The sequence below is a fragment of the Nitrosospira sp. CT genome (genome assembly GCF_059489795.1).
In genome coordinates, this window is record NZ_JCAHZJ010000066.1 from 287,188 (window position 1) to 344,858 (window position 57,671).

The 57,671-nt window shown below is 53.2% G+C and carries 51 protein-coding genes and 1 pseudogene (2 of these 52 only partly in view); 22 read left to right on the forward strand and 30 right to left on the reverse strand.

Annotated features, from left to right (window positions below; genetic code table 11):
* From AC52W5_RS12750 to fba, 7 genes are all read left to right on the forward strand, one after another.
* Nucleotides 1–628, forward strand: the 3' end of a protein-coding gene (locus AC52W5_RS12750) for a sensor histidine kinase (RefSeq protein ID WP_495671311.1). The gene continues 1,604 nt to the left of window position 1, outside the view; the window shows 628 of its 2,232 coding nt (coding positions 1,605–2,232); the start codon falls outside the window, past its left edge; the stop codon is at nt 626–628.
* Nucleotides 629–686: 58 nt separating this feature from the next.
* On the forward strand, nt 687–1,937 hold the full coding sequence (locus AC52W5_RS12755) for a sigma-54-dependent transcriptional regulator (protein WP_495671255.1): 1,251 nt from the start codon (nt 687–689) through the stop codon (nt 1,935–1,937).
* 138 nt (nt 1,938–2,075) lie between these two features.
* On the forward strand, nt 2,076–4,091 hold the full coding sequence (tkt, locus tag AC52W5_RS12760) for a transketolase (protein ID WP_113066724.1): 2,016 nt from the start codon (nt 2,076–2,078) through the stop codon (nt 4,089–4,091).
* Between the two features lie 80 nt (nt 4,092–4,171).
* A complete protein-coding gene (gap, locus tag AC52W5_RS12765) occupies nt 4,172–5,173 on the forward strand; it encodes a type I glyceraldehyde-3-phosphate dehydrogenase (RefSeq protein WP_074972593.1) in 1,002 nt (333 codons plus the stop codon).
* A gap of 127 nt (nt 5,174–5,300) precedes the next feature.
* Nucleotides 5,301–6,488, forward strand: coding sequence for a phosphoglycerate kinase (locus tag AC52W5_RS12770; protein ID WP_495671256.1), 1,188 nt, complete (start codon nt 5,301–5,303; stop codon nt 6,486–6,488).
* A gap of 57 nt (nt 6,489–6,545) precedes the next feature.
* Nucleotides 6,546–8,000 (forward strand): pyruvate kinase, encoded by a 1,455-nt coding sequence (gene pyk / locus AC52W5_RS12775; RefSeq protein ID WP_074972597.1) that lies wholly within the window; start codon nt 6,546–6,548, stop codon nt 7,998–8,000.
* Between the two features lie 96 nt (nt 8,001–8,096).
* Nucleotides 8,097–9,161 (forward strand): class II fructose-bisphosphate aldolase, encoded by a 1,065-nt coding sequence (gene fba, locus AC52W5_RS12780; protein ID WP_112891387.1) that lies wholly within the window; start codon nt 8,097–8,099, stop codon nt 9,159–9,161.
* Here the strand turns inward: fba and AC52W5_RS12785 are convergent.
* The 6 genes from AC52W5_RS12785 to AC52W5_RS12810 all read right to left on the reverse strand — a co-directional run bounded on the left by AC52W5_RS12785 (nt 9,154) and on the right by AC52W5_RS12810 (nt 15,802).
* The gene (locus AC52W5_RS12785) at nt 9,154–9,342 is read right to left on the reverse strand and encodes a hypothetical protein (RefSeq protein WP_495671257.1); all 189 of its coding nucleotides are present in this window, start codon (nt 9,340–9,342) and stop codon (nt 9,154–9,156) included. The genes fba and AC52W5_RS12785 overlap by 8 nt on opposite strands.
* A gap of 3 nt (nt 9,343–9,345) precedes the next feature.
* Complete coding sequence (locus tag AC52W5_RS12790; RefSeq protein WP_495671258.1) at nt 9,346–10,929, reverse strand: CYTH and CHAD domain-containing protein; 1,584 nt, start codon at nt 10,927–10,929, stop codon at nt 9,346–9,348.
* A gap of 74 nt (nt 10,930–11,003) precedes the next feature.
* The gene (ppk1, locus tag AC52W5_RS12795) at nt 11,004–13,079 is read right to left on the reverse strand and encodes a polyphosphate kinase 1 (protein WP_495671259.1); all 2,076 of its coding nucleotides are present in this window, start codon (nt 13,077–13,079) and stop codon (nt 11,004–11,006) included.
* Nucleotides 13,080–13,133: 54 nt separating this feature from the next.
* On the reverse strand, nt 13,134–13,406 hold the full coding sequence (locus AC52W5_RS12800; protein ID WP_495671260.1) for an oxidative damage protection protein: 273 nt from the start codon (nt 13,404–13,406) through the stop codon (nt 13,134–13,136).
* A gap of 105 nt (nt 13,407–13,511) precedes the next feature.
* The gene (gene argA / locus AC52W5_RS12805; RefSeq protein ID WP_107760986.1) at nt 13,512–14,840 is read right to left on the reverse strand and encodes an amino-acid N-acetyltransferase; all 1,329 of its coding nucleotides are present in this window, start codon (nt 14,838–14,840) and stop codon (nt 13,512–13,514) included.
* A gap of 2 nt (nt 14,841–14,842) precedes the next feature.
* Entirely contained in the window at nt 14,843–15,802 is a 960-nt protein-coding gene (locus tag AC52W5_RS12810) for a 16S rRNA (uracil(1498)-N(3))-methyltransferase (RefSeq protein ID WP_495671261.1), read from the reverse strand.
* A 32-nt stretch (nt 15,803–15,834) separates the two neighbouring features.
* Between AC52W5_RS12810 and AC52W5_RS12815 the strand changes: the two genes are divergently transcribed.
* From AC52W5_RS12815 to AC52W5_RS12840, 6 genes and pseudogenes are all read left to right on the forward strand, one after another.
* Complete coding sequence (locus AC52W5_RS12815; protein WP_495671262.1) at nt 15,835–16,392, forward strand: thioredoxin family protein; 558 nt, start codon at nt 15,835–15,837, stop codon at nt 16,390–16,392.
* 3 nt (nt 16,393–16,395) lie between these two features.
* A complete protein-coding gene (locus AC52W5_RS12820; RefSeq protein WP_113066689.1) occupies nt 16,396–17,178 on the forward strand; it encodes an inositol monophosphatase family protein in 783 nt (260 codons plus the stop codon).
* Nucleotides 17,179–17,681: 503 nt separating this feature from the next.
* Complete coding sequence (gene prsT / locus AC52W5_RS12825) at nt 17,682–20,471, forward strand: XrtA/PEP-CTERM system TPR-repeat protein PrsT (protein ID WP_495671263.1); 2,790 nt, start codon at nt 17,682–17,684, stop codon at nt 20,469–20,471.
* Nucleotides 20,472–20,882: 411 nt separating this feature from the next.
* Nucleotides 20,883–21,125, forward strand: a complete 243-nt coding sequence (locus AC52W5_RS12830) for a helix-turn-helix domain-containing protein (RefSeq protein ID WP_495671264.1) — start codon at nt 20,883–20,885, stop codon at nt 21,123–21,125.
* 73 nt (nt 21,126–21,198) lie between these two features.
* Nucleotides 21,199–21,897 (forward strand): annotated as a pseudogene (locus tag AC52W5_RS12835) (DDE-type integrase/transposase/recombinase); the annotation flags it as partial.
* 533 nt (nt 21,898–22,430) lie between these two features.
* Nucleotides 22,431–23,219, forward strand: coding sequence for an N-acyl amino acid synthase FeeM domain-containing protein (locus AC52W5_RS12840; RefSeq protein WP_495671265.1), 789 nt, complete (start codon nt 22,431–22,433; stop codon nt 23,217–23,219).
* 99 nt (nt 23,220–23,318) lie between these two features.
* Here the strand turns inward: AC52W5_RS12840 and AC52W5_RS12845 are convergent, their stop codons facing one another.
* Entirely contained in the window at nt 23,319–23,489 is a 171-nt protein-coding gene (locus AC52W5_RS12845; RefSeq protein ID WP_495671266.1) for a hypothetical protein, read from the reverse strand.
* A 742-nt stretch (nt 23,490–24,231) separates the two neighbouring features.
* On the opposite strand from AC52W5_RS12845, the gene AC52W5_RS12850 reads away from it, so the two are divergent.
* Nucleotides 24,232–24,771 carry an acyltransferase gene (locus tag AC52W5_RS12850; protein WP_495671267.1) on the forward strand — a complete coding sequence of 180 codons (540 nt, stop codon included), beginning with the start codon at nt 24,232–24,234 and terminating at the stop codon, nt 24,769–24,771.
* Here the strand turns inward: AC52W5_RS12850 and AC52W5_RS12855 are convergent.
* The 4 genes from AC52W5_RS12855 to AC52W5_RS12870 all read right to left on the reverse strand — a co-directional run bounded on the left by AC52W5_RS12855 (nt 24,768) and on the right by AC52W5_RS12870 (nt 30,050).
* Entirely contained in the window at nt 24,768–25,556 is a 789-nt protein-coding gene (locus AC52W5_RS12855) for an SDR family NAD(P)-dependent oxidoreductase (RefSeq protein ID WP_495671268.1), read from the reverse strand. The two genes, AC52W5_RS12850 and AC52W5_RS12855, sit on opposite strands and share 4 nt — an antisense overlap.
* A 446-nt stretch (nt 25,557–26,002) precedes the next feature.
* On the reverse strand, nt 26,003–27,013 hold the full coding sequence (locus AC52W5_RS12860) for a PEP-CTERM sorting domain-containing protein (RefSeq protein WP_495671269.1): 1,011 nt from the start codon (nt 27,011–27,013) through the stop codon (nt 26,003–26,005).
* A 165-nt stretch (nt 27,014–27,178) separates the two neighbouring features.
* Nucleotides 27,179–28,801: a GMC oxidoreductase gene (locus AC52W5_RS12865; protein ID WP_495671270.1), complete on the reverse strand. Its 1,623-nt coding sequence runs from the start codon at nt 28,799–28,801 to the stop codon at nt 27,179–27,181.
* A 31-nt stretch (nt 28,802–28,832) separates the two neighbouring features.
* A complete protein-coding gene (locus AC52W5_RS12870) occupies nt 28,833–30,050 on the reverse strand; it encodes a glycosyltransferase (RefSeq protein WP_495671271.1) in 1,218 nt (405 codons plus the stop codon).
* A gap of 260 nt (nt 30,051–30,310) precedes the next feature.
* On the opposite strand from AC52W5_RS12870, the gene AC52W5_RS12875 reads away from it, so the two are divergent.
* The gene (locus AC52W5_RS12875) at nt 30,311–31,534 is read left to right on the forward strand and encodes an ABC transporter permease (protein ID WP_495671272.1); all 1,224 of its coding nucleotides are present in this window, start codon (nt 30,311–30,313) and stop codon (nt 31,532–31,534) included.
* A gap of 25 nt (nt 31,535–31,559) precedes the next feature.
* Entirely contained in the window at nt 31,560–32,771 is a 1,212-nt protein-coding gene (locus AC52W5_RS12880; RefSeq protein ID WP_495671273.1) for an ABC transporter permease, read from the forward strand.
* A gap of 112 nt (nt 32,772–32,883) precedes the next feature.
* On the opposite strand, the gene AC52W5_RS12885 is transcribed toward AC52W5_RS12880, so the two are convergent.
* The 4 genes from AC52W5_RS12885 to AC52W5_RS12900 form a co-directional block, all read right to left on the reverse strand.
* A complete protein-coding gene (locus AC52W5_RS12885; protein WP_495671274.1) occupies nt 32,884–33,960 on the reverse strand; it encodes a nitroreductase family protein in 1,077 nt (358 codons plus the stop codon).
* Nucleotides 33,961–34,818, reverse strand: a complete 858-nt coding sequence (locus AC52W5_RS12890; RefSeq protein ID WP_495671312.1) for a ThiF family adenylyltransferase — start codon at nt 34,816–34,818, stop codon at nt 33,961–33,963.
* Between the two features lie 43 nt (nt 34,819–34,861).
* A complete protein-coding gene (locus AC52W5_RS12895; RefSeq protein ID WP_495671275.1) occupies nt 34,862–36,379 on the reverse strand; it encodes a DUF1302 family protein in 1,518 nt (505 codons plus the stop codon).
* Between the two features lie 199 nt (nt 36,380–36,578).
* On the reverse strand, nt 36,579–37,292 hold the full coding sequence (locus AC52W5_RS12900; RefSeq protein WP_495671276.1) for an ABC transporter ATP-binding protein: 714 nt from the start codon (nt 37,290–37,292) through the stop codon (nt 36,579–36,581).
* Between the two features lie 58 nt (nt 37,293–37,350).
* On the opposite strand from AC52W5_RS12900, the gene AC52W5_RS12905 reads away from it, so the two are divergent.
* Nucleotides 37,351–38,115, forward strand: a complete 765-nt coding sequence (locus tag AC52W5_RS12905) for an outer membrane lipoprotein-sorting protein (RefSeq protein WP_495671277.1) — start codon at nt 37,351–37,353, stop codon at nt 38,113–38,115.
* Between the two features lie 681 nt (nt 38,116–38,796).
* On the forward strand, nt 38,797–39,570 hold the full coding sequence (locus tag AC52W5_RS12910; protein ID WP_495671278.1) for a PEP-CTERM/exosortase system-associated acyltransferase: 774 nt from the start codon (nt 38,797–38,799) through the stop codon (nt 39,568–39,570).
* 29 nt (nt 39,571–39,599) lie between these two features.
* On the opposite strand, the gene rng is transcribed toward AC52W5_RS12910, so the two are convergent.
* The 9 genes from rng to AC52W5_RS12955 all read right to left on the reverse strand — a co-directional run bounded on the left by rng (nt 39,600) and on the right by AC52W5_RS12955 (nt 49,447).
* The gene (gene rng, locus AC52W5_RS12915) at nt 39,600–41,051 is read right to left on the reverse strand and encodes a ribonuclease G (protein ID WP_495671279.1); all 1,452 of its coding nucleotides are present in this window, start codon (nt 41,049–41,051) and stop codon (nt 39,600–39,602) included.
* Between the two features lie 24 nt (nt 41,052–41,075).
* The gene (locus AC52W5_RS12920; protein ID WP_495671313.1) at nt 41,076–41,699 is read right to left on the reverse strand and encodes a Maf family protein; all 624 of its coding nucleotides are present in this window, start codon (nt 41,697–41,699) and stop codon (nt 41,076–41,078) included.
* 50 nt (nt 41,700–41,749) lie between these two features.
* Nucleotides 41,750–42,220 (reverse strand): 23S rRNA (pseudouridine(1915)-N(3))-methyltransferase RlmH, encoded by a 471-nt coding sequence (rlmH, locus tag AC52W5_RS12925; protein WP_495671280.1) that lies wholly within the window; start codon nt 42,218–42,220, stop codon nt 41,750–41,752.
* Between the two features lie 103 nt (nt 42,221–42,323).
* The gene (rsfS, locus tag AC52W5_RS12930) at nt 42,324–42,800 is read right to left on the reverse strand and encodes a ribosome silencing factor (protein ID WP_495671281.1); all 477 of its coding nucleotides are present in this window, start codon (nt 42,798–42,800) and stop codon (nt 42,324–42,326) included.
* Nucleotides 42,797–43,483, reverse strand: a complete 687-nt coding sequence (nadD, locus tag AC52W5_RS12935) for a nicotinate-nucleotide adenylyltransferase (RefSeq protein ID WP_495671282.1) — start codon at nt 43,481–43,483, stop codon at nt 42,797–42,799. The genes rsfS and nadD overlap by 4 nt, the downstream gene beginning before the upstream one ends.
* Before the next feature lie 103 nt (nt 43,484–43,586).
* Nucleotides 43,587–44,942 (reverse strand): dihydrolipoyllysine-residue acetyltransferase, encoded by a 1,356-nt coding sequence (aceF, locus tag AC52W5_RS12940; protein WP_495671283.1) that lies wholly within the window; start codon nt 44,940–44,942, stop codon nt 43,587–43,589.
* Between the two features lie 73 nt (nt 44,943–45,015).
* Nucleotides 45,016–47,685 carry a pyruvate dehydrogenase (acetyl-transferring), homodimeric type gene (aceE, locus tag AC52W5_RS12945; RefSeq protein ID WP_495671284.1) on the reverse strand — a complete coding sequence of 890 codons (2,670 nt, stop codon included), beginning with the start codon at nt 47,683–47,685 and terminating at the stop codon, nt 45,016–45,018.
* 49 nt (nt 47,686–47,734) lie between these two features.
* Nucleotides 47,735–48,601, reverse strand: coding sequence for a bifunctional methylenetetrahydrofolate dehydrogenase/methenyltetrahydrofolate cyclohydrolase FolD (gene folD / locus AC52W5_RS12950; protein WP_495671285.1), 867 nt, complete (start codon nt 48,599–48,601; stop codon nt 47,735–47,737).
* A gap of 189 nt (nt 48,602–48,790) precedes the next feature.
* The gene (locus tag AC52W5_RS12955) at nt 48,791–49,447 is read right to left on the reverse strand and encodes a hypothetical protein (protein ID WP_495671286.1); all 657 of its coding nucleotides are present in this window, start codon (nt 49,445–49,447) and stop codon (nt 48,791–48,793) included.
* Between the two features lie 340 nt (nt 49,448–49,787).
* Between AC52W5_RS12955 and AC52W5_RS12960 the strand changes: the two genes are divergently transcribed.
* Complete coding sequence (locus AC52W5_RS12960) at nt 49,788–50,966, forward strand: NAD(P)/FAD-dependent oxidoreductase (RefSeq protein WP_495671287.1); 1,179 nt, start codon at nt 49,788–49,790, stop codon at nt 50,964–50,966.
* Between the two features lie 200 nt (nt 50,967–51,166).
* A complete protein-coding gene (pyrC, locus tag AC52W5_RS12965) occupies nt 51,167–52,210 on the forward strand; it encodes a dihydroorotase (RefSeq protein WP_495671288.1) in 1,044 nt (347 codons plus the stop codon).
* Nucleotides 52,211–52,295: 85 nt separating this feature from the next.
* Here the strand turns inward: pyrC and AC52W5_RS12970 are convergent, their stop codons facing one another.
* The 6 genes from AC52W5_RS12970 to lgt all read right to left on the reverse strand — a co-directional run bounded on the left by AC52W5_RS12970 (nt 52,296) and on the right by lgt (nt 55,784).
* On the reverse strand, nt 52,296–52,664 hold the full coding sequence (locus tag AC52W5_RS12970; protein ID WP_495671289.1) for a thiol-disulfide oxidoreductase DCC family protein: 369 nt from the start codon (nt 52,662–52,664) through the stop codon (nt 52,296–52,298).
* Nucleotides 52,665–52,731: 67 nt separating this feature from the next.
* The gene (locus tag AC52W5_RS12975; RefSeq protein WP_495671290.1) at nt 52,732–53,085 is read right to left on the reverse strand and encodes a DUF4156 domain-containing protein; all 354 of its coding nucleotides are present in this window, start codon (nt 53,083–53,085) and stop codon (nt 52,732–52,734) included.
* Nucleotides 53,086–53,134: 49 nt separating this feature from the next.
* A complete protein-coding gene (locus AC52W5_RS12980; RefSeq protein WP_495671291.1) occupies nt 53,135–53,467 on the reverse strand; it encodes a YnfA family protein in 333 nt (110 codons plus the stop codon).
* A gap of 60 nt (nt 53,468–53,527) precedes the next feature.
* Nucleotides 53,528–54,220: an START domain-containing protein gene (locus tag AC52W5_RS12985; protein ID WP_495671292.1), complete on the reverse strand. Its 693-nt coding sequence runs from the start codon at nt 54,218–54,220 to the stop codon at nt 53,528–53,530.
* 77 nt (nt 54,221–54,297) lie between these two features.
* Nucleotides 54,298–54,897, reverse strand: coding sequence for a class I SAM-dependent methyltransferase (locus tag AC52W5_RS12990; RefSeq protein ID WP_074974028.1), 600 nt, complete (start codon nt 54,895–54,897; stop codon nt 54,298–54,300).
* A 23-nt stretch (nt 54,898–54,920) separates the two neighbouring features.
* The gene (gene lgt, locus AC52W5_RS12995; protein WP_495671293.1) at nt 54,921–55,784 is read right to left on the reverse strand and encodes a prolipoprotein diacylglyceryl transferase; all 864 of its coding nucleotides are present in this window, start codon (nt 55,782–55,784) and stop codon (nt 54,921–54,923) included.
* On the opposite strand from lgt, the gene AC52W5_RS13000 reads away from it, so the two are divergent.
* Both AC52W5_RS13000 and ilvD read left to right on the forward strand, forming a co-directional pair.
* Nucleotides 55,773–55,910 (forward strand): hypothetical protein, encoded by a 138-nt coding sequence (locus AC52W5_RS13000; protein WP_495671294.1) that lies wholly within the window; start codon nt 55,773–55,775, stop codon nt 55,908–55,910. The two genes, lgt and AC52W5_RS13000, sit on opposite strands and share 12 nt — an antisense overlap.
* A 190-nt stretch (nt 55,911–56,100) precedes the next feature.
* On the forward strand, nt 56,101–57,671 hold the 5' portion of the coding sequence (ilvD, locus tag AC52W5_RS13005) for a dihydroxy-acid dehydratase (RefSeq protein ID WP_495671295.1). It continues 103 nt past the right edge of the window; the window shows 1,571 of its 1,674 coding nt (coding positions 1–1,571); the start codon lies at nt 56,101–56,103; its stop codon lies beyond the right edge, outside the window.

Sequence of the window (57,671 nt, forward strand, 5' to 3'; positions counted from 1 at the left end):
CGTCAATCAGGTGGAAGCGCTCAAAAGGATGGTCAATGAATTCAGCGAATACGCGCGCGCCCCTGAACCCGAGTTTCACCTTCTGGATTTCAATGCGCTGGTACGGGAAGTACTGGCCTTGTATGAAAGCCCAGCCACAGCAGCGCCGGATAATCGGCAACCGCCCATCGATCTGGTTCTGGCGTCCGACCTGCCGATGATGAAAGGGGACTCCGCGCGACTGCGCCAGGTGATACACAATCTCCTGCAGAATGCCCAGGATGCGCTGGCCGGTTTGGCTCAACCCGCAATCATGATACAAACGGAAACCCTGACCTCAGGAATACGTTTCACCGTCAGTGATAACGGCGGGGGATTTCCTGAACAGGTGAGAGCACGGGTATTTGAACCCTATGTGACAACAAAACCGAAAGGAACCGGACTCGGTCTTCCCATTGTAAAAAAGATAATCGAAGAACACAGGGGAACGATCCAGATTGAAAATATGCGGCCGCACGGTGCGCGTATTTCAATCATACTCCCCGTCTCGCCGGACAAGCTCGTGGTTTCTCTCAAGGATAGATGGCTCCGACCGATCGCGGGCAAGCCTGCGCTTTCACTTTCCTGTGAAATGCAGTCAAAAGAATGAGAGGCAAGGCTTGACGTTCAATTTCATTTCCGTGGCAAGCAAATCCATTCCTGGAATTATGAGCAACAATACGATACTGATCGTCGACGATGAAATCGGCATCCGCGAGCTTTTGTCCGAAATCCTGCGCGATGAAGGTTATCGCGTCGCCCTGGCGGAAAACGCCGCACAGGCACGCGCTTGGCGGAAACAAGCTCGTCCTGATCTGGTATTGCTGGATATCTGGATGCCGGATACTGACGGCATCACCCTGCTGAAAGAATGGGTCAGCAGCGGACTTCTCACCATGCCCGTTGTAATGATGTCAGGGCATGGCACAATCGACACTGCGGTAGAAGCCACGCGTATGGGGGCAGCGGCCTATCTCGAAAAACCGGTACCGCTGCAAAAACTGCTGAGCACAGTCGGCCGCGCATTGCGCAGTGGACAAGCCAAACCACGCATGACGCTTCCCCTGGCGAGCCTGGGACGTGGTGCGCTGATTACAGACCTGAAAAGACGACTGGAACAGGTTGCCAGCCTCACGACACCGGTGCTGCTCATAAGTGAACCGGGGACTGGCGTGGATCTGTGTGCCCGCTTTCTGCACCAGCCGAATACACCGTGGGTAGAACCCGATACCCTCGCCGCCCTGTCGAATGCTCCGTTTGAGTTACTTGAACAGGCAAAAGGAGGATTGCTTTTTCTCAAGGAGATCGGCGAGCTCAACAAACTGGCGCAAAAAGGACTGCTGCTGCTGCTGGGCAAGCTGGAAAGATACAGTGTCCGGCTCGTATGCGTGACCTCCATGCCGCTTGCCAGGCTGGCGGCCCAAGGGGCCTACGACCCAAGACTGTATGAGATGCTGAGCGGACTTTGCATTAACGTGCCCGCATTGAGGGAGCATCGGGAAGATATTCCCGATCTCGCGACCCAGATACTCTCGCGTTACATCGAATCGGGAGACGTCCCGTTGCGACAGTTCAGCACCGCTGCTCTCAACTGCCTGCGAAATCACGACTGGCCGGGAAATCTCGCACAACTGACAGGCGCAGTGCATACCCTCGCCCTGACCTGCACCAGCGATGAAATATCGGCAGAAGACGTAAAGCAGATGCTGACCCCTTCCTCGCCTTCACAGGCAGTGGGAGGCATACCACTCGACATACCGTTGCGTGAAGCGCGGGACATGTTCGAAAAAACGTATTTTGAACAGCTTATCGAGCAGGAAAACGGCAATATGACCCGAGTGGCGGAACGCGCCGGCCTGGAGCGCACCCATTTGTACCGCAAGCTCAAGCTGCTCGGTATCAGACTGCGCGGCAATTGAGATTCATTCTCTACAATCGGACTTGTCATATTGTCTGACATCCTATCTTAAGCGATAATGATGGTTTTGCCGACCCGCACCGCTACTTGAGCGGTGTTTTTGTGTGCGTATAAATTGTTGAGCTAGGAGTTCATGTTCATGGGAACATTTCGAGATTTTGAAGCGCCGGTATTCAAGAACCTGACCAGCGCCATTCGTGCACTGGCGATGGATGCCGTGCAAAAAGCCAACTCGGGGCATCCGGGAATGCCTATGGGCATGGCTGAGATCGCTGAGGTATTGTGGATACACCACCTACGCCATAATCCGGCAAATCCGAAGTGGGCCGACCGTGACCGCTTCGTTTTGTCCAATGGGCATGGATCCATGCTCATTTACGCCCTGCTGCACCTCACGGGCTACGATTTGCCGATGGAGGAAATCAAGCGCTTCCGTCAGCTTCATTCCAGGACTCCCGGCCATCCGGAATATGGTTATACACCGGGCGTCGAGACGACCACAGGTCCGCTGGGCCAGGGGATCACCAATGCTGTGGGAATGGCTCTGGCAGAGAAAATACTTGCCTCGGAATTCAACCGTCCCGGCTTCGATATCGTCAATCACCATACCTACGTATTCCTGGGCGATGGCTGTCTGATGGAAGGTATTTCCCATGAAGCCTGCTCGCTTGCAGGCACATTGGGACTGGGCAAGCTGATCTGTTTTTACGACGACAACGGTATTTCCATCGATGGACATGTGGAGGGCTGGTTCACAGACGACACACCCAAACGCTTCGAAGCCTATGGCTGGCATGTTGTGCCGAATGTCAACGGACATGACCCGGTAGCGGTAGAAGCCGCCATCGAGGCGGCCAAGCAGGCGGTGGACAAACCTTCCATGATCTGCTGCAAGACCGTGATCGGGATGGGCTCACCCAACAAGGCAAATACTCACGAGGTGCATGGCGCAGCACTGGGCGACCTGGAAATAGCTGCCGCGCGTCCGCACATCGGCTGGAATCACCTGCCATTCGAAATCCCCGAGGATGTCTACCAGACCTGGGATGCGCGCGCAAAAGGGCAAAGACTGGAAGACGGCTGGAATCACAAGTTTGCGGAGTACGCTGCGAAATACCCGGCTGAGGCGGCCGAGTTCAGCCGGCGGATGGCAGGCGAACTGCCGGAGGGATGGCAGGAGCACGTGGATGCGCTGGTCGCGCGTGTTCATGCGAAGGAAGAAACCATTGCAAGCCGCAAGGCATCGCAGAATGCGATTGAAGGACTGGCGCCCAAATTGCCGGAACTGGTCGGCGGCTCGGCAGACCTGGCCGGATCGAATCTTACCCTCTGGTCGGGTTCAAAAGGCATCGCCCGGCAGGATGGCGGCAACTACGTATATTACGGCGTGCGCGAATTCGGCATGAGCGCCATCATGAACGGACTGGCGCTGCATGGAGGAATCATTCCTTACGGCGCCACCTTCCTCATGTTCTCCGAATATGCGCGGAATGCGCTGCGCATGGCTGCTCTGATGAAAATACGGTGCCTGTTCGTATTCACCCATGATTCGATCGGCCTGGGCGAAGATGGACCTACGCACCAACCGGTGGAGCAGACGGCGACATTACGCTACATCCCCAACATGGATGTATGGCGCCCGTGCGATACGGTCGAATCAACCGTTGCCTGGGCACGGGCAATCGATCGCAAGGATGGGCCCTCCACACTGATTTTCAGCCGCCAGAACCTTCCCTTTCAGAAACGCGATGCGAACACGATCAAGCTGATCGACAAGGGCGGCTATATCCTGTCGGAAGCATCTGACAACCAGCCGCGGGCAGTCATCATTGCCACAGGTTCGGAAATCGGCCTGGCGATGATGGCGCAAAAAGCGCTGGCCGAAACGGGAATTCATGTGCGCGTCGTTTCGATGCCCTGCACAAACGTATTCGACCGTCAGGATGTCGATTATAAAAACAGCGTGCTGCCCAAGGGTATAGGGCGCGTGGCGGTGGAAGCAGGCGTGACGGATTACTGGCGCAAGTATGTAGGCCTGGAGGGAGCAGTAGTCGGTATCGATACCTTCGGCGAGTCCGCGCCGGCTGGAGAGCTGTTCAAGCACTTCGGCTTCACCGTTGAGAATGTGGTAAAGGCGGTAAACAGCGTCATTTAATTCTGACCAGTTGCCAGCCGAAACGCGGAGGAAATTTTCTCCGCGTCCGGAGTTCTTTTTTTATCCAAGGAGTGTAAAACATGACAATCAAGGTCGGTATCAATGGATTTGGCCGTATCGGGCGAATGGTTTTCCGCGCGGCAGTCCAGAATTTTCCGGATATTGAAGTCGTTGCCATCAATGATCTGCTTGAGCCCGACTACCTCGCCTATATGCTGCAGCATGATTCCGTGCATGGCCGTTTCAAGGGGGATGTTTCGATCGAAGACAGTACGCTCATTGTCAATGGCAAAAAGATACGGCTGACGGCGATTAAAGATCCGGCTGAGCTGAAATGGGGAGAAGTCGGTGCTGAAGTCGTGGTTGAGTCAACCGGCCTCTTCCTCACCAAGGAAAGCTGTCAGAAACATATTGCCGCGGGTGCCAAGAAAGTCATCATGTCTGCGCCGTCGAAAGACGATACACCCATGTTCGTATATGGAGTGAATAACGATACGTATGACGGTCAGGCGATTATTTCCAATGCCTCCTGCACCACGAACTGCCTCGCTCCCGTTGCAAAGGTATTGAACGACACCTTTGGCGTCAAACGGGGCCTGATGACGACGGTTCACGCCGCCACCGCAACCCAGAAGACCGTGGATGGTCCTTCCAACAAGGATTGGCGCGGTGGCCGGGGTATTCTGGAAAACATCATTCCCTCCTCTACCGGTGCGGCAAAAGCCGTTGGCAAGGTTATCCCCGAACTCAATACGAAGCTCACCGGCATGGCTTTTCGCGTTCCGACCTCTGATGTTTCCGTGGTGGATCTTACCGTTGAACTGGAGAAGGAAGCCAGCTACGAAGAGATCTGCGATGCCATGAAGAAGGCGTCCGAGGGATCAATGAAAGGTGTGCTGGCCTATACGGACCAGAAGGTTGTTTCCACCGATTTTCGGGGCGAAAGCGCAACCTCGATCTTCGATGCGGAAGCGGGAATGGCTCTGGATGGCAATTTTGTAAAAGTGGTTTCCTGGTACGACAACGAGTGGGGCTACTCCAGCAAGATTCTGGAGATGGTCCGCGTTGTGGCTAGCAAGTAGCAGAGGACGAATTCGTCACAAGGGGAAGAAACCCGGGATCGTTTTTCTTCCCCCTGATCCCGTCCTTCTCTTCAATTCATCATAAGGAATCCCAAACTTCCTTATGTCTTAAAACTTGGAGTTCCCAGTGTCTGTCATTAGAGTCACCGACCTTGATCTGAAAGGCAAGCGCGTGTTCATCCGCGCCGACCTCAATGTGCCCGTGAAAGATAGCAAAGTTACCTCCGACGCACGCATAAGCGCCTCCATGGGCACCATCGACTACTGTCTGAAGCAAGGCGGAAAAGTGATGGTTACCTCCCATCTGGGACGACCGGAAGAAGGCGTATGGTCAGAAGAAAACTCGCTCAAGCCGGTAGCCGACAATATTTCCGAACGTCTCGGCAAGTCCGTGCGCCTGGTCAAGGACTGGGTGGACGGCAACTTCGACGTTGCCGAAGGCGAACTGGTCATCCTCGAAAATTGCCGCTTCAATAAGGGGGAAAAGAAAAACGTGGATGAAACGGCGCAGAAATATGCAAGGCTGTGCGACGTATTTGTGATGGATGCTTTTGGCACAGCGCACCGTGCCGAAGCGTCGACCTATGGCATTGCCAGATACGCTCCTGTTGCCTGCGCTGGCATTCTGCTTACAGAAGAGCTGGATGCGCTGACCAAGGCATTGTTGGATCCAGCCCGTCCCATGGTGGCAATCGTCGGAGGCTCGAAGGTCTCGACAAAACTGACCGTCCTGGAATCCCTGTCAGAAAAAGTGGATCAACTGGTGGTAGGTGGCGGCATCGCCAATACCTTCCTCAAGGCGGCGGGAAAAAACATTGGAAAATCCCTGTGTGAAGACGACCTGGTTCCCACCGCCAAAATGCTCATGGAAAAAATGGCAAAGCGGAATGCGACCATTCCAATTGCCGTTGACGTTGTTGTCGGGAAAAAATTCGACGCCAGTGAACCGGCGGTATTGAAGGATGCAGGTGCGGTAACGGATGACGATATGATATTCGATATCGGTCCGGAGAGCGCCCGCGAGTTGTCGGACATCATCATGAAAGCCGGTACCGTAGTATGGAATGGCCCTGTCGGAGTGTTCGAGTTCGATCAGTTCGGTGAAGGCACCAAAACCATCGCCATGGCTATCGCCGATACCGACGCCTTTACCCTGGCAGGGGGAGGAGACACCATTGCCGCTATCCAGAAATACGATATTTATGACAAGGTTTCTTACATTTCCACTGCGGGTGGGGCCTTTCTGGAATTTCTGGAAGGCAAGAAACTGCCTGCCGTGGAAATACTCGAACAGCGCGCAGCCGGCAGCAGATAGGCCCAGGTAGCGAAATATGCGGATTGATACGCCGATTCAACGCGTGCCCTCATCAGAATGATTCGAAGAACAAAGATCGTAGCAACACTTGGTCCTGCATCCCGAGATGCAAAGGTGCTGGAGCGGATGATAAACGCCGGCGTTGATGTAGTCCGTATCAATTTTTCCCATGGGACCAGGGAAGAGCATATCGAAGGTGCCGAGTTGGCGCGCTCCCTGGCACGCGCTGCCGGTCACGCGGTGGGTGTGCTGGCGGACCTGCAGGGGCCCAAGATTCGAATCGGCAAATTTGAAAATAATAAAATTCTGCTGAAAACGGGCGATCAATTCATACTCGACGCTGAATGCGAGCTTGGAAACCAGGAACGGGTGGGCCTGGATTACAAGGAATTGCCCAGCGATGTCGAGACCGGTGCAACGCTGATCCTGGATGATGGCCGCATCGTGCTCGGCGTTTCCGAAGTCAAGGGAAGCCAGGTTTATTGCGTGGTTGAACAGGGTGGAATACTGTCCAACAACAAGGGAATCAACCGGAAAGGCGGGGGTCTGAGTGCGCCTGCCCTCACCGGCAAGGATGTGGAAGATATCCGGACGGCCGCAGCGCTTAAAGCCGATTATCTGGCGGTATCGTTTCCCCGTTCTGGGGAAGATATGCGCTGGGCGCGCGATGTAATGCGCGAGGCGGGCGGGAAAAGTTTATTGATGGCGAAGATCGAACGATCGGAAGCCATCCTGGCGCTGGACGACATTCTGGAGGCCTCCGATGCGATCATGGTTGCGCGTGGAGACCTTGCGGTAGAGGTAGGCGATGCAGTGGTGCCGGCGTTGCAAAAACGGATGATCCGCACTGCCCGAACCAGGAACAAGCTGGTGGTAACCGCCACCCAGATGATGGAGTCCATGGTCAGCAGTCCCATCCCCACCCGCGCGGAGGTATCGGATGTAGCAAATGCGGTACTGGATGGCACTGATGCGGTGATGCTGTCAGCGGAATCCGCCACCGGGCAATATCCCGTTGAAGCAGTTGCGGCAATGGCAAGGGTATGCCTGGAGGCGGAAAAGGAATACCTGGTAAGCAGTGAAAATCGACGGCTGCAGGGCGGCCTGCCCGATAATATCGAAGAAGCGATTGCCCGTGCGACCATGTTCACCGCAGGGGGATTGAAGATCAGAGCTATTGCGGCGCTTACGCAAAGCGGCAGGACCGTGTTGCTGATGTCGCGCAGGAGTTCCACCGTGCCCATATTCGCGTTGAGTCCGCAGGAGGATACACGGCGCAAGATGACGTTATTTCGCGGCGTGTATCCGGTCAAGTTCGGCGGAGGTTCGAACGACCCCGAAATCATCCTGAATCACGCCGAAAACGAGTTGCTCAGGCGTGGCGCGGTGCGCAACGGCGACCTGATCATCATGACCATCGGTGAACCGGTGGGCAAGGCAGGCGGCACCAATACCATGAAAATAGTGAAGGTCGGCGAGCACAGGAAGCAGGAACGGAAGGTGGAATCCTGAGCACGTTGCAAGTATTGCCACTTAGGGTTTTTCGCTGCCTGTGATTCGCATGTTCCGGTTTTACCATATACTGATTCTAACTTTGAGGAGGTTCTAATGGCACTCGTATCATTGCGTCAACTTTTGGATCACGCGGCAGAAAATGGCTATGGCCTGCCCGCTTTCAACGTCAACAACCTGGAGCAGATTCATGCCATCATGCAGGCTGCGGATGAATGCGACAGCCCGGTGATCATGCAGGGTTCGGCAGGCGCGCGCAAATATGCTGGCGAGCCTTTTCTGCGCCATCTCATTGCTGCGGCCGTAGAGGCATATCCGCACATTCCCATCGTCATGCACCAGGACCACGGAGCTTCGCCAGCGGTTTGCGTCAATGCCATTCGCAGCGGTTTTTCCAGCGTCATGATGGATGGATCCCTGGAAGCGGATGCGAAGACGCCCTCTTCCTATGAATACAACGTTGAAGTTACAGGCAAGGTAGTGGAAATGGCACATGCAGTGGGTGTTTCCGTCGAGGGTGAACTCGGATGTCTCGGTTCCCTGGAATCGGGCATGGGTGAAGCGGAAGATGGCCATGGCGCCGAAGGCAAGCTGTCTCATGATCAACTGCTGACCGATCCGGAGCAGGCAGCCGACTTCGTCAAGCAAACGGGCGTGGATGCGCTGGCAATCGCCATCGGCACCTCTCATGGCGCGTACAAGTTTACGCGCAAGCCAACTGGAGATATTCTCGCCATCGAGCGTATAAAGGAGATTCATGCGCGCATTCCCAATACCCATCTGGTGATGCATGGCTCCAGTTCCGTGCCGCAGGATTGGCTCGACATCATCCGTGAATATGGTGGAGAGATGAAAGAAACCTATGGCGTTCCGGTCGAGGAAATCCAGGAAGGCATCAAATACGGCGTACGCAAGGTCAATATCGATACCGATATCCGGTTGGCGATGAGCGGGGCGATACGTCGCCATCTTGCCAAGAACAAGAGCGAATTCGATCCGCGTAAATATCTCAAGGACGCGACTGCCGCAGCCAAGGACATTTGCAAGGCGCGCTTTGAAGCATTTGGCTGTGCAGGGCAGGCGGCCAAAATCAAACCTATCGCACTGGACAACATGGCAGGCAAATACGCGAAGGGGGAATTGAAGGCTGTCATCAAGTAATCAGGTAAACTGACAGGTCCACCAGTTCAACCGTCAGTGCTGGTTTTATAAGCAACTGGAATTCGAACGGGATAAAAGGCGAGCCGATACGGTTCGCCTTTTTATTACCGGCGGCTAAAGTGCCCGGTCGAATTGCTCGAACTTCCAGAGCTGCTGGCTGGCCCCGATCTTGCACTGGCAATCACTACCCCGGCAGGCCCGCGGGCGGCTGCCAGAACACCCTCTTTTTCTCGAAATCCCCCCAGACCTCATCAAACTCATTTCTTTTCGTCAGCCCACGCTGGGCGATCCAACCGAGAACAATACCTTTTCCTTCGCACTCGCCGCCTTTCCCGCCTTTGTCCCCTATCATGCCGACCTGATTCAGCAATCGTCCGGTCACGGCAGTGTCAATTACCGCGCCCAGCGTTTCCTGCAATACGGCCAGAGACTTGATGTAGCGCTTCACCTTTTTTCGGCGGTACAGGTCTGAGAAAAACTCAGCGGTATAGCGCTGTTCTTTTACCGCAATGCGCAGGGCATGCACTCCTTCTGTACCCTCCCCATCCACCCTTTTGTGATACTTTTTCAATTTCTTGTGTCCGTGCGACAGCGCGTTATCTGCGAATTTCTTCACTGACCATTCCAGCGGGGCCTTTCGCGATTCACTCTCCTGCGGCCCAGGTGCCGGAAGCCATGTCTCCGCGTTCAGCCAGGCGCCGAGCCTCAGCATCGCTTCCGTATAGCGGGTAGATCCTACCGCCTCACGCGCCGCATCATTACGGTTTCGCCGCATCTGCTCGCATTCTTCCCACAAGGCGGAGATACCGGCATGTTCATGAAAGTAGTTCCTCACTTCGCTTAATGCTTCCGACATGAATACATCCCAGTCCCGCGCCGCGCCGAGGGAACGCGACAGCCCTTTCAAGTCCGGGGTTGCAGAAGCAAACGCAGTTGCATCGAATGCCCTGGCAAAAACACGGCGCACCGTACGCACCCTGCGTAATGCCACGCGCATCTGATGCAGATACTCCGGATCCTCGCTTTGCAGCATGCCTGCCTCGTTGCCCTGCAGATGATTAAGGCAATTCCATGCGATCGCCTTGAATGCTTCACACAGATTCATTTCCGTCTCGAGTCGAACAGGTACTGCCTTGACGGGGGCGGGTTTGGAGTCGACAGCGAGCCTATAGCCACGCTCGACTTTGCTTGCGTTTTCCAACCTGAAAGGAATGGTGTGCAGTATATCCAGTGCGAACTGGTATAACGCCTGCACATTTCCCGATTTGAGTTCCAGTTCGATTTCGCAAATCTCCCTGGTAAAATCAGCCGGCGTTCTGATTACTCCCTGATCCAGCGAAAATTCGATCTCGCTTCCGTCCACCAGCCGCAACATGCGTGTGCTGCGCTTGAAGTCGGTGGTAAACAGGGCAAGCAATTGGCCGTGCAGTTCAATATTGTCGAACAGGTCGGGAAGCGCAGGCTCGGATATTCGGGTGAAATCGGGCTGTCCTGTCGGCACCATGGACTCCCATTCATGATGCTGGTGCAATCCCAGGGCAGCATCCCCCCCTCCTTTGATGGACTGTATCCATTTTTTTCCGATATGCCGCAACCGGAGCGCCATCTGATGCTTCTGAAGATACAGATCAGGCGTGTCGTAATAGGTGGTGAAAAGTTTCCGCGTAACAGGGCGGGAAACGGTAAGGGATGCTAGCAACGGATCATGTCGAAGCCGAGCGGCATCCTCGGGTGACAATCTTAATTTGAGTTCGATTTCGAGCGGCACGATTCTTTTCCGACTATTGCCTGGACGACTACTCGCTACCGGGTGAAACGCCATGCCTCTGAGGGCTGCCGCCTCTATTGCGCGGCGGCCAGTTCCATCAGCAGCGTCTCCTGAGCGCTTCGCTTCTTGCTCTGGCCGGGATGCTTCAAATGATAACGGCCGTCGCTGTCCATTTCCCAGGCCTGGCGATTGTCCTTCAGAAATACATACAGGCCTTCTTCGAGCACACGCTTTTTCAGCTTTGGCTCCAGAACCGGAAAGCAGATCTCGATCCTTCGAAAAAAGTTTCGATCCATCCAGTCGGCACTGGAAAGGTAGATATCGTAAGCGCCGCCATTGCGAAAATAGAAAATCCGGCTGTGTTCGAGAAAGCGGCCGATAATGGAGCGTACCCGAATGTTTTCTGAAAGCCCTTTGATGCCCGGCCGCAAAGCGCACACCCCGCGAACAATGAGATCGATCTTTACGCCTGCCTCGGAAGCGGCATAGAGTGCCTTGATGACTCCCGGTTCCAGTAATGCGTTCATCTTTGCGATAATTCGGGCAGGCTTTCCTGCTTTCGCATTCTGCGCTTCGTTTTCAATGGATGCGATCATCTGGCTATGGAAACTGAAGGGAGATTGCCAGAGATATTTGAGTTTTCCCGCCTTGCCCAGTCCCGTAAGCTGCGTGAAAACTTCATTCACATCAGCACAGAAATCCTCTTGGCAGCTGAACAAGCCGAAATCGGTATAAAGCCGGGCCGTGCTGGCGTGATAATTCCCGGTGCCGACATGAACGTAACGCCGAAGGCTGCCTTCCTCACGCCGCACTATCATTGCCATCTTTGCGTGGGTCTTATGGCCTACCACTCCATAAACCACATGCGCTCCCACATTCTCCAGTCGGCTGGCCCAGTTGATATTGGCCTCTTCATCAAACCGGGCCAGCAGCTCCACCACCACAGTGACCTCTTTTCCGCTGCTCGCAGCGGCGATAAGCGCGGCCATAACTTGGGAATCGGCACCGGTACGATATACGGTCTGCTTGATGGCGACCACATCCGGATCGGTTGCAGCCTGCTGGAGAAAATGAATTACCGGCTGGAACGACTGGTAGGGATGGTGTAACAGAATATCGTTCTTGCGAATCAACTGAAAAATGTCAGACGCTTTTTTCTTTTGCAGCGTCAGCGGCAAACCCGGGATGAAAGACAGATATCTCAGATCGGGCCGGTCTATGCGTTCGAAGACGTGCATCATCCGCGCCAGATTCACGGGCCCCTCTACCTGATAGAAATCCTCCTGGGCAAGACCGAGCTGCTCCAGCAGAAAGGCTGACATATGCAGGGGGCAATTGTCCGCCACTTCCAGCCTCACGGCATTGCCGAAGTGGCGCTGCGGCAGTTCACCCTGTAGCGCAATGCGCAGATTCTTGACTTCTTCCTCATCCACGAACAGATCGCTATTACGCGTGGCGCGAAATTGATAGCAGCCGAGCACATTCATCCCGGCGAATAATTCCCCTACGTGCGCATGCAGGATGGAAGAGAGAAATACAAAATTATAAGTGCTGCTGCTGATTTCAGCCGGCAACTGAATCAGCCTGGGCAGCACGCGCGGGGCCTGCACGATGGCAACTCCGGAATTACGCCCGAAGGCATCCTTGCCCTCGAGTTCTACCGCAAAATTCAGACTCTTGTTAAGCACTCGAGGAAAGGGATGTGAAATGTCAAGGCCGATGGGAGTCAGCACCGGCATCATTTCGCGAAAGAAGTAAGACTTGATCCACGCGCGCTGTGCGTCATTCCAGGTGGCGCGTCGCAGAAAATGGATCCCCTCACTGGCAAGGCCAGGCAAAATCTGCTGATTCAGCAACGCATACTGCCGCGCCACCAGCGTATGCGTCTGTTCGCTCACCAATCTGAATATCTGATGCGGCAGCATGCCAGCTGGATCAAAACCGCGGGTATCGAGTTTGATCTGCTCCTTGATCCCCGCGACACGAACCTCGAAGAACTCGTCCAGGTTACTGCTGACAATGCAAAGAAATTTCAGGCGCTCAAGAAGCGGGGTTTCCTCATTTTCGGCCTGCGCAAGCACCCTCCGGTTGAATTCAATCTGGCCAACCTCTCGATTGAGGAATTGACCGGAAGCTCTGGAATCGGTCATGCCGTCTCTGAATATATCCAATGCAATCACTTCAAGCTGCCGTGCTATCTGACATTATTTGGCAAGAGGTACATAGCCACGCGGTTGTTCCGCACCGCTTCCGAAGAAATATGCCTCGAGCTGTTCGGCCAGATATTTGCGCGCCTTGATATCCGACAGGTTCAAATGATACTCGTTGACCAGCATGGTTTGGTGCTTGATCCAGCCCGCCCATGCCTCTTTCGAGACATTCTCAAAAATACGCTTTCCCAACTCGCCTGGATAAGGCGGAAAATCCATGCCTTCCAGCTCCCGCCTGAGTTTGATGCAATTCACCGTTCTTGCCATTGCTTTCTCCGAAATATACAAAATGTAGACCAGCGCTGCCGTACGCTGCATTCTTCGATTATCACGACAGGATAGTCGATCCAGCAGCCAGAATCTGATCGCTGGTTAAAGTAGTTTCACAAATACCTTCGAACGCCGTTGATAATTGTATAACCCCTGCTTCACCTTGGGTAATTGACCGACGTCTGCTGCAAGGAAGCCGCGTTCGATGAACCAGTGGGCTGTCCGGGTGGTAAGGACGAACAGTTTTTTACTGCCCTGGGATCTCGCCTTCATCTCGATAGCCTTGAGCAACGCATCTCCACATCCCGCACTGCGATAGTTCGGATGAACGGTAAGACAGGCGAGCTCGCCCGCCTTGTCGTCCGGGAAAGGATAGAGCGCAGCACAACCGACAGTCATGCGGTCATGCTCGATCACCACGAAGCGATCAATTTCCATCTCCAGTAACTCGCGGCTCCGCCGCACCAGCGTCCCATCCGCTTCGAGGGGCTCAATCAGTTGCAAAATCGCACCAACGTCCTCTATTCGTGCATCCCGCAGGTTTTGCAAGGGACCTTCAGATATCATCGTCCCGATGCCGCTGTGTGTGAACAGTTCCTGTAAAATAGCGCCGTCCACGTGGCGGCTTATGAGGTGGATACGTGATACCCCGCGTTCACAGGCATGCAAGGCAAAAGGCAGATAAAGCTGTGCATCCTCTGCAAGCTTTACCGTTTTCCTGCCAAATTCCTTAAGCAAGCTCTTGCCCTCCGCCACCGTCAGTTCCCGCAGCAGCAACGCCTGTTCACTGTCAATAGCACTCTTTTCGATCCCCTGAGTATCCATCAGAAATATGAGTTTCTCGGCCTTGAGGGCGATCGCAGCCTCAGCTGCGACATTTTCCAGGGTCAAATTAAAGATCTCGCCGGTAGGCGAGTAGCCAAGTGGCGACAGCAATGCCAACTCACCTTGCTCGAGCCGCGAGCGGATGGCGGAAGTATCCACCTTGCGTACTTCTCCGGTATGCATCAGGTCGATGCCCTCTATCACGCCGATTGGCCGTGCAGTCACAAAGTTGCCGCTGGCGACGCGAATCGCAGCGTTGGCCATTGGTGAATTTGGCAAACCCATTGACAGCAGGGCTTCGATTTCGACACGCACCCGCCCTATCGATTCCTTGACGCACTGCAATGCAGCCGCGTCGGTGACGCGCATACCCCGGATATATGTCGTCTGCAAGTCATGTTCATTTAAGCGCGATTCGATCTGGGGGCGCGCACCGTGCACCAGCACCAGACGTACGCCTAAGCTGGCAAGCAGATTGAGATCGTGTACGAGTTCTATGAATTTCCCGTCCGCAACGACTTCCCCGCCGAAAGCGACCACGAAAACTTTATGGCGGAAGCTGTTGATATAAGGCGCTACCGACCGGAACCAAGCCACGAAATCCATGATCAATAATCACCCCATAGCGCCTGCATTGCCCCCACTGCCGCCAGCGCGGCACTCTCCGTCCGCAGTATGCGGTTACCCAAGCGCAATGGGATAAAACCCACAACCATTGCAGCCGCTTCCTCATCCCGCGTAAACCCTCCTTCGGGTCCCACGAGCAAAATGATTGAGCTGATATTTGAAGAGTGCTTAAAATCCCGCAAACCCTTTCTTGCAAAAGGCGAGAGCATGAAGCAAGCATCGGGGGAAAGACTGTCGCTGGACGTTCTGCTTGATTCGGTTTGCGTACCCAGCCAGTTCTCGAGAGTCGCGAGTGGCAGCACTTCCGGTACGCGGTTTCTGCCACACTGCTCACATGCGGAGATAACGACTTTTTGCAAATGGCTTACACGTTTTTCCCCACGTTCACCGCTGAGCCTCACCACGCTCTGCTTGGTAATGAGAGGCTGAATTCGGGTTACGCCCAGTTCGACTGCTTTCTGCACGATCCAGTCCATCTTTTCACCCATACACACCGCTTGAGCAAGCAGAATGGTGAGCGGGGATTCGCGCTCGACCTGTACATGCCTTTCGACTACAACAGCCACACCCTGCTTGTTGATTCGCGAAATGACAGACGTGAATTCTCCACCGTCGCCATTGAACAACACCACTTCATCGCCTGGCTCGAGTCTCAGAACGCGCGCGGCATGATGCGCAACTGCTGAAGGCAATTCCAGGACCTGTTCCGCAAAAATCTCCACGGGGCAGTAAAAGCGGGGAAGCGTCATTGCATATTCAGTATCAGACGGTGGAGCAATCAATGCGCCTTTCTCATGATAGTATTGTTGTTTCAGCAGTCCTGCTTGAACCAGGGCTGTCGAGATATCCGCGCTGCTTTCAATTATATCCGCACGACAAGCTTCTGCGAAAAGACACCGCTCGGCGTCTGCCTGGATAGCGCAGGAAACGACATCTGGCATTCGTTATAAGGAAATGAAATCTGGGGGAAAATATGGCGAGCCTGGAAACACCGGTCTGTGATTTCGGCTGGAAAGCAATTGACTTCGATTTACCGGGAGTAGATGGAAAACAATACAATCTGGCCTCGGTCAAGGGTGAAAAAGGGTTGCTGGTGATGTTCATCTGCAATCATTGCCCTTATGTGAAGGCCGTGCGCGAACGCATCATCCGCGATGTCAACGAATTGCGTGAGCAGGGTATCGGCGCTATCGCGATCATGTCGAACGATCCATCGGACTACCCCGAGGATTCATTTGAAAACATGGAGCGCGTAGCCCGGGAATATGCCTATCCCTTTCCCTATGTCTGGGATAAAACCCAGGAAGTAGCAAAGGCATATGGCGCAGTCTGCACGCCGGATTTTTTCGGCTTCAATCACAAACTCGAATTGCAGTATCGCGGACGCCTGGATGCTTCCCGAAAGGAAGCCGCGCCCGCAGACGCACGACGCGACCTTTTCGAAGGAATGCTCCAGGTAACCCGCACTGGCGCCGGTCCCGAGGATCAGATTCCCAGCATCGGCTGCTCCATCAAATGGCGAGCGGACTAGCCGGTGATTGATGCAGTTATCGCTGCTGTCAAAGCAGTTGCCCAGCAGGAAATTCTGCCGCGCTATATGAAAGTTGCGCGGCAGCGCAAGGGCGATGGAAGCCTGTTTACGGAAGCTGATCTTGCCACCCAGGAAACGCTCTCACGTGAGTTGAGAAAAATCTATCCTGGTCCGGTGGTGGGAGAAGAAATGACGGAAAACGAGCAGGTCGCACAGTGGCGGGAAGGCGATGCGGGACTTTGGTGCATGGATCCGATAGACGGGACTTCCAATTTCGTCAACGGATTGTCCTACTTTGCCGTTTCAGTAGCACTGATGCAACACGGCAGAAGCGTGCTAGGAGTGGTTTACAATCCAGTGGCGGATGAAATGTTCTACGCCGAAAAAGGCAGGGGCGCATTCCTGAATGGGGAAAAATTGCCGATAAAGGAGGATGTACCGCCGCTATGGGGGGCAATCGCGAGCGTGGACCTGAAACGGCTTGGTCGCAGGCTTGCACAGGAAGTCTCTACGGCAAAGCCGTTTTCTTCTCATCGCAACTTCGGATCCTGTGCCCTGGAATGGTGTTACACCGCTGCCGGACGCTTTGACCTGTATCTGCACGGCGGGCAGAAACTATGGGATTACGCCGCTGGCAGCCTGATCCTGGAAGAAGCGGGCGGTCACATGTGCGGCTTGAACGAGGATGATTTCTGGGCCGAGCCGCTCTGGCAGCGGTCGGCCATTGCAGCGCTTGATCTGGGTCTGTTCATCCAATGGCGCGATTGGGTGCGCGCACATCGATAGCTTGCGACCCTGGCCGGCTCACAACTCCGAATGCGGCTGGGCAGGAACTGCCTCCTTTGAGCTTTGGGAGAAAAACCTCTTGTCCACAACCTCCATCCGGAGATCGCAATACTATAGACCACTCTGTAGACTACTCTGCTCCGCAGCTTCAGCGACCGCCGCTAACCAGTGCAAACGAACCGGAAGCACAAGATTATCTTTTCTACACGATATCCTGATCTCTTGCTATATTTCTACGCTAAGTTTAATCGAACTCTGCCATTTGAGTACGGGTATCAAGGAAGTCGGGACGAACGACTTATTCTGTCGCACTTTATATTCAGGCTGACGAGCCGTAATAGCACTGGCAAAACCAATGGAAAGCATGGGCATCGATTGTCCTCCCGAAATCGAACAGTCCTCGTTTCACTGGGAACGCGCAGAGGTGCAAAGTTGAGTACTGGCTGCAGAGATGCAAGAGTTTGAAGGTGGACCTGGTCGCTGATTCGGAAAAGGGAATTTACATGCGCGCTTTTAGAAAGAGTGCTTTAAAAAAGACGGGGCTGATGCTCGCAATCGCTGCCGCCCTCACCGCAGGGAGCATGCAAGGCTGTAACAAAGCGGGGGATCCGGCGAAGCTGATGGCGGATGCGAAGCGCTACGAAGAAAGCGGGGATCACAAGTCAGCCATCATCCAGCTAAAAAATGTCTTGCAGCAGAACCCGGATAATTCGGAAGCGCGGTATCTGCTCGGCGCAATATACAACAAGACCGGGGATTCTCAGTCCGCAGAGAAGGAGCTTCGCAAGGCGTTGAGCCTGGGCATGGATGCCGGCAAGGTGCTGCCCGAACTCGGACAAACCCTGCTCAGGCTAGGCGCCTATCAACAAATTCTGGATGAAACGAAAGAACTGGCCGACAAAACAAAGTCCGCGCAGATACTCACGCTCCGGGGGAATGCGCAGCTCGGATTAGGCAAGGCCTCGGAAGCAAAGGCACTGTTCGAGCAGGCGCTTGGACAAAACCCCGATTCTGCCGACACGTTGATCGGCCTGGCGAAATATTCCCTGCTGCAAAGGGATGTGGAAGCCGCAGCCAATTTCTCGGAACAGGCGGTTTCCCGGAGTCCGCAAAATGTCGATGCCTGGTTGTTCAAGGGCGACCTTCTGCGGATGCAAGGCAAATCCGATGAAGCCCTGACTGTCTATGACCGAGTGGTGAACCTGAAGCCGAATGCGACTGTTGCCTACATCAACAAGGCATCCATCGAAATTGGAATGGGCAAGTTCGATGCTGCAAAGGCGGATATCGAGGCTGCACGCAAGATCAGTCCCAACCTGATGGTGTTTTATACCCAGGCTTTGCTCGATTTCACCCAGCAAAAGCCTGCTGCCGCGCTGGAATCCCTCCAGCAGATACTCAGCAAATCGCCGGAGCACATGCCCAGCGTGTTGCTCGCAGGCGCAGTACAGTTTGCTCTGGGATCCATGCCGCAGGCGGAACAACACCTGAAACATTATCTGCAGAAAGATCCCGGAAACGTCTACGCGCGCAAGCTGCTTGCTTCCGTGCTGTTAAAAAATGGCGAGACGAAACGCGCGATCGACATCCTGACCCCATCGCTCAAAAATGTGAAGGAGGATCCTGAGTTATTCGCCTTGGCCGGGGAAGCTTACATGCAGGCCAGGGCTTTTGCAAAAGCCACGGAATACTTTGAAAAGGCCAGCAATATCGCACCAAGAAGTGCGATGCTTCATACCGCTTTAAGCATGAGCAGGTTGGGACAGGGGGAAAGCGCGCGCGCCATCTCCGAACTGGAAACAGCGACAAAACTCGACCCTAAATCGCTGCGCGCAGGCGTCCTGCTGGTCATGACCCATTTACGCCTCAAGGAATTCGACAAGGCGCTCGCTGCAGTAAAGGCACTGGAGAAGGAGAACCCCGATAATCCGCTCATTCAAAACCTGAAAGGTGGCGTGTATCTCGGCAAGAATGATGTAGGGAATGCAAGAGCGAGCTTTGAGAAAGCGCTTGCTATTCAACCAGACTATTTCCCGGCTATAGCAAATCTGGCGAGGCTCGACATTCAGGATAAAAAACCGGATGCCGCCAGAAAACGCTTGGAAGCAGCTCTGGCAAAGGACAAGAAGAATATCCAGGCCATGATCGCGCTAGCAGGTCTTGCTGTCAACCAGGGACAGAACCAGAAGGCTACCGAGTGGCTGGAGCGTGCAATGCAGGAGAATCCGGATGTCCTTCAGCCTGCTGCCCTGCTTGGATCACATTATCTGCGCATAGGGGAAAAACAGAAGGCGCTGGCTCTCGCCAAGAAACTGGAAGGGGCACATGCCAAGGAACCCGTTGTGCTGGATTTACTGGCGCAAGCCCAATTCGCCAACGGTGACAAGGCCAAAGCGCTGGAGAGCTACAATAAAATTGCTGCCTTGCGGCCGAAATCCGCTCTGGCGCAATTCAATATTGCTTCTATTTACATGGCGATGGAAAATCAGGCCGCTGCTTCTGAAGCTCTAAAAAAAGCGCTGGCTATAAAACCGGATTATTTGGATGCCCAATTGACTCAAGCCATGCTGGAAGCACGCAGGGAGAACTATGAAAGTGCTATCGCAATCTCCCGGCAGATTCAGAAGCAACACGAAAAATCAGTCGTAGGCTACATAGCGGAAGGTAATCTGTTAATGGGACAGCAGAATCCCGCGCTTGCCGCGAAGGCATATGAGCGAGCATGGGCTATCAGCAAGAGTGGGCCGCTAGCAGTGAAGTTGTATGCATCGCTCAAACAAGCCGGAAAAAGCAAGGAGGCCAAGTCCCGCGTGTTCCAATGGCTGAAGGACCATCCCTCTGACATATCTACCCGAGCATATCTTGCCGAAATCTACCTCTCGGACCGGCAGAATAAAGCCGCTGTCGAGCAATATCAGGCTATTCTGCAGCAAAATCCCGAGTATGTTCCAGCCCTGAACAATCTGGCGTGGCTTTACCAGCAGGAAAAAGATCCCTATGCCCTCAAATATGCGGAGAAGGCTCATCAGTTAGCTGCAGACAATCCCGCGATATTGGATACTCTGGGATGGATATTGGTGGAACAGGGCAATACCGCGCGAGGCCTACCACTCTTGCAGAAGGCCACCTCATTGGCACCGGCAGCAGGGGAAATTCGCTACCACCTTGCGCTTGGGCTAGTTAAAGCAGGTGACAAGGCTAAAGCTCGTAAAGAACTTGAACAGCTGCTGGCTACCGGAAAAGATTTTCCCCAAATTGATGAGGCAAGGATGTTGCTGAAACAGCTGCAGTGATCCAAGGGTAAAAAGGGCTGAGAGAACTGCAGTAATCAGAATTGCAACCATTTTATAGCGCTCGTAACTCCTGTTGGTCAGGTGTTAGCTAGCTCACAAGAAGATAGCCGATAAATATTGCTTGAACTTCTGGCGTACCATATCGCCCCCATGTCCAGGAACCTGGAGATACCGCGTCGCTACAGGTAGCGATGTAAGTTTGGGCGTAGCAGCACACAACCCTGAAGCAACGTGGAGACACGCATAAGGGCTACCGAGGCCTTGTCGAAAGCGCATTCTTGCTAGTGAGCATTATCGTCGTCTTGCCAGCATGCTTCGTTCTGCATCCCACTGGGACATCGATCATGGTGTCACCGGCAATGTAAATTGATACACCTCGTCATAGGGATAATTGTCGCTTTTTGAGCGGCGATGGTTTCATACGAGGAGTATATGCAAATCAAGATACTGCACAAGCAGGGCAAAAACTTTCGCGCCATTGCGTGCGAAATTGATTGCTCAGTCAATACCGTGCGCAAGTATTTGGTTGAAGATTCGACCCCTGCTTTCAAAGACCGTGTTCCCCGCGTGACCACGATTGCGCCGTTTGAGGGGTACTTGCGGCAAAGGGTAGCATCGGCCGCCCCTGACTGGATTCCAGCTGCCGTACTGTAGCGGGAAATCCGGAATAGGCTTTACTGGCTGTGAACGTACCGTGCGTAACTTTATCGCCAGGTTAGGAGAGAGAGATTGCCTCTATACCTTGCAGGCAAGCATTCCACGTCTGACACGCTCAAGCCTGCATCGCTGCCTACAGCGCCACGGCATCTCCAGGCTGCCCAGTTCGAAGAGAGCAAGACACGAAGCAAGTTCAAGCAATATCCGATCGGCTACTTCCATATCGATATTGCCGAGGTGCGGACGGAAGAAGGCAAGCTCTATCTCTTTGTTGCCATCGATCGTACAGCCAAGTTTGCTTATACCGAACTGCATGCACAATCGAATCGGACAGTCGCAGTGGCATTCCTGCGCAGTCTGATCAAAGCTGTTCCTTACAAGATACACACCATCCTGACCGATAACGGCATCCAGTTCTGTCATCCGCCACGTTACCGCAACGGCCCCACTGCCAAGTTCGTCACACACATGTTCGACTTATGCTGCCTTGAGCATGGCATCGAGCATCGCACCACAAAGGTCAATCATCCCTGGACCAATGGTCAGGTGGAACGCATGAACCGAACCATCAAGGAAGCCACCGTCAAACGCTACCACTACAGCGCTCAAGGCGCATATGCAAACCTTCCTGATGGCCTACAACTTCGCTAGGCGGCTAAAGACCTTGAAGGGCCTCACCCCCTTTGAGTACGTCTGCAAAATATGGTCTGAAGACCCCGACAGGTTTATTATTAACCCACACCACCTCACCGTGGGGCTAAACAGATAGAGCCTGCACCTCCGTCTTGTTCTCGCAATGCCGCGCCAAGCGCCTTTGCGTTCAGACAAATGCGGTTCCAGCAAGGCCCAAGTCCCATCAGATATTGCATCCTCCTCCGACTCGAACCTCGAGACGATGCTATCTAACGAAGGTGCTTTAAAAATGTCGCTATTCAGCGACATATAATTTCCTTATAAAACAAAGACTTATTCTTAAGATAGCGAATAACGGAGTTCAGCGACGACAGATTGAATTCGCACCATGGCGTGCGTTCATGATTTTAAACAGCCTAAAGGATGGCATAAATTTTGCTTACCCTAAAAGAAGTAGTTCTTTCCAATCATCATTCTGCAAAAGCACGTGGTTTAACACTAGGGGATGCATTTAAAACAACTACCCGCGTGGCAGCTCACTTAAGCTGAAATGTTCGTATAGAACTTATCCATTAAGGAAGACCTATTTGGATAAGGCAGTTCCTTGCCTTCAAAGCTTGTATTTAGCCGCGCATTAATTAATCTCTAAAATCTATGGGCGTTACTCTCATGCAATTACGTACTGATGAAGCTTCTGGTTTCGGCAAAATATCCTCTCCCTCATCGGTCAGAACAATCAGAAACTCCAGTGTGCTTCGCGTACCACCAACATCTCGCACGTCGTTAGTGGAGACACTCCCAAATAGAATCACTGATCGAAAATATGTTTTAAAACGTGGTAACTATAGCATTCATCTCGCCGATTCTTGGAGAGTTCACAAAACGGCGAATGCACTCATTGAACGTATGTACTCCTGGCGTGGCTATCATACTGAGGATCACTCAGCTCCTTCACACAACCCCAATCGGCTCAAATTCGTAGCAACTAATGGTAAGAATCTCATCGGCACGGTCACGCTAGGGCTCGATTCGGAAGAGGGCTTGCTTGCTGACGAACTCTACGGAAAGGAGATTGACGCCTTTCGGGCGAAAGGCAGAAAAGTCTGCGAATTGTCGAAATTTGCCTTAGACCCACAGTACAGCTCAAAGGAGATACTTGCCTTGCTATTTAACCTTGCTTATATCTATGCCAAAATCCACAATGCAACAGACCTGTTTGGTGAGGTTAATCCACGTCACGCAGCATCTCATAATCGTATGTTCGGTTTCCGCCAAATTAGTGAGATTCGCACCTGTCCACGGGTTAACGCGCCGGCGGTGTTACTGCATTTGGAGTTGGATTATGTAAGGAAGCAAATATCCTCGTTGGCTGGCTTACCAGACGTAAAAGAACGATCCCTTTATCCCTACTGTCTATCTCAGCAAGAAGAGGGGCTAGGTACTAGCATCCCGCATTAATTAGCCAACCAGGCTTCTGCGCCAAATGGAGCAATGCCTCGGCGATGGTGGAAAGCTTGAGCTGTCCGTACAGTTCGGCAATCTGTTCAGGTGCCAAGTTTATCTCCCCACCCCCATCAACTCGTCATAGACCGATAACGGATGCTGCAGTGGCGACAGCCAGTCATGGTAGCGCTCACGCAGTTCCTGGCCGCTTGCCGTTGTTGCCGGCTTGTTCAAGGCGGGATATATCGGCGGTAAACTCTGCGGAGCAACCCGCTCGACGTGCAATTACTCGCCGAGCTCCCGCTTGGTAGTGCTATGAAGCCTCACGTCTGCTACTTCCTGTAGCCCACTCCGGCCGAAATTCGTAATACCGGGCAAAGTTGAAGAATCCCGGCGGGAAGCGATGCTGCTTTGGCCCATAGGCATTGCGCTCGATGAACCTAATCTTCATGTTATCGTAGAGGGCGCGACACCCGCGGATGAAAGGGCGGCCGGGAACATAAACTTTGACCTACATCGACGCGCCAGTCCCCGACCCCTACCAAGCAGATCAAGGAGCATCTGCGTCTCAAGCGGTATTACAATACTGCCGAGAACGCCGTGAGGACCAAATCTGGCTTGTGATCACCATTTATATCCTGACCGCCATTATAAAGAAATACCTCAGGATAAAGGCAGGGCCCCTACACAATTCTATAAATTCTGAGCCTAATATTTTTTGTAGAATCTCTGTTAGATCAATCTCTTAAAAATACAAGGCGGCAAGTGAATATGACTGTAAAATGATAATCGTTGAATCTATTCAGTTAAATTGCTGAATGCTAATGTCGTTGCTTAAGGAGGCCTATGCCGTAGGAGACGGCTAGGAATTGTTTGGCTGGCAATAAGCTATTGTTCACTAATTATGAAGACTTCGTTCCTTGATTACTTACTTAGCAGTATTTGTGTACTGTTTCTTGTGAGTCTCAGTACTGCAACCGCATGGACATCTCCCATTGAGGGATCGTATGGCGCATTACTCGCCCTAATGATTTTTATGCTCGCCTATGGCATTTATACTATGCTGCTGCTTGCCATACTGCGTAAGTTCCGGCCTTATCCTGAGGGGTGCTACAACATGGCCTCTAACGCATTCACCTATTGGAAACTCAATGCGGTACTGGTTAATCTCGCTGCAAAGGCATTAGGTCCTTTTAATACTGTATTTACACAAACGCTCATCCACGGAGGCTTTGGCGCGCGCATTGGACAAAATGCAACAATAGCGGGCGTATTACGAGACCATCCTTTACTCGATATCGGAGCTCGTGCCACCATAGGTCAGAATTCGGTTATAACCGCCCATGCCATAACACACAATGATATCGTAATTAAACGCATACGTATTGGTCCCGGTGCCGTAGTCGGAATCAATTGCGTGGTAATGCCAGGCGTGGAGTTGGGAGAAAACGCAGTGCTTGCACCAGGGTCAGTGGCTACCGTGGATACCAAAATCCCGATCAATGAACTGTGGGGAGGAACACCCGCTCGAAAGCTTAAAGAACTGCCTCCCCAAACTAATGGTTAGCGTTCATCCGGCGGTCGAAACATCTTCGCCACTGTCGTCAATACCATTTTGGGAGGGGCCAAAGCACCGAATGCCCGTTGCTTGTAAAGCCCCTTTACGGATGAGACGATTGGTTCGTCGCTAGCCAAGTTTTGCAGGGCATATTCCACGGCCTCGGATGCAGAACGTCGTTCAGAAAGGGCGCTAGCATAGGCCCCCGCCTTCTCATCGAACTCTGTGCTTGTAGGTCCGGGAATAAGGGTCTGTACGTATATTCCGTGCTTCTTCCATTCCTCATAAAGCGCCAAACTGAAGCTGTGCACGAAGGCCTTGCTAGCCGCGTAAACCGCCATGAAGGGAACAGGTTGAAATGCTGCCTGAGATGAGATGTTGACTACTGCACTTCGAGGAAATGAACTGAGGTAGGGGAAAAATTCACGGCACAGTCCCACTAGAGCCTGATTGTTTAATTGCAGGATACGGTCGTATTCCTCCATTGCAGCTATCTCGAACCGCCCCCATTTTCCCGCTGCGGCATTATTGATCAGCAGTCGGATACATATCCCGGCTTCATCTAGGCGCGCACGAACAGTAGCTGGCGCATTGGGACGCGTAAGGTCGTAGTCGACAACAAAAACCTTGATATGGTACTTTGCCCTTAATTCCTGTGCCAACATCTCCAATAATTCGACTCGCCTAGCCACCACAGCTAGGTTGAACCCTGCGGAGGCCAACTGCGTGGCAAATTCCTTGCCAATACCTGATGAAGCCCCCGTCACCAAAGCCCAGTCCCCGCGCCAAGTCATGCCAGAATTTGTGTCATCACAAAAAGGATCATCGGCATGGGAGGCAGTGCATTAGACTGCTTCCCAGCCACACCACCTGGCGTGCGCAGCACGTGATCATCAGCTATGCTATGCCCCGGGCTACCAGTACCAAGAGCATTGTGGCCTACACACCCAAAAGAAATCTTCCAGTCCGTATCCAGCAATCCACTCCCTCCCGCTCTTAATCTCCTTCCAGACTTTGCGCAGTGCATTCTGTGCAGATCGTCCTTGTCGCATCTGAAGTTGGCTTCATCAAATATCGGCTCGAAAGATCAACTCCAGTCGATTGAGCATCGCCTGTTGGCATCCTGTCATAAATAGACAGAATGCCAAGCCTGCGATACTCTCCCGGTTTGCTCTCTCGGGATTTACATTTGTCTTACCGCTCGGAGTCGAACAGTGTCTAGAGCCCAAACCCCTTCATTCTAACTTACCTGCAATTGCGTCAAACCCTTGCGGCGGCGGGCTAGTCCCATCGCACCCAGCCCTAATCCTATCAGAGCCAAGGACATGGGCTCAGGCACCTGAGCGAGACTAGCTGTCGAGTCGGTCATCAACATTTCATTCGTTCCGTTGACCCCATTGATGGTCCCCACGGTATTAATGGCACATAGCCCTCCCAGATTGTTCGGACCAGCCCCATTAATCAACCCTCCGCCTCCGTTGTTAAAGCAGGAGGATGGGTTGGTCTGACTAAAGGCCAAGTTGAGCTGGGTGTCGAAAGTCAAGGGGATTATAGTCGGTGCCCCATCCGTAAAGTACGTTGGATCAAAGGAGGTGACAGTGACGTCAAGCTTGCCGCCACCGGTGCCGGAAATACTCTGTAGGCCGGAATAGTTGTCTGGGCCAAACTTATCAAGGAGAGGATTAATGGCAGGAACCCCGTTGGCGGTAAAATTTGTCTGCCCGACCAAGGACCCGGGATCGAAAGCGTTAAAGGTGCCAGACAGGATGAGGATAGCATCACTATTGGTAGGATCATTCGTATAGCCGGTGCCATTAGCCGGATTGTAATTCGGCGTTGGATCGAAAAATATCTGGAAGAAATTGTCTCCGCCTGCAACAGTATTGAATACTGCGGTACCGGTACCACCTCCTCCAGTTGTGGCAACCACCTCTTCCTGGAAGGCTGCGATGTATGACCATCCATAACTACTATTCAACTGCGTCCCACCTATTGGATTGCCCATTGGATTCAGGAATGCACTGAGCGAGGCGTGGGTATATACTTGAAATATGTCTCCCAATGCAGGATTATTCACCGAAGCACCACCTGTCGGCGTAATCAAGGCACTGCTCGCGGCCCAATCCAAGCTTCCCACGTTAATCGTTGGATCACCCCCTGCACCGTCTGGATTGATCAGGGCCGCATGACCCACGCCCGCCACCGCCATTGAAACCGCTACAACCATAGCTTTAAGTTTATTAGAATTCATTATTTACCTCCGAGAATATCAGTTTTCAAGAAAAGCCGCGATTCGGGCTCAACTACTTATAAGCAAGCCTCGTGCCACAATCTAGCAGAAAATTTAATATGATCTTTCAAGCGCTTATATAAGTATACAAAAATACAAAATAAACAGTGTAAGAAAATTCGACAATTATACTTGTTTGGCAGCTGTAATCCGTTTAGCCACCCGCAGCGCATTAGCGGCAACGGTCAGACTAGGGTTGATTCCTGCACTGCTCGGAAAGAAAGATGCGTCGACTACGTAAAGATTGCTCAAATCATGGGCCCGGTTAGCCTCATTCAGGACGCTGTCGGCAGAATTTACACCAAAACGGCAGGTGCCGCAGACATGGGCTAGCCGTTCGTTTTTTTCTGCCTGCTTGATCAGCATAGGTCGAAAGGGCTTGAGCAACTTTCGCATACGTACACGCATTTGCTCTATCCGATCCCGTTCCTGGGGGCGAATATTGTAATAAAGCTGAATGCGTCCGCCGGGTAGTATATCGAGCCGGTTATCGGTGTAAGGCAGGTCCTCCGTTACGGTAGCAAGGATAAGGCTACCGTTAAGACGGTACTCAAGATACCTACTAAGTAGCGGCTTCACAGCCTTGAAAAAGAGCTCGACAAAGGGAAATGAGGATTGCCGTAACTCCTGTTCCAAGGTTTCCACAAGCTGTACCGCTGGAGGAAGTACACCAAATCCTTGTACCGACCCCAACTTCCGGCCGCCGGCAAAATAATAATCACTAAAGGCCAGTTCCTTCCAGGCTACATTTCCAGTCAAATGCGGCTTAGGCCTTAGAGCATACAGATCTACAAAATGCCGCATGAGGTTTTTTCCTACCTGTCCAGAGCGGTTGGCAAGTCCGCTTGGCCAAGCTTCGGAAGCTGATTGGAGTAATATTTTCGGTGTGAATAATGCGCCCGCTGCAAGGATCACTATGTTGCCATGCAGAGTCACCGAATGACCATAAAGGGTGCAGATCACTTCGGTCACCTTATAGTGCGTAGCTTCAAGCCGAATAACCTCGCATTCATTGAGAAGCTTGGCATCGAATTCGTTCAGAGCTGGTTCCAGGCATATACGGCGACTGTCGTTCTTGCATTCTCTGGAACATAAATAACCCTGACAGCAATTGCAGCCAGCCAGAAATTCACACGCCATCGGCAAGCGATAAGGGTGGCAACCTTGCCCGCGAAGATAGTCGGATAAGGCCTTGGCATGTGCCGAGAGGGATGGGGGATCAAGATAAGGGGGAAAGAAATCTGCGCCTCGCAACGCATCAGGGCTGCCTCGTACCCGATAAAGCCTTTCTGCCGCTTCATAATAAGGAAGCAGATCTTGGTATGTAATAGGCCAAAAATTGGGGAGGGAGCTTTCCTCGGCCTGCGGGTAACAAACTCCCGGCGTAAAGTCTTCCGGAAAAAAACGCTCCAGGGCCATGCCGTAAAGTGCGGTTGAACCTCCAGTTCCTGCGCCGATGAACGGAATGTAGGTCTTAACCCTAGATGTCGTTCGGTCTTCTATTTCTGTCCATTCACGGCCCGCATTCTTAAAAATGGCGCGCTCACTTAGAGCCGGAAAGGCAGAACTGCCAAGATACTGTTCCGCGTAGCAGCCTGCCAAGCTGTCGTCGGGGCGGGTTGATTTGCCTTTTTCGCAAAATAGTACACTCATACCCGCTTTGGCCAAGGCATAGCCTATGGTGGCGCCACCCATGCCTGTACCTATCACGATGACGTCCCAACGCCGTTTAGTGATCTCTTCTATCATGTTCGTCTCAAATTTGTCTGCGTCGCAGTCGTTATTTCGGGGAAATAATCCCCATTACTATTTCCCGAAAACATCGGCCAGAATCATGCTGCATTAGCAGTTTGGCAACTTTCTTAGCTGCTTGACGATAAGAAAGATTATATAACGCTGACGTAACGGCTTTAATTAGTTCTGCAATATTGGTTTGTGCCGCGCGAAGAGTGATACCCGCTCCTATTCGTTTCAGCGCCTCCATATTCAGTAATTGATCCATATTTGAACACAAGCCGATAACGGGCACTCCGATAGCAAGCGCATGGTATGTCGCGAGACTGCCCCCGTTGCAAATAACCAGTTGCGAGCGCTCAGTGGCGATGTTCATGGGCAGATAATCAGCAATAAACGCGTTGGCGGGCGTGGCAGCAAGTTTGACTTTACCTGCGGTAGCGACAATGGTTGTAACTGGAAGTCGCGATAAGGCGTTGAGCACCATGGGCAGAAGATCGGCTTGACCCGAACTGCCGAGGGTCAGAAATACAATTGGCTTTTCTTCGGGCACATGGTTCCACCATTCAGGGAGCGATGTATGAGTAGACCAGAGCACTGGACCGAGGTAGTAGTGGTGGGCCGGTAGATTGTGAGTTGGTATCACATCGGAGATATCTGTATAGAGTGTATAGTCGCCCCATGTATAGGTACTTCTAAGATCCCCCTCTAAAGACGGCAATCCAAAACGATGACGTACCCGATTTAGTGGCGTGGCATGCAAGGCGAAGACCGCAGGTCTTATGATATTGAATAGTTTTTGCGCCAGACGAACACCCAAAACTCGGGTTATGGGCAGGTCGGGTATTGGATAGATGATATCCGCAAATGGACTCCAGTAGGCGTTGACAACAGACGCGTAAGCTATTTTTCTCAACGGCGCACTTACAGCAAGAGACAATCTGAAGTCCCCAACGACCAGATCGGGTTTGACGCTGTCAAGCAGCGCCAGATCATCCTCAACGTATTGGGTTAACGTCTCAAAAGTATATAGCGGCCTGCCTCGGGTGAGCGCTTCTGTAAACTGGGCAGAAGAGATGGAATGAATGGGGTAAAACGCAAACTCTAGCGGCGCTTCCAGCTCAATGTAGCGAGGATCCGACGCAACAATGACTTCATATCGGGATGGATCAAGTTGCTTTGCCAGTGTTACTATTCGGGCGAAATGAGAGAGCGTAACCGCTTCAGCAATGAGAAGAATAACGGGCTTGTTTCGGGCTTGCATGACATCCAGTCCAAAGAAAGCAATGCAATACATCGAATTTATTTCGCATCATGACTCATGCAATAAAATTAGCAGAGCGCGTTAAAATGCATCGCATCTCAACTCTACGGAAGGCATAAACTTAACCATAGGCGTACCGAGAGTATGCCCTCCCTTCTATAACGCTGACAACTGATAAGATCGAGGTGCTTCCTATAATGATACTATTCCGCCGATTCATGGATATAGTCGACTGAAAAATTCTGCTGGCATTGAATGCGATGACGAATTTGCAAATTGCCTCGCGCAACCTCGCGCGCAACCGCCGGCGGACGCTGATAGCGTTGTCTACGGTCGCAGCAGGTGTTATCTCACTTTTGCTTGCGGATGGATTTATCCAGTGGGTTTTTTGGGCTATGCGCGAAGCTACTATCCAGTCCCAACTAGGACATATTCAGGTCACGCGGCCGGGGTACCTCAGTGCGGGCGTAGCTAACCCTTATGCTTATGTATTGCCGGAGAACTTGCCCCAGCGCAACGTAATCGAGTCTACTTCCGGCGTCAAACTGGTAGCCCCCCGATTGGCGGTAACGGGTCTTATCAGCCACGATGAGACAACTGTAGCATTTGTGGCAGATGGTGTCGATCCGCAAAAAGACGCTGAGTTGAGCAAGGCATTACGCATTACCGAGGGGCGTAATCTTGGAGATGTGACTGCTAAAGAGGTGATTCTCGGGCGCGGACTGGCGCGAACCCTCAACTTACACCCCGGTGCCACTGTTGCGTTGCTGATAACCACAACGGGTGGCAGCATTAACGCCATAGAAGCAAAGGTCGCCGGGATATTCGTCAGCTCTAATCAGGCTTATGACGATTCGGCCTTACGTCTGCCCATCAGCTTAGCTCAGTCGTTGTTGCGAGTGAACGGCGCTCACGTCTGGCTGGTGCTGCTCGATGAAACCGAGCGTACAGACGAATATCTCGAGAGATTCCGTGCCCGCTTTCCCATGTCAGCGAACAGACTAGAATTTACTCCCTGGTATCAGCAGGCGGATTTCTACAACAAGACCGTGGCATTATTCTCTCAGCAAATGAACGTGCTACGGCTTATTATTGGCGCCATCATCGTGCTCAGCATTTCCAACCTGCTCGTCATGAATGTACTTGAGCGAACGGGCGAAATTGGCACTTTGATGGCCGTCGGTTTGAAGCGCAACAAGATTCTTCGCCTGTTTGCCATTGAGGGAATACTGCTTGGGCTGGCCGGCGCATCGATGGGAGCAGTTGCAGGGTATGGCCTTGCTGAATTGATCTCCTCAATTGGCATCCCCATGCCGCCTCCGCCGGGTATGGAGGAAGGCTATACCGGCGAGATTCGGGTTACGTTGAGTGTATTGGGGAATGCTTTTGTAGTGGCGTTCACCACCACTGCTCTGGCAGGGATATATCCAGCGTGGAAAGCCTCTCGTCTGCAAATCGTCGACGCCCTGCGCCACAATATTTAAAAACTCCGAACGCTACCTAAACCACATGTTCAAGTTGGCCTTTCGCAACATTTTTCGAAACCGAGTGCGCACGGGCCTGACGTTGGCTGCAATCATCACTGGTGTAGCCGCCATCATCATCAGCCGCGGCTTTGTTGAGGATGTGTTCGTGCAGTTACGCGAGTCAACCATTCACTCCCGCATCGGTCATATACAAATTTTTCGGAAAGGCTACATTGAATACGGCAAACGTGAACCATCGCGTTACATAATCGAGAAACCCGGGACAGTCGTAAGTGCAGTGCAATCTATTCCAAACGTACAGGCTGTAATGGCGCGAGTGAACTTTTCCGGATTAGCCAATAACAGCCGTGCCGATTTGCCAATTATTGGCGAGGGTATTGAACCCGCAAAGGAGGAACAATTAGGAACCGCGACAGCTATTGTTGCTGGTCGCCCACTACAGGACTCAGATGCGTTTAGCGCACTGATAGGAGAAGGTGTTGCTGCCGCTTTACGCTTGCGCCCCGGCAGTTTCTTGACATTGATAGTGAATACCGCGGAAGGAGCCTTGAACACGTTTGAATATGAGGTCGTAGGCGTATTCCGCACCTTCTCAAAGGATTACGATGACCGGGCAGTACGCATTCCGCTGTCAGCCGCCCAGGAACTGATGTTTACCCAGTCGGTGCATAGCATTGTTGTATTACTGGATGACACCCGGACGACCGACAGGGTGGCTGCGGTGCTCAAAGCGCGACTGGTACCGCTGGGGTACGAAGTGAAAACCTGGTACGAGTTGGCTGATTTTTATCAGAAGACGGAGGCACTATACCGGCGCCAGTTCGCTGCGCTCCAGTTCATCATTCTTGTCATGCTGGTTTTAAGCGTTGCCAGTACCATCAACATGGTCGTGTACGAGCGCACCGGTGAGTTCGGAACGATGCTCGCGCTAGGTCTGCGTCAGCGCCAAATCTTCGGACTCGTAATGCTTGAGAACACGCTATTGGGCTTGCTCGGAAGTCTGTTCGGAATAATTGTAGGGATTACGCTCGCAACCATAATATCCGAAATTGGTCTTCCGATGCCCCCTCCCCCCGGCTCCAGCATCGGCTATACCGCGACCATTCGAATGGTTCCATCGGTACTTGCGGTTGCGGTCCTGATCGGGGCATTGGCGGCGATTATCGCCGCTATTCTTCCAGCGCGCAGAGCTTCACGGCTCATGGTGGTGGACGCACTGCGTCACAATATCTGAATTGTTTTTCAGAAAATCAGGAGCACAGCGAGTCAGAAGAATGCGAATTCCGGTTATTCTGCCTAATGAGAGTGATAGGGACAAACGTTCATCCTCCCCTGTAAGGACTTGTTCAGGCGCCCCTTAGCCGTTCGAGGGGTAATCTGAGGGATCGGCTGGTTGCGACCGGTCCATTGCCGATACGCCCGAGAAAAACGGCCCGTTCTGCTGAATCAGCCTTTAGCATGCCGGATAAACGACCGGACAACCTACCCGCAGTATCTACGGCGTGCGGTTTCTGGCTGAATGTTCTCCCTTCACGCACATAACGACCGAAAATCAATGGCGTCAACTCGGGTTGCAGTTGCAGTTCAAGACTTGTTGCTGTCAGCCAGAAGCGTTGAACCGCCCTGCCCGCAGCAACGTAGTCGTCTATCGACTCGGGAGCTTTATGAGCCAGAATGGCAAAGTGAGCAGCACAAAACAGACCGGGCAATAAATCCATCTCAATTCGCGGAATCAGATGACCGATCAGGTAAGTGTTAAAAAAATCGACACGCTGCCAGCTTGCCATAACCCAGCGCATCAATTTGAGCGTCATGTTATCCAGTCCCAGTGCCTGATCAGGCACCCTCTCTTCACTGAAACGTGTTTTCCACTCGATAATGTCTCGATGAACCAGATAAGCTTCCGGCAGGGTCAGCCTGAGCTTGGCATTATCAAACATGAGTGTTGCCATGAGCCAGCGCAGCTTCCATCCCTCAAACCATTGAACTGTATAAGAAGGGCCAATGGCCCTTTGCAGTGTTTGTTTTTGCAGTCCCGTAAGAGGAGTAGTCCGCATCGATCTTCGCTGTACACTCCTGTGCTTGATGTGCGGTAACAAGGGATCGGGCAAGGATAGATTGTCGGGGATCAACTCGACGAGGTATTCCGGATGAGTGTCAGGTAATCCGGGACACCGGCTAAATTCCGCTTGCATGGCATGCGCGCTTGCCGCAATCGCCAGAGTTTCCAGCAGTGCACCCAGGGCGATCTGGCTGGGGCGACCATCCAGGTCATAGATACAATGGTCGCGAGTATCGAACGCATGGACGACTAAATGGCGTTCATCAAGTACCTCGAATCGCCACGGTTGAGTGTTATCTCCGCTGGGTGCCCAACGGGCAAGCTCCAGGATGTCTGCGACCGGTTGCGGAATTCTATGCACTTATATTCCCAGTTTCCGTTTGGCGAGGGCAATTGCGAGACGCTGCAAGGGGTGGCGGTTGCCGCCTGGCCGGGAAGTCAGTGCCAGTCTGTTCCGATAGGCATCGAAATGGTAACCCTTAGGCGCTGTCCTGATCGAGCCACGGCCAAGGAGGATTTTCAGAGCTTCGGTCGCTGCCACTCCGGCGCAGAGTTGGCAAGCCATAATGGTGGAGGGTCCCTTGCGATTTGGCAGGTCAACTGTAGTAGGATCCGCTAGATAGGCCATTTGCAGCCGAGCGGGAGCAAGCCCCAAGAGGAACCGTATCGGTTTTTCCGCTTCGGTGCCATCGTTCAGGCGAAAATAATCATCGAAAGTCATGCTCCCGGGCAAAAAATTGAGCACTGCTGCACCCATGCCCAAGGGCGCCGCAGTAACGGCAGGAATGCTCTTTGCCTCGCATGCGGAAAAGACCTGTTGGCGTGCCTGAAAAGCGAAAAAATCAAGCCCGTCGATATAAATATCAACCCCTTCCAGAAAGTCGTCAAGATTGTCAGCGGTAATGCCGTCGGCAAACCCTTTAATTTCAAGCTCAGGATTGATATCCATGGCTTGGCGAGTCATAACCTCAAGCTTCTCCCGCCCCAGATTACTCACAGTTGCGCCCGCCTGGCGATTGCAGTTCGCCAGATCGAAAGTATCAAAATCTGCCAAATGAAATTTGCCTATCCCCAGCCGGCAAAGCGTCAATAGATGAACACCGCCCACTCCACCGAGGCCGGCAATAGCTACCCTCTTATGACGCAGTTGGGCCTGCTCCTGTCGCGTCAGCCAGCCAATGTTTCTGGAAAAAGCTTCATTGTAATCAAAGGATAGCATCGGCAGGATCGGAGAATTCAATAAGAGAACGTTTGCCTGATCATCAGAATGAATAGCGCAATTCGGTATAGACGCGGTCACTCCGGTCGAATCGACCGAACAAGCCGGTAGGCTGTCCTCCGAAAACATCCGCACCGATTGCCCAACGCCAGTTCCTCTCGAAGTTCCAGGATAACCTGGGGCGGAACATCCAGTCGCTGCGATTCAGGCTGTGGATCAGCAAGGCTTGTGCCTCAACCTTATTCCAGAGTTTGCCGTTGAGTAATATGCTGGCTCCACTTTCCAGTTGTTTGGAAACGATGTCCGGATCATGCGCGAAAAAAACACGTTGAAAGAACTGCAGATTCAAGCGGGTTTCGGCCGGCAGGGTGAAATCCAGACCCACCACGTAATCCAGCGTATTCTGCTTCACCAGCCCATCTATCGCGGTAGGCCGAACGGTGTTGAACTTGCGCCCCTCCGTATAGATCAGTTCCCCTTTTAGAACGACAGAACCAAAATCCTTTGCAAGCGTTGCCCCGGCCTGATCGATCCGGTCATGGCGCGGCTGGAATACGATCGGCTCAGCCGGACTGCTGACTCGATAGAAGGTGGATGAAGCGTCGAGACTGTTGTAATAAAAAGCCGAAATATCCCAGCCGTTTATAAGCTGCGATAATCGAATTCCATAATTCGAGTTGGCAACATTGCGCCTGGAACGGTCTTCGGGGAGGTAGGATGCTATTCCGCGTAATGGGCCAGGATAAAAATCTGCGCCGGGTCTTCCGATCTCGTCCAGTGTGGGCACGGGGATCCATACTACTTCCGCATGCGTATCATTTCTCGTGTATTCCGCTCGCACCGCCCACTGGGGAATGCGTATTATATCGAATGATGGCAGGACAAATTCGCGCAGATCCTTCGCCGATACAACGTCGGCGAAGAACAGACCCACCATCTCACCCCATATCACGTGTTGGCGCCCAAGGCGGAAATCGAAGTTACCAGCGGAAACATCTACATAATTTTCCCGAACAAAAAATTGGGCGCGCTGATTCTGGCGAACCGCCTCTGGATAAAAATTGGATGATATATCATAGGCGGCGTCATAATCGAACCGGCCGCTGATTTTCCATTTTATGTGTTCGTTGAATTGCCCGGTGCGAGACAACTCGGTTCGAAGTTTTGCCTTGGACAAATGCTCCGGGCTGGTATAAGTATCCGCAATTTCCAATTGGGAGAACCCTTTCCATCCCGTCACCAATTGCCTCCATAGGGGTGCCGTGGACTTTTTATCTTTTGGCGGTGCAACTTCTCCAAACAGCGATTCGCGCGACGTGAACTCATCTTTGCTATTATCGCCGTCCAGTGCAGCCAAGTCCATTTCCTCCTCCTTGATCAACGACCCCCTTGAAAGAGAAGACAGGGATGGCGACAGAGAAATGCGGAGAGCTTCGGCAGGAGTTGACTCCTGCATATTTTCGTCAAGTTGCTCGACATAACTGCTCTCGCCCCCCGGTCCCACATTCTGGCGAGGTGACAGCGAGGACATCGATAAAGACAAGGAAAGAGATAATTTCACATCTCCATTATCTTTATCTTGGACGGAAGAGGATAATGGCGACATTGCGCGTACCGGAGAAAGGGTTTCTGCAAAACCATGTGGCGGGCATGCAACCAAGCCTGCAACGAATAAGTAGGGCTCTATTCTACGCCTGTATGCCATCCGACTCACAGGGATCTGCTTGGAAGACCATGCCATTATTCATCGTCTGAAGAGCTCAACCACCAGCGCCTTTCTCGTCCTTCTTGACATCCTCCCCGACGACCTGACCGTCCTCGATATGCACTAGCCTGCTTGCCATTGACATCACACGTGGATCATGGGTTGAAAAAATAAAGGTTGTCTTGAAACTGCCGTTAATCTCCTTCATCAATTGTAAGACCCCTTCTCCAGTCTTATGATCGAGATTAGCGGTAGGTTCATCTGCTAATACGATCTTTGGCTGCGTTGCCAGAGCGCGTGCAATCGCAACTCGTTGCCGCTGTCCGCCGCTGAGCTGGCTAGGCCGATGGTGCGCAAATCTGGAGAGACCTACGATACCAAGATATTCAGCAACACGGAGGCGACGCTCCTTTGCGCTTAATTCCTTAAATTGCAGTAAGGGATACTCCACGTTCTCTTCCGCTGATAGAACTGGCAACAAATTGAACGTTTGAAAAATAAAACCGATAGTTCGAGCCCTTAACTCGGCAAGCTGATCGGGCGTTCGCCCAGCAACATCCTGATCAGCGATAAATATTTTTCCGCGCGAGGGAATATCGATACATCCAATCAGGTTCAGCAGCGTGGACTTGCCGCTGCCCGATGGACCGGCGATCGCAAGGAAATCGCCATTGTTAATACTTAATGTGACATCTATCAGTGCCTGGACTTGCTGCTCACCGAAGGTGTAATCTTTGAAAACATGCTCAAGTCGTACAACGTTACTCATGGGAATTATCGCGAAATTTGTAACTTGAAGGGTAACCGAGATGCCAATAGGAGCTAAGATGCGAAAAATACTGACGCAATATCTCTTTCTAGTGATTTTCCTGCTCGTCCCTGCAGCATCCGATTCATTTGCGGAGTCTGATAGCGCAGAATTAGCTCAAAATATCCTGCAAAAAGCAGACCAGATACGATTCCCTCGGGAGAGTTTCCAGGTTGACGTGAGCATCAGTACCACTGCCCCCGATCAATCAGAAGAAGCACGTGAATATCGCGTCCTGTCCAAGGGTAACGAAAACAGTGTGGTAATGACCACTGCCCCTGCTTCGGAACGCGGCCAGATTCTACTCATGAAGGGACGTGATTTATGGATATTTATGCCCGAGGTTTCCCAACCGATCCGCCTTTCGTTGTCACAACGGCTGACTGGCCAGGTTGCCAATGGGGATCTGGCGCGAGCAAACTTCGCGGGTGACTACAATCCTACGATATTGCGCACCGATACCATTGACGGCGAAAAATACTACGTACTTGAGCTGATCGGTGTCGACCGGAGCGTTACGTATCATAAAGTCTTATATTGGGTACAGCAATCGAATTTTTGGCCATACCGTGCCGAGTTCTACTCACTGTCCGATCGGTTGCTTAAAACGGCCCGGTATGAGAATTTTCTGCCGATACTGGGAAAGCAACGGCCAACTCGTCTGGTAATGACGGATGCCCTTCGCACCGGAGAAGTATCGATTCTTACCTATTCCGGAATGAAACTGCGAGACCTTCCTGATAAAATTTTCACCAAAGATTATTTGAAAAAACTGGAGCAGTAAGGGCCCTATCATACAAGGGAATGGTCCATGTTTCCGCATGCTCCATGGTCCCGCGGAGCACTGCCCATTCTCTGACATCGCCAACGCAGCTGAGGGTATTAAAACAGGACGTGCCGGTCTTTAAACCTCCTCCACCTCCGCGGCTCTCTGCTTCCCCATATACCAAACTATCGTTTCCCCCGCTGCTATCACATTTCGAGCGCAATTTTTTCCATTTCCCAAACGAGCGAAGAGCATTACAGGAAGAGCCACATCCTGATCGAGCAAGAGTATTTTTTTGCTCGCATTTGCCCATATACCCTCTTGGTAGAACCATATCTTCCTGTGAAATGACTATCCTGTAGAAAACCACCGGTCTCTACCAGCTTTAACACTCAAATCCTCACTGCCCTCACCCCCGTTTACCACCTGATTTATCGCTGATGTCCTGCTCTGAGTCACAGGACGCCCACGGAAAAAACGCGGAAATAATGGAGGAAAATATTCAAGATACTTGATTCAGTTCCGTTAAATAATACACGTTGGAATATCAGCTAGTTATAGGCTGGTAAAAAGATGGATGCAACGCGGCAATTTACTCTGCATCCTTATCGCGAAGAAGCATGACTGGTCGAAGAAAACCAATTCGGCTGCTGATAAATTTCTATTCCGCCAGATAAAAAGCGGTTGCAGAGGCAAAACATGTTCTCACCCGAAAAATTCAATCTGGGCAATGCCTTCAAACAATACTTCGAAATCATACCGGCATTCTCGAACGCACTGAAAGAGGAGGTTTATCGCATTCGGCATCAGGTTTATTGCGAAGACCTCGAATTTGAACCACTCCGTCCCGATCGGCGGGAAATCGATGAGCACGACGTTAATTCATTGCACCTCCTGATGCGCAGTGTAAAGACAAATGAATTTGTAGGTTGTACCAGAATCGTGCGCAGCCGTCCTGAGGACGCGCAATATAAACTCCCTTTTGAAAAAACTTGCGCCGCAGTGCTGGATCGCTCCATCATCGATCCCGCAAAATTGCGACGTCATACTATCGCGGAGGTATCGCGCCTTGCTGTTGTTGCGGGATATCGCCGCCGCAAAGGTGAGGCAGGGAGTGTGATCAGCCTTGCTGACGAAGATCATGATAAGCTGCAGCTACCACGCTTTCCGTATATTCCCATCGGCCTCTATCTTGGCACGACTGAACTCGCACGTTTGAATGGAATTAAAACGCTTTTTGTCCTAACAGAAGAAAGACTGGCTATTCATTTTAATAAGCTTGGGTTCCAGCTTCAATTTATAGGTAGCTCCCTAGACTATCACGGAAGACGCACCCCTTCGATGATGGATGTCGGCGGTATTGTTTCGAACATGTGGGAAAATCTGCGACCGCTCTATGACGTAATTGCAGCAGATATAGAAAGGAATCTTCCAAAGGAACAAGTGCGAGTGCGTGTAACACATCGGGGATGATCAAGAGACATGAGTTTTTTTTAAACCTGCTACATGAGAATCAAGTCATATTGTTCCTGGGTATACGTCCCCTCCACCTGAAGGCTGATGGGTTTGGCGATAAAATCGGCAAGTTGCGCCAGGCTTTGGGATTCTTCGTCGAGCAACAGATCGATTACCTGCTGTGAAGCCACAATGCGAAATTCGCGTGCATCGAACTGACGGGACTCCCGCAGTAATTCCCGCAGGATTTCATAGCACATGGTCTTGGCCGTCCGGACCTTGCTGCGACCCTGGCAGGTCGGGCAGGTTTCACACAAAATGTGCGCCAGACTCTCCCGCGTCCGCTTGCGCGTCATTTCTACGAGTCCGAGGGCGGTGAAACCATTCACCGTCATGTGAGTCCGGTCTTTCATCAACGACTTCTTGAATTCGCCAAGAACGGCGTTCTGGTGTTCCGCGCTCTCCATGTCTATGAAATCGATAATGACAATGCCCCCCAGATTTCGAAGACGGAGTTGACGCGCAATGACCTGGGCTGCTTCGAGATTCGTTTTGAAAATGGTATCGTCAAAACTGCGTACGCCGATGAATCCTCCAGTATTTACATCGATGGTGGTAAGCGCCTCGGTCTGATCAATGATCAAATAGCCTCCGGACTTCAGATCAACGCGCCTCGCCAGGGCTTTCTCGATTTCATCTTCCACCCCATACAACTCGAACAAGGGGCGCTCGCCCGCGTAATGGTCGAGCCGCTCCACTACATTGGCCATGTACACCCGTGCAAAGGTCGCCATCTTCTGGAAAGTCTCACGCGAATCCACGAGGATGCGGGTGGTGTCATCACTGATGAAGTCGCGCAAGACGCGAAAACTGAGATTCAGGTCCTGATACAGTAGCGCGGGCTGGGGGATCAGGGATTTTTCCTTGATGTCGCGCCACAGCTTGTGCAGGTACTCGATGTCCGTTTGCAGATCCTGTTCGCTCGCCGCTTCCGCTACGGTACGGATAATGAACCCCCCCTTTTCCCCGACCGGCAATAAATGTTTCAGTTTTTCACGCAACGACTTCCGTTCGGTTTCATCCTCGATGCGCTGGGAAATGCCGATATGCGATACCTGGGGCAGATAAACCAGCAAACGGCCTGCAATACTGACCTGAGTCGACAGGCGGGCACCCTTGGCGCCGATGGAATCCTTGATAACCTGGACGAGGATATTTTTTCCCTCGTGCAACAACTGTTCAATCGGTTTATCAGCGTCTTCGCTCTGCCGCAAGCGCCAGATATCAGCAAGATGGAGAAAGGCCGCGCGGTCGAGACCGATATCCACGAAAGCAGACTGCATGCCCGGCAGCACCCGGATTACACGCCCGTTGTATATATTGCCGACTATACCGCAATTGCTGGTGCGCTCTATGTGTAACTCCTGGACAGCGCCGTGCTCGACCACCGCGACACGCGTTTCCTGGGGAGTAACATTGATAAGAATTTCACAGGACATGAGAGATCCAGCTTTTGTTGCGGCTCACTGAAATATTCTTATACCGGACTCTTCAAGCAACTGCGCCGTCTCAAACAGTGGCAATCCGACGACACCGCTATAACTGCCGGAAATCTCCGAGATAAAAACCGCCGCCCTGCCCTGAATTGCATAAGCGCCTGCCTTGTCATATGCCTCGCCGCAAGCGAGGTAATGATCAATTTCCTGCTCGCCGAGATTGCGGAACCGGACACCCGATCTGGACAGGCAAACCCGAGTGCCATTTCCCGCAGTCACGGCTACCGCGGTCAAAACTTGATGAAGCTGGCCCGACAGTGCTCGCAGCATTTGCTTTGCATGGAGAGGATTTTCCGGCTTGCCAAAAATTCTGCCATTCGATACTACCGCTGTATCCGCTCCCAAAACCGGGAAATCTGCCCAGTCTCGCTCGCTCATCCGCTTTCGCCCCGTTTCCGCTTTAACGCGCGCAATCCGTTCGACATACTGCGGCGGCGATTCCTGCGGCAGCGGAGTTTCATCCACGTCCGGTATCCGCCCCAAAGCTTCACGCAATGGTAGACCCATGAAATCCACACCGATCTGCTTTAACAATTCCTGCCGGCGGGGACTGCGGGAAGCAAGATAGATGCGATTTTCCACAAAAGTCAGGGCAGGGTGAATGCTACGGGAGCGCAGTTACTTCTGTTATGTTGTAATTTTTATGAGCGATGATACGGATGACCCTTGATCAACGATATCGCGCGGTAGAGCTGTTCCGCCAACAGAATTCGAACCAGCCCATGAGGAAGTGTCAGGGCAGATAACGCCAGAACTTCATCCGCCGCATTCCTGAGCGTCGGGTCCAGCCCGTCGGCGCCGCCAATTAGGAACGCGGTGTCACCTCCATCCTTCATCCAGCTGCCAATGGCACGCGCCAGCCTGGCGGTAGTCCATTGGCTTCCACACTCATCCATTGCCACAAGCCGACAGTTGGAAGGCAGCAGCGCGCGGATACGTGCGCCCTCGGCAGCCAGCAACTGTTCCACTTTTTTGCCGCTGTCCCGTCTCTCAGGTTTGATCTCCAGAAGCTCGATGCCCGCCTCGCGCGGCATGCGTTTAGCATATTCCTGAAAACCCGCTGCAATCCACTCCGGCATTTTATGTCCAACCGCATAAACGAGGAATTTCATGCAACAGGCAATTTCATGCTGGAAACGCGCCTATTCAGTAATTTGAGAAGAGCTTGTTCAAGAGACTCCACGCCGGGGACTGGTGCTCGCTCCCATATTTCCTTCACCTCTCGTTGTCCGGATTCGTCTTCGCCCTGATGGCTCTGGCTTTTCTGGTCCTGCCAGGGGTCGCGGGTGGGGTCTCCCCCTCTTCAGCGGCAAGTGGTCTTGCAGCCGGCTTCTTCCTGCTCGAGCTTTCGGATATCTTGTTGATCCTGCCAGCTTGTGCCCACAACTCCTCGAGGTTGTAATGGGCGCGCACCGCGGTCTGCATGACATGCACCAGCACGTCACCCAAGTCAACCAATATCCATTCTCCGTTATCCTCGCCTTCCATACCGTAAACGATACCCCCCGCCGCCTTGACTTTCTCGACAACATTGTTCGCAATTGCCCGTGTCTGCCGCGTGGAATCCCCGCTGGCGATGATCATCCGATCGAACAAGGCCGTCAGTTTTTTGACATCGAGTACTTCCACGTCGCGTGCCTTGATTTCATCCAGCGCTGCAACAACGGTTTTTATCAATTTGGCCGGCGTCATCGTTGTTCCCGGTACAGATCATTAGCAGCAATATAATCCCGAGTATCCTCGGGAACCAGATAGCGGACACTTTTCCCCAAAGCGACGCGCGCGCGGACAGCCGTTGCCGAAATATCCAGCAATGTCGTCTGCGCGGTAAAGATCAAGCCCCCGGATGCATATTTAAGACTCTCCGCACTCGATGTCCAGCGATCTCTGCATTCCGCTTCCAGTTCCTGCGGCAGTGCTCCGGGCGACGCTCTGCCCTCCGTCGAAAGCAAATGGCCGGGGCGAGCCGCAATAATGAAATGACACAGATCGAACAACTCCCGCCACCTGTGCCACTCGGCCAGCCTTATGAATGCATCCGCTCCGGTAACGAGGCAGAGTACGGCATCCTTCCCCAGCTCCTGCCTGAGTTCGCGCAACGTATCCACGCTGTAGCTCACTCCTCCCCGTATTACCTCTCGCTCATCGAGAATAAAACGGGAATTTCCCTCAATGGCCAGGCGAACCATTTCCACCCTGTGTTCCAATGATGCTTCCGGGCCGCAGCGCAGCCGGGGAATTCCGGCGGGAACAAAACGCATTTCCTTCAACCCGGCCAGTTCGGCAATTTCTTCGGCGATTCGCAAGTGCCCGTAGTGAACGGGATCGAAGGTACCCCCAAAAACACCGATCGGAGGAACTGGGAAATCATTCATTATCGGCGGGAAAAACGCTGAATATGCGAAGCTGCTCAAGCGAACAACATACGCCCTCGGCTGCCTCCATCTGTCTTCCCCCCTTCTCTGAATAATCTGTTTTTTACAACAGCACACGACGCAGATCAGCCAGCACTTCGACCAGGTACGTCGTAAAGCGCGCTGCTGTCGCACCGTCGATCACTCTATGATCATAGGACAGGGATAATGGCAGCATCAGGCGCGGGACAAATTCACTATCCCGATAAACGGGCTTCATCACTGCCCGTGAAACACCGAGAATCGCCAGTTCCGGTGCGTTGATAATGGGCGTGAACGCAGTGCCGCCGATGCCTCCCAGGCTGGAAATGGTAAAACTGGCTCCCTGCATATCGGTGGGTTTAAGCTTGCCCGCGCGCGCCGAAGCTGCGAGATCCGACATTTCCCTGGCAATGGCGATCACCCCTTTCTTGTCCACGTCCCGAATCACGGGGACCACCAGTCCATGAGGTGTATCCGCCGCAAAGCCGAGATGGTAATAATTCTTGACCACGAGATTCATTTCATCGCCTTCACTGTTCAGCGAGGCATTGAAGTCGGGAAACTTCTTTAGGGCAGCTATCGAAGCCCGCAGCAGAAAAGCCAGCAGAGTGACTTTCACACCTTCTTCTTTTGAAGATTCATTTGTTTCCTTGCGCAGGGCTTCCAGCTCGGTGATGTCCGCTTCGTCAAACTGCGTCACGTGTGGAATCATGACCCAGTTGCGGTGCAAATTCGCACCGGACATTTTTTTGATCCGCGACAGCGGTTTCAATTCCACGGGGCCGAATTTCGCAAAATCAACTTGAGGCCAGGGCAGCAAATTAAGCTCAGTGCCACCCCCATGTGGCCTGGACAACTCAGTCTTTACAAAAGCCTGCACGTCCTCCTTGAGGATGCGCCGCTTGGGACCGTTACCCTTTACCAGCCCCAGATTCACGCCGAGTTCGCGCGCAAAGCGTCGAACCGAAGGACTGGCATGTGCCTTCGCAAATGTAGCTTCATCTATCGGGGAAGGAGCGAATGCGGAGCGTGAAGAAGAACTCGAAGGTTGGGGTGGCTGCGCGGCAGGTTGGGATTGCGTAGCAGGTTGCGCCGCTGGCCGGAGCGTCTGCTCAGATGAAATGACGGTTGAGGCGGGAGCCGGCGCTGGAGCAGGTGCTGCTTCCCGTTGCGCAGCGGACGGCGCCTGCTCCGCTTCCGAAGTTTCCACCGTCAGGATGGGCAAACCTTCCGATACCTTGTCGCCCACCTTCACGGATAATTCCCTGATTATGCCCGCAAAGGGAGAAGGCACTTCTATGGTGGCCTTGTCCGATTCAAGCACAATCAGCGAGTCTTCCGCCTTGATCGAATCACCGGCTTTCACCAGCACTTCTATTACGGGAACGTCTTTAAAGTCGCCAATATCGGGAATCAATACCTGTTTAGTCTCTGCCACGCCTCTTCCTTCTCGTATTAGATAATCCCGGCTTTCAACAACGAAATGATCACAGCAGGAGGATGCCGCCTTCTTATACAGTTGCCGGATTGGGTTTATCGGGGTCGAGACCAAATTTGCCTATGGCCTGCGCCACCGTTTCCGCCTCGATTCTGCCATCTTCGGCCAGTGCTTTCAGGGCGGCTATCGTAATGTAATGACGGTCGACCTCGAAGAAGCGGCGCAATTGCTCGCGCGTATCGGAACGCCCGAATCCGTCTGTACCCAGCACCTTGTATCGCCCAGGAACAAATTCACGTATCTGGTCGGCAAAAATCTTCATGTAGTCCGTAGCCGCCACCACCGGACCTTCCCGGTCCTTGAGACACGTGCTGACGTGCGACAGCCTTGCCAGTTCTGCGGGGTGCAGCATGTTCCAGCGCGTTGTCGCCAGCGCCTCGCGTCTCAACTGGGTAAAGCTCGTTACACTCCAGATATCCCCCGTCACACCGAATTCCTTCTCCAGTATTTCAGCTGCGGCGATCACCTCGCGCAGAATGGTGCCGGATCCGAGCAGCTGAACACGCAACCCGGAATCCTTTTCCCCTACCGGTTTACCTTCACGGAACAGGTACATGCCCTTCAGAATTCCTTCCTCCGCACCCGCAGGCATTTCCGGGTGCGAATAGTTTTCGTTCATTACCGTGATATAGTAATAGACATCCTCCTGCATCTCGCACATGCGACGCAGGCCATCCCGGATAATGACTGCAAGTTCGTACGCAAAGGTCGGGTCATAGGATATGCAGTTGGGAACAGTCGATGCCGCCAGATGGCTATGGCCGTCCTCGTGCTGCAACCCCTCGCCATTCAGCGTGGTGCGGCCAGCAGTACCGCCCAGCAGGAAGCCGCGACAGCGCATGTCTCCCGCTGCCCAGCAAAGATCCCCCACGCGCTGGAAGCCGAACATCGAATAGTAAATGTAGAACGGGATCATCTGCACGCCATGAGAACTGTAGGCGGTTGCCGCGGACATCCATGACGACATGGCCCCCGCCTCATTGATGCCTTCCTGCAGAATCTGGCCGTTCTTGTCTTCCTTGTAGTACATCAGTTGCTCGGCATCCTCGGGCGTGTAGAGCTGTCCGGTGGAGGACCAGATGCCCAGTTGCCGGAACATGCCTTCCATGCCGAAGGTGCGCGACTCGTCCGCCACAATCGGCACGACCCGCTTGCCGATATTCTTGTCTTTTATGAGGATATTGAGAATGCGCACAAAAGCCATGGTGGTGGAAGATTCTCTTCCCTCACCGCTTGCCTTGAGCAATGTATCGAAGGCGGACAGCGGTGGTATCTGCAGGGGCTCCGCTGTGCGCTGGCGGCGGTGGATGAATCCCCCCAATGCCTCGCGCCGCTGGTGCATGTAGATGGATTCCGGCGAATCCTTATCGAATTTCAGGTAGGGTACCGAGTCGATCTCATCATCGCTGACCGGCAGGCCAAAACGGTCACGAAACGCTTTGAGTGAAGTGGTACCCATCTTTTTCTGCTGATGAGTGATATTCTGAGCTTCGCCCGCTTCACCCATCCCGTAACCCTTGATCGTCTTGGCGAGGATTACGGTGGGCTGGCCCTTGTGCTTCACCGCCGCTGAATACGCCGCATAGACCTTGTGCGGGTCGTGCCCGCCCCGGTTCAGGCGCCATATATCATCGTCGGACATATTCGCCACCATTTCGAGCAGCTCCGGGTATTTGCCGAAGAAATGTTCACGCACATAGGCGCCGTCTCTCGACTTGAAAGTCTGATATTCGCCATCCACGCATTCCATCATGCGTTGCTGCAGCAACCCTTTGGTGTCCTTGGCAAGCAATGGATCCCAGTATGAGCCCCAGATTACCTTGATGACATTCCAGCCGGATCCCCGAAAAACGGCTTCCAGTTCCTGAATGATCTTGCCATTTCCACGCACCGGCCCATCGAGACGCTGAAGGTTGCAATTGATGACGAAAATCAGGTTGTCCAGGTTTTCGCGCGACGCAAGCGAAATGGATCCCAGCGATTCAGGTTCATCCATTTCTCCATCGCCCATGAATGCCCACACCTTGCGGTCCTCGGTCTTGACCAGTCCGCGACTGCCCAGGTACTTCATGAAGCGCGCCTGATATATCGCCATCAGTGGCCCAAGTCCCATGGATACGGTAGGGAACTGCCAGAAGTCGGGCATCAGCCACGGATGCGGGTAGGAAGACAACCCCTTTCCACCCACCTCCCGCCGGAAATTATTGAGCTGATCCTCTGTCAGTTCTCCCAGCAGAAAAGCATAGGCGTAAAGACCGGGGGACGAATGCCCCTGTGCGAATATCAGATCACCGCCGTGATTCTCCGACCTGGCATGCCAGAAATGGTTATAGCCTACATCGTACAATGTAGCGGCCGAGGCAAAGCTGGCAATATGTCCCCCCACATTGGAGTTCCTGTTGGCGCGCAATACCATGGCCATGGAATTCCAGCGGACGTAGGAACGGATGCGGTGCTCCAGTGCGTGATTTCCCGGCGATCGCTCCTCCTTTCCTGGAGGAATGGTATTGATATAGGCCGTGGTGGCGCTATAGGGAAGATAGGCGCCTGACCGTCGCGCTTTTTCCACCAGCCTCTCCAGCAGGTAGTGTGCCCGCTCCGTCCCCTCGTGCGTCAAGACGGATTCCAGCGCCTCCAGCCATTCCTGCGTTTCAGTAGGGTCTATATCGGGTATAGGTTCCATGTCTTGTCTCGAAATTGTCGGGCGCTTGCCCGATGTGATAGAGGTGGGATTAACTCCCCTGCAACCGGACGTGTGCCTGCTCTGCGGCTACAACAGTGTTATAGAGCAGCATCGCTATGGTCATCGGTCCCACTCCTCCCGGCACAGGCGTGATATAACCCGCCTTTTCCTTGACCGATTCAAAGTCCACGTCCCCCGCCAGCTTTCCGTCGGGCAGACGATTGATGCCGACGTCTATTACTGTCGCTCCCGGTTTCACCATGGGAGCAGTGATCATACGCGGCTTCCCAACCGCAACTACCAGAATATCGGCGCGACTGGTGTATTCCGACAGGTGCCGCGTCCTGGACGTGCAGATGGTAACGGTTGCGCCTTCGTGCAGCAGCATCAGCGCCATCGGTTTACCGACGATATTACTGCGGCCTACTATTACCGCATGCTGCCCTTCAATCGGGATATCATATTTTTCCAGCATTTTCATCACGCCGTTGGGCGTGCAAGGCGGAAAAATGCTGCTACCGGTTACAAGTGCGCCTACATTATAAAGATGGAAGCCATCCACGTCTTTTTCCACGGCGACAGATGCGATGACTTTGCTGCTGTCAAAATGTCGAGGCAGCGGCAGTTGGACGAGGATGCCGTGGATTTTGGCGTCCCTGTTCAGTTCTTGGATACGCCCAATCACCTCCTCCTGGGTGGTGCTTTCCGCGAACTTATGGACTTCGGAATAGATGCCCGTTTCGCTGCAAGCCTTGGCCTTGTTTCGCACATACACAGTGGAAGCCGGATTGTCTCCCACGATAACCACGGCCAGCCCCGGCTGGGTACCTTTTTCCGCCAAGCGCGCTGCCCGCGCCTGACACGCTGTCCTCACCTCCTGGCTCAGCCTCTTGCCATCGATGATCTTCGCGCTCATTGTGCTTGTGACGCGGCAGGCCAGGGAACGAGCAGATGACGGATGATGCCTTGCCTGTTTGTATCTTTCACCCTGGCTGTATATCCTGCGAAACCCCGCGTTCGCTCATAGGCGTGCAAAGCAGACTGGCTCACTGGAACCCTGATCTGGAGACTGTGCCCGGCCACATAAACATGCCTCTTCGTCCAATCATGATTGCGAAGACGCAGGGGGATTGGATTTTTTCATCTTCGTCCGATAAATCAACAGCCCGACCAGAAATGTCGGAACGACAACTAGCGTGGCAGCCAGAAGGCCGGCTGCCAGTATGTCGATTCCCTCGGTTTTCGGTAAAAAGATGGTTACGACCCAGATCGTTACAAAGGCTGCCACCGCGCCACCGATAAACATGATCTTTTTACCGCGCTCAAAAAGACGCCATAGAGAACCGGAAACCCGCGCCTCGTTGCGGTACTCATCAAAAAGGCGCACCATGCTGCCGTCGTTCAGAACCGCCTCATAGCCGGTCGATACGGCAAGAGTGTCTGTTCCGTCTTCCACCCGCGACATGTTGCGCAGGAACACGATACGCTGTTGAGCTTCTTTCTTTTTCATGCCATCGGCTATGAGCATGGATTGCATCGCTTCAAAGGCATGATCGCGAGCATCTCCCGTCACTCCGAGTCTTTCGCTGCACCGCCACATCACGCCCACCAGATATAACTGGATGGTCATCTGCCTGAAAAGAGGCGCAAAATCATACCCTTTTTCTTTAACTTGCGGGAGTTGGGACGCCAGTATCTCGCGTGCGTGCTGTACGCACATATCAATCGTGCTTGCTTCTGAATCCGTTTTCACTTCAGTCATCGTTCAATTTCCGGACATGCCCAGCTTGGCTTTGAATTCATGGAGGAACCCATTATATACTGGCGTGAGGATTGTTGAATAATGAGGCACAGCCTCTCTGCGATCTATCGGGCAATGGGACTTGCCCTGCTGCCGGCCTATCCTTGTATGCACCGGCAATTTCCTCTTGAAGAGGGATAAAAGTTTACATAGGTTTTATGAAGTTTCCGATTTTATTGGATAGGTTCGCTATTACAGAGTTCCGCTCTCTACCGCGCAACATTGTCACACAAAAGGTTTCGGAACATAACAACGGGTTCATTTTTAACCTGCGCTTCATATACCTGCAAAGGAAACCAACATGAAACACCATAAATACCTTATTGTCGGAGGCGGAATGACCGCCGATTCTGCTGTACACGGTATCCGTAAGATTGATCCCGATGGCGCAATCGCCGTCATCGGGGAGGAGCTGCATCATCCCTACAACCGCCCCCCCCTTTCCAAAGCACTATGGAAGGACTCGCCCTATGATTCGATCTGGCGAAGCGAGCATGGGCTGAACGTCGCCATGCATCTCGGAAAAAAAATAGTGGCGCTGGATCCTGCAAACAAGACGGCGACGGATAATGCAGGCAACGTCTACACCTATGAAAAACTTTTGCTTGCCACAGGCGGCATGGTGCGGCGTTTTACCGATTTCGGCGAGAATATAATCTACTACAGAACGGCGGACGATTACCGCAAACTGCGGGAATTGAGCAATCAGGGTTCGGATTTTGTCGTGATCGGCGGCGGCTTCATTGGCTCGGAGATCGCTGCCGCACTCGCCATGAATGATAAACGGGTCACGATGATTTTTCCGGAAAACGGTATCGGTTCCCGCATTTATCCGAGACCTCTCGTCGAGTTCCTTAATTCCTACTACGGTGAAAAGGGCATTACCGTGCTTGCATTTGAAACTGTCAAATCAATGCGAGTAGAAGGAGCAAAAAAAGTCGTAACCACGGGAAATGGGACTGAGATTTCCGCCGATGGAGTAGTGGCAGGCCTGGGTATTCTTCCTAACACGGAACTGGCTGTCCAGGCCGGGCTGGCAGTTGACAACGGCGTCGTGGTGGATGAATTCCTGCGCAGCAGCAACCCCGATATCTATGCCGCCGGCGACGTCGCCAACTTCTACAGCCCCTTGCTCGACAAACGCATGCGGGTCGAGCATGAAGACAACGCAAACATGATGGGAGAAGCAGCGGGACGAAACATGGCAGGAAGCCCGGAGCCCTATCATCACCAGCCCTTCTTTTATTCCGACCTGTTTGATCTTGGCTATGAAGCAGTCGGTGAACTCGATTCCAGTCTCGATATTATCGAAGATTGGGTAGAGCCCTTCCGCAAAGGGGTGATTTATTACCTGCGCGATGGGCTCGTACGCGGTGTCCTGCTCTGGAATACCTGGGGACAGGTAGGTGCCGCCACCGAGTTGATTGCCGAAAAGAAACCCTGCACGAGCGAGACGCTGCTAGGCCGCATCAAGGACTAAAACAGGAGACAGTAGCGCAGGATAGGGGAAGGCTGAGACCGAACCATCATTTGCTGCGATGGGTGGTGCTTTGCTTGCCCCTCCCGCAATTTCCAATGATGTGTTCCGGGAATGGCAGACTTGAGTCCCCTTAAGTCCTTAATGGAAGACTCATAGTATTTTTCTTGTCAGTTAAATAAAAAAACAGTGCCACAGCTATCTTGAATACCTTCACGCTTACCCGCCCGGACGACTTCCACCTCCATCTCCGCGACGGCGAGCACATGTGGGCGGTGCTGCCGGACACTGCCCGCCGCTTTGCTCGCGCAATCGTCATGCCTAACCTCAAGCCTCCCGTTGTCACCTCGCAAATGGCGCTGGCGTATCGCGAGCGACTTCTTGCGACCCTGCCGCAGGGCGTGCGTTTTCAGCCGCTGATGACCCTCTACCTGACCGATAACACCTCTCCTTCGGAAATCGTCGAGGCCAAAAGAAGCGGCGTAATTTACGGCGTTAAATACTATCCCGCCGGTGCGACCACAAACTCCGCAGCCGGAGTTACCGACATTGCAAGGTGCCATGAAACCTTGGAAGTCATGGAGCAAGCGGATATGCCCCTGCTGGTGCACGGTGAGGTGACCGATCCTGAGGTGGATGTATTCGACAGGGAAAAAGTCTTTCTTGAACAGGTGCTGATCCCGTTGACCCGGCGCTTTCCGCAACTACGCGTAGTATTCGAGCATATCACCACGCGGGAAGCGGTAGAGTTTGTCATCAGCGCACCGGAAACCATCGCAGCCACCATCACCGCGCACCACCTCCTGATCAGCCGGAATGCCCTTTTTCAAGGCGGTATCCGGCCTCACCACTATTGCCTGCCCATCCTCAAGCGGGAAACCCACCGGCAGAAGCTGATCGAGGCCGCTACCAGCGGCAATGCGAAATTTTTCCTCGGCACCGATAGCGCCCCCCACGCGCAATCGGCCAAGGAAAACGCCTGCGGCTGCGCCGGCATCTATACTGCTCACGCAGCGATCGAGCTTTACGCGGAAGCATTCGAACAGGCGGGTGCGCTGGAAAAGCTGGAAGCCTTTGCCAGTTTTCATGGCGCGGATTTCTACCAGTTGCCACGCAATCAGGACAGGATTACATTGAAGAAGGAAAGCTGGCGTGTGCCTGCGCAACTGGAATTTGGCGACGAAAGTCTGATTCCATTCCGGGCCGGGGAAAACGTTACCTGGACTTTGGACAAAACCGGGAATTAGCGCCGGAACGGAATTTTCACCAACCTTTCCTGATCAGGAAATAGCTGCGTGAATTGTTTCCCGGTCATTCGCGCCTGCCAGTGACCTACCAGTGTTTCTTGGCGCGATTCCACCGGTACAGCCTTCCGGCAAAGGCGTCGTATGCGAGGTGTGAAAGCTGCCGGAGCACGGGCAGCCTAAAAAGGCTGGCTAGCCAGTGCTGACCAGGTGTCTGTGACCAGAGTTGTGTGAAGGCATCCACGCCCACGTCAATCCGGCCATCCTGTCTTTTTACATGCAGCCGCTCGCGCACCTGCTCCAGCGAAGCATCTACTTCTGCAACGGCTTCCGGCTGCGCATGCACATCGACCCATTCGATGTCCTTGATACCGCATGCTTCCATACGGCGGCGCTGCTCTTTTATGCCCGCATTGCAGACGGGACAGGCACTGTTATAGTAAACCTTGCTGGACATTTACGCAGTGCTCTGCCTACATAGCAGTAAATTCAGCCCAAGGTATTCGGAGCCCCGGTGCGAGGAATCATTCGCAGCGATAAACGACACCCAGCACCGTCGTGTTTGTCGTGCCCTTGCTGCCCCATGCATTCGTATTGGCGGAGTTCTGCACCCAGACGTAGTTTCCACCCATTTTGGCAGCCCTGTTGCGCAGGTCATTTCTGGCGCCGATAAGGAGATTCTCATTCGAAGTATAATCGCCGGTAATCCAGTTGCCCTGGGAGCCAACCGCGTCACCCAGCGGCTTGCAATTGCCGCTGGGTTTTTCTGTGACAAGCTCAACGGATCTGCCCTCCGGTGTCGTTGAAATCGCCGAACAGCCGGCAAACAAAACCACTGACAGCAGGCCCGGCAAGGTGATCATCCTTCTCGTGACCATCTATTTTCTCCTGTTGAAAAATTGCAAATTGCTCCTGGGCTTATGTAAATTATGCATGTCTTGGGCCGAACATGATGATTGCCATACCTGCCAGCGCCAGAAGAGAACCTGCCATGTCCCAGGCAGTCGGTCTGACCCCATCAATAGCCCACAGCCAAAGTACTGCTACGAAAACGTAAACGCCTCCATAAGCCGCGTATGTACGACCAGCGTCCGTCGGATGAAGCGTGAGAAGCCATGCAAACATTGCAAGGCTTGCAGCAGCAGGAACAAGAAGCCAGGTGCTCCCATCCTGTTTAAGCCAGAGGTAGGGCAGGTAGCAACCCACGATCTCGGCAAGCGCTGTAGCCAGGAAGAGAAACAAGGTCTTCAGCTCAAACATAGGGTTAATCTATTGCCCTGAAAAATCCACGGGGACAGGCGGATAGCGTGCCTCGCCTGATTACTTCCATCCAGAAGCTGCTTCGGTGGAACGCTTCCTTACTGCATCGAAGAGTTCAGGTATCGCGACGGTGTTCGAAAGGTTGAATACAAAATCCGGAATCAGTCCTCCTGGATCGGTAAGCAATGTATAAGTGAGACGCGTGTGCCTGCCATCATCCACGGGCTCCACCAGCCAGGAACCCTCGTTGAGCTTGATGCGCACCACGCCTTCGACCTCGGGCTTCGCTTCGGGCAGCGCAATCCACTCGACCTTGAAGGCGCTGTCCTTGGGTATGCCATCACCCGCCGCCGATCTGCGCGTCAGCCGGACCTTGAGGGGATAGTCGCGCTCGCTGATAAACGGCGGCGCGATGCGCGCATAGGTGACCATCTCGTTATCGCCGATACGGCTGAGCACTTCCGATTCTTTCACGTACGGCATGAATTCCCGGTAATGTTCGAAGTCAACGAGAACATTGAAAACAGCTTCGGGCGGAGCTTCCACTTCGGAAACCGCGATTACCCGGCGCCCCTCCGTTATGTCCTTCGTAAAAATGACAAGACCGTTTTTGTGATAGGCCTCTGTCCAATCCGGTCCCGGGCTGTTCACCCTGCCTGTCCTCTCTACCTGGCCCGCCACCAGGCCGGCCGCTTCGCTTGCGACCACAGCAATGACGGCAAGGATGACGGTGAAAGCGGCAATAGGGCGCATGGCATTCCGGCTGAAGATGGGATTACGATTTTGCCTCCCGTAGAAATTCTACCCCTATCGCATATCCCGGTCACGTCCTAACCGGCTTTAACGAGTCGAATGCTCCGGAACCAGCCTCCTGCCAGAAGCGGCTGGTCTGACTCCACTTTCAGTTGCGGAGCACTTGCAAGCACCTCTTCGAAAACCACATCCAGACGCGTCACGATATGCTGGGACAGCAGGTTCACCACCCGTCGGAGCACTGCGTTTTCCCCTGGCTTCAGAAATTTATCGAGTATCAGCACGCTGCCGCCCGGTTTCAGTACCCGTGCTGTTTCTTTCAGACAGGCGCGGGCATCCGGTACGATCGCCAGAATGAGGTGCAGCACCACGTGATCGAAGCAGGCATCCACAAACGGCAGGGACATGCTGTCCCCCTGGACGAGGTCTACATGCAGCTTTCCTATCCTGGGTCTTGCCCGCTTCAGCATGGCCGCGGTAAGGTCCAGTCCTACATAATGATGACACGCTGGAACATGCGGAAGGTCGAGCCCGGTACCGATGCCGCTGATGAGAATGTCGAGGTTCTCCTGCCGTGGCAATTGCTCAAGACTGGCCGCCCGCAGTCCCGTACCCGCCCCGGCGAGCAAGGCATCGTAAAGCGGAGCGATCAGACTGTAGGAACGGCGCAAAGACATACAAATTGTCTAATTGTCTATTTCTATTTGCTGCCGCGCTTGCCCGCGATTGCGGCTTTGGTGGTTTTGCCAGCTTTGCCGGCTTTCCCCCGGGGGGACACAGGGGCCTGGGTACGATAAGCCCAGACCAGCATGATTACCCCGGCGAGGATCATGGGTAACGACAGCCACTGCCCCATGCTGATACCCAGCGTCATCATGCCCATGAAACCTTCGTCCGGCTCGCGGAAAAACTCCGCAAACGAGCGGAATACACCATAACCGATCAGAAATACTCCGGAAACCGCTCCAACCGGTCTCGGCCTCGCGGAATAAATCCACATCAATGTAAAAAACACTAACCCTTCCAGAGCGAACTCGTACAGTTGGGAAGGATGACGCGGAACATTGTCGACATACGGAAAAATCATGCCCCAAGGCACATCGGTGGGCCGCCCCCATAACTCGGCATTGATAAAATTGCCGATGCGCCCCGCCCCCAGCCCCAGCGGCACCAATGGAGCGATGAAATCCGTCACGGCGAGCCAACCCAGGTGATATTTGCGGGCCAACAGGGCCATGGCGGCTATCACCCCGAGAAAACCGCCATGAAATGACATCCCGCCTTGCCAGACGGCAAAGATTTCCAGAGGATGCTCCAGATAATAGCCGAACTGATAAAAAAATATGTGACCCAGGCGGCCGCCCACGATCACGCCGAGTACACCGTAAAACAGCATATCGTCCAGCATGCTGATAGTAAACGCACCCTCTGGATTTCGTTTAATGCGGTAGCGCCCCAGCAGAATGAAGCAAGCGAATCCGATGAGATACATGAGCCCGTACCATCGAACCGCGAGCGGTCCGAGTTGAACGGCAATGGGATCAATCTGGGGATGAACGAGCATGAGCTTGCATTTTTTTCAGGTAAAATAGCTTGTTTATCGAGCGCAGCATTAAAACATCATACCGGCGAAAATCGGCAGGGAAAGCAGAAGCCCTTCCTGGCGGAGAGTTGGGCAGGAATGAAATGACGAGTCTCGTTTTCCCCTCATTATACATACGGCAACGATTATTCACCGCGGAGAACGCGGAAAAGAGCGACTTTGAACTGCTTTTTCTTTCCTCGCAGCTTCGCAGGTGCCTCGATCGCCTTTTCCCCTGACTACCGGAATTCGCCGGAATTTGCCTGCATTCCCGTTTTTTCAATTCAAGGAGTAATTCATGTCAGATAACCAGCGCAGCCGGGCAATCACTCAGGGGGCAGAACGTACCCCCAACCGCGCGATGCTGCGGGCTGTAGGTTTCGGCGACAACGATTTCGACAAACCCATCGTCGGCGTGGCCAATGGCTTTTCCACCATCACACCCTGCAACAAGGGATTGAACGAACTGGCGCTGGATGCCGAGCATGCATTGCAACAGGCGGGCGCAATGCCCCAGATGTTCGGTACCATCACCGTTTCCGATGGTATCTCCATGGGAACGGAAGGCATGAAGTATTCACTGGTATCCCGCGAAGTCATTGCCGATTCGATTGAAACGGCGGTGCAGGCCGAAAGCATGGACGGCGTGATCGCCATCGGGGGCTGTGACAAGAACATGCCGGGCGCAATGATGGCTATGGCGCGCATGAATGTTCCCGCAATTTTTGTCTATGGCGGAACGATCAAACCGGGTCGTTATAAAGGAAAGGATCTCACCATTGTCAGTGCTTTCGAAGCGGTCGGACAGTACACCTCCCATAAGATAGACGCGAAAGAACTGCTCGAAGTGGAGCGCCACGCCTGTCCCGGAGCGGGCTCCTGTGGAGGCATGTACACGGCCAATACGATGTCGTCCGCTTTCGAAGCGATGGGCATGAGCCTCCCCTATTCTTCCACGATGGCTGCGGAGGATGGCGAGAAGCGCACCAGCGCGGCACATTCAGCGGAAGTGCTCGTGGATGCCATCAGGAAACAGATTCGTCCGCGCGACATCATTACCCGCAAGTCCGTTGAAAACGCGATCGCGGTGATCATGGCCGTAGGGGGTTCCACCAATGCTGTTTTGCATTTCCTCGCCATTGCCCATGCCGCCGAAGTGACCCTCACGATCGATGATTTTGAACGCATGCGAGGCAAAGTGCCGGTACTGTGCGATCTCAAACCCTCGGGACGATACGTAGCCACCGACCTGCACAAGGCAGGGGGCATTCCCCAGGTAATGAAAATGCTGCTCGATCACGGCCTGCTGCATGGCGACTGCATCACCATCAGCGGGCAGACCATTGCCGAGATATTGAAGGATGTGCCGTCAGAGCCTCGCAAGGATCAGGATGTCATCCGCCAGTGGGACAACCCGTTGTACGCCCAGGGCCACCTCGCCATACTCAAGGGTAATCTCGCCACAGAAGGGTGCGTAGCGAAAATCACCGGGGTGAAAACACCAAAAATTACCGGACCGGCACGGGTATTCGACTCGGAAGAAGCCTGCATGGCAGCGATCCTTGCGCGCGAGATCCAGCCTGGTGACGTGGTGGTGATACGCTATGAGGGCCCCAAAGGCGGTCCGGGCATGCGGGAAATGCTGTCTCCCACTTCTGCGCTCATTGGCGAGGGACTCGGAGATTCGGTGGGCCTGATCACCGATGGACGGTTCTCCGGGGGCACCTATGGAATGGTGGTTGGACACGTGGCGCCCGAGGCGTTTGTAGGCGGCGCCATTGCGCTGGTGCGGGAAGGCGATTCGATCACCATAGACGCCGAGCAACGGCTGCTGCAGCTCAACGTTCCTGGAGATGAGCTGGCTCGGCG

Coding starts and splice junctions, on each gene's coding strand:
- AC52W5_RS12755 (WP_495671255.1), top strand. CDS start 687: ATGAGCAACAATACGATACTGATCGTCGACGATGAAATCGGCATCCGC.
- tkt (WP_113066724.1), top strand. CDS start 2,076: ATGGGAACATTTCGAGATTTTGAAGCGCCGGTATTCAAGAACCTGACC.
- gap (WP_074972593.1), top strand. CDS start 4,172: ATGACAATCAAGGTCGGTATCAATGGATTTGGCCGTATCGGGCGAATG.
- pyk (WP_074972597.1), top strand. CDS start 6,546: ATGATTCGAAGAACAAAGATCGTAGCAACACTTGGTCCTGCATCCCGA.
- fba (WP_112891387.1), top strand. CDS start 8,097: ATGGCACTCGTATCATTGCGTCAACTTTTGGATCACGCGGCAGAAAAT.
- ppk1 (WP_495671259.1), bottom strand. CDS start 13,079: ATGACCGATTCCAGAGCTTCCGGTCAATTCCTCAATCGAGAGGTTGGC.
- AC52W5_RS12800 (WP_495671260.1), bottom strand. CDS start 13,406: ATGGCAAGAACGGTGAATTGCATCAAACTCAGGCGGGAGCTGGAAGGC.
- argA (WP_107760986.1), bottom strand. CDS start 14,840: ATGGATTTCGTGGCTTGGTTCCGGTCGGTAGCGCCTTATATCAACAGC.
- AC52W5_RS12810 (WP_495671261.1), bottom strand. CDS start 15,802: ATGCCAGATGTCGTTTCCTGCGCTATCCAGGCAGACGCCGAGCGGTGT.
- AC52W5_RS12815 (WP_495671262.1), top strand. CDS start 15,835: ATGGCGAGCCTGGAAACACCGGTCTGTGATTTCGGCTGGAAAGCAATT.
- prsT (WP_495671263.1), top strand. CDS start 17,682: ATGCGCGCTTTTAGAAAGAGTGCTTTAAAAAAGACGGGGCTGATGCTC.
- AC52W5_RS12830 (WP_495671264.1), top strand. CDS start 20,883: ATGGTTTCATACGAGGAGTATATGCAAATCAAGATACTGCACAAGCAG.
- AC52W5_RS12840 (WP_495671265.1), top strand. CDS start 22,431: ATGCAATTACGTACTGATGAAGCTTCTGGTTTCGGCAAAATATCCTCT.
- AC52W5_RS12850 (WP_495671267.1), top strand. CDS start 24,232: ATGATTTTTATGCTCGCCTATGGCATTTATACTATGCTGCTGCTTGCC.
- AC52W5_RS12855 (WP_495671268.1), bottom strand. CDS start 25,556: ATGACTTGGCGCGGGGACTGGGCTTTGGTGACGGGGGCTTCATCAGGT.
- AC52W5_RS12860 (WP_495671269.1), bottom strand. CDS start 27,013: ATGAATTCTAATAAACTTAAAGCTATGGTTGTAGCGGTTTCAATGGCG.
- AC52W5_RS12865 (WP_495671270.1), bottom strand. CDS start 28,801: ATGATAGAAGAGATCACTAAACGGCGTTGGGACGTCATCGTGATAGGT.
- AC52W5_RS12870 (WP_495671271.1), bottom strand. CDS start 30,050: ATGCAAGCCCGAAACAAGCCCGTTATTCTTCTCATTGCTGAAGCGGTT.
- AC52W5_RS12875 (WP_495671272.1), top strand. CDS start 30,311: ATGACGAATTTGCAAATTGCCTCGCGCAACCTCGCGCGCAACCGCCGG.
- AC52W5_RS12880 (WP_495671273.1), top strand. CDS start 31,560: ATGTTCAAGTTGGCCTTTCGCAACATTTTTCGAAACCGAGTGCGCACG.
- AC52W5_RS12890 (WP_495671312.1), bottom strand. CDS start 34,818: ATGCTATCCTTTGATTACAATGAAGCTTTTTCCAGAAACATTGGCTGG.
- AC52W5_RS12900 (WP_495671276.1), bottom strand. CDS start 37,292: ATGAGTAACGTTGTACGACTTGAGCATGTTTTCAAAGATTACACCTTC.
- AC52W5_RS12905 (WP_495671277.1), top strand. CDS start 37,351: ATGCGAAAAATACTGACGCAATATCTCTTTCTAGTGATTTTCCTGCTC.
- AC52W5_RS12910 (WP_495671278.1), top strand. CDS start 38,797: ATGTTCTCACCCGAAAAATTCAATCTGGGCAATGCCTTCAAACAATAC.
- rng (WP_495671279.1), bottom strand. CDS start 41,051: ATGTCCTGTGAAATTCTTATCAATGTTACTCCCCAGGAAACGCGTGTC.
- rlmH (WP_495671280.1), bottom strand. CDS start 42,220: ATGAAATTCCTCGTTTATGCGGTTGGACATAAAATGCCGGAGTGGATT.
- rsfS (WP_495671281.1), bottom strand. CDS start 42,800: ATGACGCCGGCCAAATTGATAAAAACCGTTGTTGCAGCGCTGGATGAA.
- nadD (WP_495671282.1), bottom strand. CDS start 43,483: ATGAATGATTTCCCAGTTCCTCCGATCGGTGTTTTTGGGGGTACCTTC.
- aceE (WP_495671284.1), bottom strand. CDS start 47,685: ATGGAACCTATACCCGATATAGACCCTACTGAAACGCAGGAATGGCTG.
- folD (WP_495671285.1), bottom strand. CDS start 48,601: ATGAGCGCGAAGATCATCGATGGCAAGAGGCTGAGCCAGGAGGTGAGG.
- AC52W5_RS12955 (WP_495671286.1), bottom strand. CDS start 49,447: ATGACTGAAGTGAAAACGGATTCAGAAGCAAGCACGATTGATATGTGC.
- AC52W5_RS12960 (WP_495671287.1), top strand. CDS start 49,788: ATGAAACACCATAAATACCTTATTGTCGGAGGCGGAATGACCGCCGAT.
- AC52W5_RS12970 (WP_495671289.1), bottom strand. CDS start 52,664: ATGTCCAGCAAGGTTTACTATAACAGTGCCTGTCCCGTCTGCAATGCG.
- AC52W5_RS12975 (WP_495671290.1), bottom strand. CDS start 53,085: ATGGTCACGAGAAGGATGATCACCTTGCCGGGCCTGCTGTCAGTGGTT.
- AC52W5_RS12980 (WP_495671291.1), bottom strand. CDS start 53,467: ATGTTTGAGCTGAAGACCTTGTTTCTCTTCCTGGCTACAGCGCTTGCC.
- AC52W5_RS12985 (WP_495671292.1), bottom strand. CDS start 54,220: ATGCGCCCTATTGCCGCTTTCACCGTCATCCTTGCCGTCATTGCTGTG.
- AC52W5_RS12990 (WP_074974028.1), bottom strand. CDS start 54,897: ATGTCTTTGCGCCGTTCCTACAGTCTGATCGCTCCGCTTTACGATGCC.
- AC52W5_RS13000 (WP_495671294.1), top strand. CDS start 55,773: ATGAACGAGCATGAGCTTGCATTTTTTTCAGGTAAAATAGCTTGTTTA.
- lgt (WP_495671293.1), bottom strand. CDS start 55,784: ATGCTCGTTCATCCCCAGATTGATCCCATTGCCGTTCAACTCGGACCG.